This window comes from Pseudomonas sp. D47, from assembly GCF_045447305.1.
GTDB lineage: Bacteria > Pseudomonadota > Gammaproteobacteria > Pseudomonadales > Pseudomonadaceae > Aquipseudomonas.
In genome coordinates, this window is record NZ_JBJGXU010000050.1 from 1 (window position 1) to 42,320 (window position 42,320).

Below are 42,320 nucleotides of genomic sequence, written 5' to 3' on the forward strand. Positions count from 1 at the left end.
AACCCTCAAAGCCGCCCAGGCCAATACGGTGCCTGCACTGACGCCCGGAATTTGCAGTTGAGCCAGGCGCGTGCCAACCCCGCATTAATTCTTAATTTACGGTTATTTACTTCGCAATGGGTGGGATGTGGCTGACTCTACGGCGCGTCCTCACTGCCGATCAGAACAGGTGGGGGCATGCCCCTGTGTTGTATATCTCATTACCTGAGAAACTTATGGAGCTTATTAATATTCTGTCAGTCATCAGACTGGCCTGCATTACCTCCCAGGTCTTCGCTAACCAGAGTGACTTGACCCTATCCACTTCAAAGGCCCGCTCTACATCGTTGAAGACAAGGAGTATGTGCAGGAGAACTCAATGGCCTACATTGGCGAGCAACACATCCCCGTTATCGGCGCAACCTGGACCCCAGCCACCGCTGAAAAGCTTGAACAGGAAATCAGGAAAGTCAACCCCCTGCCCATCAAGGATGGTGATCAACACCAACTACCACACCGACCGTGCGGGAGGTAACGCCTACTGGAAGAAGCTCGGCGCAAGTATTGTCTCCACGCAGATGGCCTATGACCTAGAAAAAAGCCAGTGGCGTAGTATTGTCGACTTTACCAGGCAAGGGATGGAGCACTATCCGGTCCTGAAACAAAGCCTGCCAGACCAGGTATACCCGGGCAACTTTGCCTTCCAAAACGGTCATGTTCGAGCGCTGTATTTAGGCGCGCCTCACACCGAAGATGGGATTTTTGTGTACTTCCCAGAAGAACGTGTCTTGTATGGAAACTGCATTCTCAAGGAAAAGCTGGGTAACATGACGTACGCCAATCGCAGCGAGTACCCGAAAACCCTGAAGAAATTGCAAGGGCTGATCCGCGGCGGTGAATTGCCCGTTGAATCGATTATCGCAGGACATAACTCACCGATACAGAACGTTGAGTTGATTAACCATTATCTAACCCTTCTTGAACACGGCGAGCAGCAATATCTGCGGAAACTTTGCCAGTGCTGACGAGCTCAGCGTTATGGAATATCTCGACTGCGCTCGCCCCCCAGGCACAATACTCGCTCCAGCTCTTTGATATAGAAACACGGCGTGTCCGGATTCAGGTCTAACTTATAAAAGGTCAATTGTGACGCATGACTGGATAAATAAGCGTAATTAAAGGCAACGTCTCGATCACGCATCGACATGTTTCTAAGCAGCTCACTGCCGCCTACTGGGTTAGTCACAAATCGTGCGCTGCCGAAGAAGTTGTCAACCAGCACAAACAAAAACTTCTGGCCATCAGAATTGATTTTCTCAAAATCATGAATTTGATTTCCATGCGACTGAAGCCTGATCAACACATTTAAGACTTCACCACTGCTCATGATCATCGAGCCGGTGGTGAAACAAGCACCTTTAAGCAGATCCTTACGCGATTCTGATGAATACATCAAATGCAAGGCGACGAGCAGCCCGATGCCCACCGATAGTCCAACACTGCGCTTATTCACTTGAGGCACCTGTCTAACTGTTCATCGGTCAAGAGGCCCAACTTCGAATTATGCACTGAAACAAACTCCACCGTGCTGCCACTAATGCAAATGATTTCGTAAAAGCTGTGCATCGTATTTAAAATCACCGTGCCGGGCGCTTCCAACAAACTCTCCATGCGCCGTACCACCGGTGCCATGCTCACTTTTAGCCTCTCGACTTCCGGCGTATTTGCACCGGTGTACCACACTGTAAGCAAGCCCTGCGTGTCTGTTTCTTTGACGAAGTCCGGCTGCAGCCAAAGGTTCCATTCAATCCGCCAAAGAAAGCTCATAGCTAATATCAGCGTCGCGCCCATCAAGATATTCTCAGTGCTTAGCCGCCTTGTCAGCCATGAAAACCGAGCCTGCAGCATTTCCGGACTTGATGCGGCGCCCAAGGTTAAAGGCGCCGAAGCGCTAATGTCGCTAACTTGCCCGGGCACAACCAAGAATTCGGAGTTGAACTGGTAACCCCTTCGCGGAATGGTCTGGATGATTTCACGATGCTCGTCATCGGCCAGCAGCTCCCGAATCGTTGAAACAGCCTGGTTCAGGCTGTTCTGCCCAACGATACGGTCAGGCCAGCCAAAGGCAAAGATTTCATCGCGGCTGACAATGGTGTCCGCCCGGTCAATCAGAATTTCCAGGATGCGACTGGAACTGTATCCCAACTCAACTTTGCGCTGCTTGTTATGCTCGTGAATAACCAACATATTGAGCGAGGGCCAAAATACAACGTGCCGTCCTTCAGAAGCACTTAGGATTAACGCTTTTTTAGCTTCCGCTTGAATACCCTTATCGCTCGACGTCGGGTCAATCGATGACTGCATGCTCTTTTCCTTGCAACGATAACTGTAAGTACCTATTCCTTTAGATCACTCGGTTCATATCCGGGTGAGCCAACGAAAAATACCCGTGCACCAAGCCTTCTGCAGTCAAGTCCTTTGCATAAAAGCAACCTTGGGCAGTGACTGCCCCTAAAGCACGCAGACGTTCCACTTGCTCAGGTGTCTCGACCCCTTCGACAATTACGTTGAGCTCCAGGTGCCTGGCCATATTCAGCAAATGGACCAAAATCGTATTGGCGCGTCCTTGATCTTTTTTGCCCACAAAGCAACGGTCAATTTTAAGAATGTCCAGAGGCATCCAATCCAGATAAGACAAATTGGAATAGCCCGTACCGAAGTCATCCAAGGCAATTTTATGGCCCTGGGCGCGTAATTGATTCAAATGCAGGGTGGCCTCTCGTGTATCAAGCACGACGCCTTCAGTCACCTCAAATACAATGCGTGACGCGGGGATGCGATATTGACTCAATAATTGTTGAATAAACGCGGGAAACGTGGGGTCGGATACATCTTGAGAGGACAAGTTGATATTGATGTAAAACCCGTCACATGCCCATAGCAGGCACGAGTAATCTTCAATAACGCGCTGGCATATCCAACGGGTTGTCATCGGCATGATTCCAGATCGTTCGATCAACGGGATAAACACCGTAGGGCTTATCGGCTGTCCCTTATGGGTCCAGCGTAGTAATGCCTCAGCGCCGATCCACAGGCCAGTATTCATATTTACTATCGGCCGATAGTGCACGCTCAACTCACCGTTAACCAAGCCTCTGCAAAATTTCGCTTGTATCGAAAAGTAATACGTATAGACCGAGCTGAAAACCTTATAGAGGCCCATAATGGCACATACCCCAGCGGCCGCCAGAAACAATAAAATACAATACTCTATAAAGGCATAGCTTTTAGCCAATAACGAAGGCCACCCCTCAGAGGTAGCCTCATAGTTATCCCAGGTTTTCAACTCACTCAACATGCCGAGCTCAAAACCAGCGAAGTTACCATTGTTCAAATCAACAATACCGCTCAGGCGCTCAAAAACATACATGTGCGCCAAATGTTCCGCCGAGTATAGCGACGCCCAGACCATCAGTAGTGCGACGATTAACCAAAGCGCGACTTGCGCGACAGCTATCTGAGACCACATTGAAGACATAGAGTTTGCCCGTGAGCGCTCTACAGAACGCCCACGCTTAAGAACGCGCTTGATTGCTTTCACGTATCAACCTGTTAGGTAAAGTCGTTTCTATAACTGCGGGGCTAAATCTGAATAACACTCACAAGCAGGCGAATGAAGTGAACAAATCACTTCATTGCTATGATAATGATTTATTGACTGCCCGATCTGAATGCTGAGGATAAAGCAGATCGACGCAGTGCGGAGGTGATGAGTGGTGAATTAATAATTATTCACCGCTCAAGCTTGCTATACGCGTAGCCTAGATGACGCGGCGCCGTGCGAAGGCCGCCCATCCCACCACAGTCATGAGTGGATTTTCAGCAAAACTTAATAAATAGGCCAGCTATCAGTGAGCACTCGGAGGGTACGCCTGAATTTAAAAAGGTTAGCGTTCGGCACCAAAGCAACGTACTGTCTCCAGCTCTTTCACATAGAAGCACTGACTACCTATACGCGCCTTTATTTTATATAAGCTTAATCTAGAAAATTCGTTCGAATAGTAGGCGTAATTAAAGGCAACATCCCGATCCATGCTGATCTTATCTTTAATCCATTCGCCATCCCGCTCTTGATTCGTCACAAATCGCGCATTACCTGATAGACTACTCACTTGAGTCAGAGAAAAATCCTGGCTATTAATAATCGTTTCGAAGTCGTACAGTTTATAACTATGGGACTGTAAGCGCTGGCTGCTGTCATACACAGCGCCGATGTTCATGATCAGCACTCCAGAGGCAAAAAACGCGCCTTGTAATATCTGTCCACTCGATTGAGTCGAATAAACAATATGCAAAAATTACCAATATCACAACTAACCCAGACCAAGTGATCATCCATCGAATACTTAATGGCTTCAATTGACGCACCTGCTCAGTTGTTCATCTGTCAACTGGGACAATTTGGTTTTATGCACCGTCACAGACTGCACCGATCGCCCCTGATCAATACAGACGATCTCATAAAAACCATGCATTTTATTGAAAATGATGGTTTCCGGTTGTTTGACAAACGCCTGCAGACGATCACGTAAAGGCTTGATATCGGCCTGCAACTGCGTCAGCTCTTCTGGGCCTTCCGAGACATATTGAACGTCTAATTCGCCCAGTGTTTCACTTGCACTGAACAAGCCATGCTGCAACCAAAGCGCCCAGTCGATACGCCAGACTAACGTTGCTGCCAGTGCAATCGTCAGCACAGCGAGCAGTAGGTTGGTAGAGCCTGGCAGACGGTTTGATGCAAAAAACGCCTGGGCTTGCGTCGGCAGGGTGATACCTTCAGCCGCATCTGCTGCTACCGGAGGCGCTGGGGCAGTGTCATCGCTGAGGTGAAACTCTTCGCGGTCCTCGCTCAAGTATGCCGAGTTAAATCGATACCCACGCCGAGGGATCGTCTGGATGATCGTTCGCTGTACATCATCGCCCAGCAGATCACGAATATTGGAGATTGCCTGGTTCAGGCTGTTCTGCCCCACCACCCTGCCCGGCCAACCGTAGGCAAACATTTCCTCGCGGCCGACGATCAGGTCAGCGCGGCAGATCAGCAGTTCAAGCAGTCGGCTTGAGCTGTAACTCAACTCGTGTCCAGTGATAACGCCCCCCCTCACTTACCCTCAACAGGTGTTGGCTGGCGGAAAACTCTGCATACCGTGAAACCTCATGAAGCCTGAGTATAACCTTTATGGGCACCACCGACGGAAGAGCACTGCCATCGGCACTTTCAATGGGTTGCATTACTGTCAATACCCCGCGTCTGTCTTTCAACCACGTCAATGGACTACGCTTGCGCAGAAGCACTCGATAGCCGACGTATCAGCGGGCGTATAGACAGGTTTAAACGGGCCTCTAAGTGCTGCTTTTGTTTATTGATAGTTGATTGTAAAAATCGCCGTCGCATTCGCCGGGCCACTGTGTACCGTTGAGTTAGACAGCCGGAGGTAACGTGCCTTGAGCGTAATGACATAACTGCCGCCCTCTTTGGGCTGGAGTGAAATACCACTGTCGAGCAACGTCGAGAGCTTGATCGGCCAGGCATTCTCCAGAGCAAGCTGTACACCGATACCTTGCGCCGCCCTCTCAAGCCCTGGGCCCTGCACTGTGAGACTCAAGATTCCCTCGTCAGTGGAGACCGCCCGCTGGGTGGGATCGATACGGAATGCAATTTTATTGGTTTTGAATACTACGCCTGGCTCAAGTACGTTGACCCCTGCGGAGTAGTACCCGTAAAACCCAAGGCACTGATTGAGCACGATAGAAAAGTCTTGCCAGGGCGTGTAGCCGGTTTTCTCAAGGATACCCACAGAGTGTTGGCCCAGATTGACCTGAATGTTCGGCGCCTGGCAGGTTTGCGACACAACCCTCAACTGGCCCGACAGTCGCACCCTGCGCACCGGCAACTCCCGCCCACGGATTTCGTAGCCGATGTTCACGATTGGCAACGACGCACTCAAGACGGGCCCCGCTTCGACATGCGCACTGACCTTGACAAACGACAGGGTCTTATCCAGGTTCGTATCACGAAACACGCAGGCTTCCGGTCCTGGGCAGTCAGGTAGTTTTGCAGTGAATGGAAAGGCGCGGTTATCGACATCCAGGAAGCGCACCCCGATGCCTGCAAGGTTGGTGGGATAGGTAGCCGCGTAGCGATTGCGGCAGCATCCGATCATCCGAGGCCAGTTGCACGCCCCGGTAGAGCAAGCCGTCAAATAACTCGCCCGTGGTATGAGTTTCCCCAAGCGTGGGTCGGCTTTTAAGGCCCGCCAGATCACGTTGCAGGTACGTGTTCAGCGCCTGGTACGCGGCCCCATCAGTCGGTGCCAACTCACTGAGCCATTATGGCGTGCACGCCAGTGGCTCAGGTTTATTCCGGTGTCAAAGCTCAGGTAGGCTGAGTCTTGGCCATGCCCCTTGAGATTGCGGGTTGCGTTAGCGGAGTAGCCGAAAATCGCTGCGGTGGTGCCGCGGCTCCATAACTCAGGGCTGACATACCCTTGGGCATCACGGCGCAATGCGACTTGGGGAACACTCACGCGCAACATCAGGTCTTGCAGGTTGAACGTGGCATTGGCGCCCCTCACTGTTTCAGGTAACACCAGACAGGACGGGCCTCCTAAAGGCGTCAGGTAGGCTGTCGGGCTGACGCCCAATTCATCCAGCAATTGCGAGGTGAGGCAGGGCTGCACGCCCCCTCCGATAGGGAGAAAAGGATATTTTTACGCCCGATGGGCTGCTCATTAACAAATACGTCCGTCCTGTATTGCCCCGGCAACACCGCATTACCCTTTTGAAAAGGCCTCAAGTCCAGTCTCTCTGAGCCTTCAGGCAGAAAAGCACGGTTAAAAAGCACCTCCTCTGCGAAAATCTTTTGCCCACACGACATGCCCAAAGCCAACAGCCAACCAACAACAGGTTTGGATAAACGCGAGGCACAGAAGTACCGAGCCACTTCAGCCCAGGAGTCAAAAAAAGTGTTCATGGATTACTCGTATGCACTGTTCGCAGCGATCGCTACTACCGCGACTAAGGCGTTAGCGGGCGCTTGATCAACACATCCGCGCCATAGTCATTGATAGCGCTGAGTTCCACTTGAGCCTGAGGCCCCGGCAGGTTTTTTAGCGTGGGCAAAGCAAAGGAATGCTTGGACTTCGGCGCGAGCATTTCACTACCGGCCATAAACCGCTGCTTGCAATCCACCACACCCACTTTGGCTACGGTCACATAAAACGCCGTGGGGTTATACCCTTCCAGTGCCAGACCACCGGTCTGGTGGATGATGCGCCATTGAACCTGATCAATGGCGTCGGATACGTTGCCGCTCAACGTTTCAGGACGATAGAAAATCTTGATTCGCGAGCGAAAAGCCATCTGCGACAAATTAACCGGTGTGTCCTTCGCCGCAGGCGCGGTGGGCACTTCGAGAAGGTTGAAATAATAAACCGACTCTTTATCTTCGGGCAGGCTGGCACCGGTAAACATTAACCGCACACTTTGGCCTTGGTTGGGTCCATGCGAAAGACGGGGGGGGGTTAAAAAAAGGAGCAGTTGAATGGGTGGGGCTGGAGTTAGGGTCTCCACTGTCAACCCAAGTCTGCACCAGTACCGGCAGCGCTCCGTTATTGTCCAGCGTCACGGTAATTTCTGCTTCTTGTGCTGGGTAGATCAAGCGTGTACCGGTGATGACCAAACTGGCCCTCACCTGACAACACACCATTGACATCAGCACCACAGCCATTCCGTAGCGTATCGATATAAGGTAAGCCATAGAATCCCTTGCTTGGCTGATCAAGTTCCCAGTGCTATCTTTACTTATAAAGGCAGCACTGAGAATACGAGCGGTTATAGCTTATAGATAGCTGATTGAGTACGTGACAGCACCCGCGAAACTACCCGCCTGCACCGGTATACTGGTGGTTAGATATTGAACAGTGTATGACTTCGTCATACCGCTGCCGGCAAGAGGACTATAGTTAGAGAACGCTGGTGCGTTACCAATAACCACTGCCTCGTTATTGGAATTTTTAATTTGCAGCACGACGCCCTTCGCAGCAGAAGCCGCTGGCGTGTATGTATTAAGCACATTACCGCCCGCGATGCCGTCACCACCCTGGAAAGCGATTGCGGCACTCCCTGCTGCTGTTCCCGTTGTAAACGAGCAATTCGTCAGCGCAAAATTTAGTAACGTAGCGCCTTTGATAGCACCTACGGTATCCATTCCCGTCGAACTTATCGTCGGCAATGTAACGGTTGTTGTACCCGTAGCAGCACCATTCACTGTGATGGTGCAGGTGGTAGAACTGATACCATCGCTAAAATTAATAGTACCGTCGGAGGCTACATTCGCGACCTGGATAGACGGTGCTATCATCAACAACGAGACAGCAATCACTTGACATTCACTCTAACAACTTCCCTGATTAAACTTAAGTCGGGTGCGACGCAACATAAGTCAGACATACGCACTTCCTACTGCGCAACACAATCAGCCAAACAAATGCAATAGCATCAAACAACTCAAAAGCTATAAAACATGTTTTTCACACGCTTCCGAACTCGCCCCTCCCTAAGCGCAAAGGTGCAGCATTTATACCTTGATCAGCATGCGACACTCATACCCCGCTTACTCGTAACTAATTAAATACGTCACGCTGGCTTGAAATGGACCAGAACCTATCGCATCACTATCTGCGATATACCGAACGTAATACTCCAGCAAATCAGCCAAGGGCATAGCGGTCTGATTTAGTTGAGAGGGGTCTCCTACCCTAATGGGGTTCATCGACGCGTCGTATAACTGGAGTGCGACCCCGGTAGCTGCGTGGGAAGTCAGTTTGTTTTCCAGAGTACCGTTCCCGCCCACGTTCGATCCACCCTGAAAATACACACGCGCCTTAGTCACCAAACTGGACGAGCACCCCGAGAATTTAAACGTGAACCTTGTGCCTCCCTTGGTTTCTCCTTCCACCGACATTTACCGCTCACTCTAGGTAATTGAACTAAAGGCGCAACAGATGTTGAGTTATTTACAGCGATCGTACACGTTTGCGCCACCAACCTACCGCCAAAGTTAAGGGTACCTTCACCGGCAACCGGTGCGGCTACTCCTGGCTGGGCAAGCAAAATCAACGTCGCTATTAGCGCCAAAACCCTTACACCGGATTTATATATCATCACTATACCTCCCTGGCTGCATTTAAACGCTTCGTTTAGCAGGCTGTTAGGCACAACTTTATCCCTCAACCAGCACACCGCCAATGAAGAAAAGTGATTCGCGATTAATCACGCGTGATTACCCCAGCTTATTGCGAGCCGCTAACGCTTGCAGTTGCGATATCGACTGCAATAACATTTTTCCAAAGATATTGGTTTTATGCACACAGATATGACGCCTGCCAACATTCATGTGTTCGGCGATTTGCCTATTATTCAAATCCCTCGCCAACCCTTGAAATACCATTAGCTCACGATCCGTCAACGTGGCAATCAAATCAGTTTCATTGGCAAACGACCACTCTCGCGTTTTTATGGGTGCGTTAATAAAGTCAAAATAGGTGTAGCCCGAGCGTATGGCCCGAAGAATAAATGCTAGCCCCCGCACATCCTTTGAGACACGTAACGACACCGTCGCCCCCGCACGGCGGTAACGCGCAGAAAAATGCTTGGAATCTTGCAGTGTCAGCACAATAATTTTCAATTCGCGGTTGCCGGTACGCAGCTGCCTAATCAACTCAAGGCCCTCAATATTGAAGGTGGCAAGCTCCAGGATTGCAATACTCGCAAGCCGTGTTCGCGCAGCCTCGACAACCTGTGCCGCGCACTCGGTGTTGATCAATACGTTGACAGATTCCGACTCTAAAATATCGGCCATTTCACCGCCCATACACCAACGGCCCGACAGCACAACGGCTGATATTGTTTCCATCACTCTTTCCGCCTCTAACACATACTTTTCGAGAACAATATAAGTGTGCTGCCCCGTGACTAGGCAAGCGCTCGACAAGACGGTCAGCCTAATTCAACATACGCTGCGATTAACCTAAAATATGCTTGTTTTGACTCATTCACCTTGAGTCTCACTTCAAATCCAATCACGTCAGCGCGCGAGGTGATCAACCGAGCGCATGCCAGGTTTTTCACGGTTTTTGACTTAAGTTAAACGATAGCCAGGTAGATCATGTGCGAACGAAAAAATGTCATGGAGGAATCACACGTGAAAATTATTACACTCAAGGTCGGTGACGCCGGCTGCCTAGGTAGCGAAATCAAAATCCGGATCCTGACGATCCAAGGTAAGCAGATCCAATTAGGGTTAGAAGCACCGAGAGATATCCCTATTTATCGCGCAGAGCTGGTCCTGGCGCCGGAAAAACGCCAGCGGCAAAACGATAAGTTAAAGGGTGTAAGCTCCGAATAGCCGCTTCTTAGCCTTGCACCCTATCTTGGTCGTTAATCGACCAGGAAGGGTGTTTTCCCCTTGCAGGATGATGGCACGTGAGCCGCAGATTGCTCTTCTTGCTTAGTTAACCCTCCATACTCAGGCCTACGCATCTTCAATCCGCTGCACTGGTAACTATATATTGTCGTTCGACAAGAGCGTACCAAGGCCAAACCTCGAATCAATCATAGGCAAAGGTAATGCTGGCTACTGCGTTGGCTTCGCCAGGGGTAATAGAACTGGCAGTCTGAATATACTGCGGCGTCAGGACAAACTGGGCAGTGTTGCTCAGCGTGGATTTATCCTTCACCCGCCATTGGGCTGCGGAGCTTGATTCGACAAAGCTCGAATCGGGTCCATAAGTCACCAGTGAGCTACCATCCCTGAGAAACTGAACGCCTACTCCGGTGGCCGTAGTAGTGGCTCCGGGTGTCAACTGCAGTGTCTGTGTAGAGTTACTTGTATTATTTTGATCCGTCATGGTTGCCAAAACTCCGATGTCAGGAGTGCTGCATTGAAGGCTGACGGTTACCGGCGCGTTTGAAGCGACTGTAGTGCCGACCCCGCTAAACCCTAGAGGGGAAACGACTCCCATATTAATGACAGCCGGCGAAAGACTCGCTGTACAACCGCTCTGTTCATAAGTCAGTCTGAACGAACCTAAACCCACATCACCATCAGCTTTAAAGGTAGTAAAAAAACTAGAGTATCCGACAAGACTCCCACCCAGGTCATATGAACCAGTCGTTATATTCGCACTTGTTGCTATAAACTTTATTTCGTATGCATAAGCCACGTTAAAATTTGCTGCAACAACATCTCGAAACTGCTTGTAGTCATTACCTGTATTCTGTATATGCGGCCCTGTGTTAGCACAACCTATTACAATACCACAATCTTGCGAGTATGTTCTCAAGATAAATCCAATACCTGATGGCTCTCCCCCAGGCAGGTACACATTGTATACGGTATAGTTATATCCAGATTCAGAGTAAGATATATTTGACACGGGCGAATTAATGATCAGACCAAACGACCCATAAGTAACACCCTGACTATTCATCACTTGCTGCAGACCACTATTAATCCAACCGGTTAACGCCTCACCTATTATCGAGTTATTGAGCACAGGCTTTCGTATGACAACGTCCTGGGTACCTATGGATGAACTACGGGCTCCCGCCGAAGCACTGCTAGATATAAATAACAGTAGCATCGAAAGAACAAGAGCACTGCCTTTGTTTATCGGCCTCATGAAAGTCCTCATTACTGATACTCCAAAACAAAATTTACGGTCGCGTTGGCGGGCCCAGCGGTAACCGTACTCGCAGTGGAACGATACTGCGCATAAAACAACAGTTTATTGTTCCCTTCTACTTGGCTGATGGGAAAAGCCGATGTCTGGGTGTTAATTGCAATGCTTGCACTGTTCACATCGAGTATTTCAATCGCCAAGCCCTTGACAATGCCTTCTTCCGGGGTAAGTTTCAGAAGATCGGCGTTATCTGTATCGGCAGCGCCTTGAAAAGATACTTTCACCGCCGTTGCATCACCACCACATCTTTCAAGGCCAATCACGAACTTCTGCTTACCCCAAGGGATGTCACGTGCATAAAACTGTTTAGTGGCGACATTACCAAAGTCCAACGTCATTTGCTGCGAAGCGAACGAAACCATACAACCGTTAGCAGCGATCGCCCCGTTGATATTCACCAGCACGTCATAGGCCGCGGCGTAATGACAGAAGATCCACCCTGCAATCACCCAAAGAAAGCGTTTTTCCATTACACACACTCCCCAGCCAGTTTGCTGATGTCTTTAAGTTCACTGCCCTCGTCTAGCTGGTAGTTAACCGTGCACTGCCCTTCAGGGCCGTCTTGCCACCACACCTTCAATTGCCCCTCCAGAGCAAGTCCGGACAGGAACACCTGCCCGTTGTTACCCACAATGTTATCGCCAGGGGTCGCCGCCTGGGTCACGCTCGCACCGAAAGGCACGGGCATACCTTTATAGGTAATATTCATAAGTGCACGCACCCCTACTCGCACAGCGAATGTGCTACGCACCAGAGCACCTTGAGTCGGCACGGCGTAGGCGACCGGGTTGTCCAACTCGATGTTATTGGCCAGGGAATTGATATCCAGGGCTATCCTGTTTTGTCGGTAGCTCGAAGCTGAAGGCACCACGGCATAACCGCGAGAATCGGTTTTTATCCCCACACCGCTGGCAAGCTTCACTTCCTTGGCGAGCGGAGCTTTAACCAGGATGTTGGTTTCCCCCAGCGGCTGACTGAACGTCATACCATCCTCATGAGCCACGATACCGCCACTGAAACCATAATTAAGCCGACTACTGCTGTTGCTATTATTGTAGCTATAGCCGACATTGGCGTTACCGGAAGCACCCCGATAATGTGCATTCACGTTACTGCTGGCTACATGTTCCTTGTCGCTATAACTCTGTTGTGCGCCATAACTCAGATTATTGTGTTCCAGAGCAGTGCCGGTCACACCAGCGCTGTATAGCGCATGACCTTTGTTATTGAGTGTCTGCCCATAATTGGCATACGCAGAATTGTTTCGCGTACCTCTTTTACCCGCCCATGCGCCGTCGCCCAATGGCAGTGAGACACTCAGCGCAAAGATCTGGTCCGTACTGTCAACCCAAGCGCTTTTGTTATAGCTATACGACAGGGAATAATTGACCCCTTTCAGTGACGTGTGATAGCCAGCCTGCAGCAGGTCGGTAACTTCCTGGGTGTTCCAAAATGTCTGACGATGACCGCTGACATATACAGAACCAAAGCTGCCCAATGGTTGAGAAATATTAAGCTGTGCACTGCTGCGCTTTGGGTAATTCAAATTGTAATAATCGTAGAATTCAGGTTTTTGATAAACCTCGCCGTCTTGAGTTATAACCGATGGTCGCCTTTCCATCATTTTACTGGCCGTGTCACTGAAGTTATAAAAGCCTCGAGTGGAATACTGATAACCCGCCAACTTGAAATTGGTACCGGAGTTTATCAGGGTTTTGGCATACAACATGCGAATCGAATAACCGGTATGCTGGCTATCGTCCGCCAGAATGCTGTGGGCCGAAGTCACATCCAGCGACAACGCTCCCCAGTCTCCCAGGTTCTGGCCCGCGCCTAAGGAGTACGCTTTGTATTTCTCTGCGTTCTGTAAACCGCCGTATAGGGTCAGGCCGTGGGGTAGCCCCCATGCCAAGGTGCCCTGGAGGATAGTTGGGCTGCTCTGGTAATCGGCGCCCCGTAGCGTACCGGCAACCAGATCGTATTTGAGCCGACCTTCGCGTTGCAAAACCGGCAGCGAAGAATACGGCACGCTGTATTGATTCACCCGACCATCCGCTTCACGCACACTGACTTGCAGATCGCCATTGGACGAGCTCGGATAGAGGTCGTTGATCGTAAAAGGCCCGGCCGCTACGTAGGTTTGATAGATCACGTTCCCGCCCTGACGGATAGTCACTTCGGCGTTGCTGTTGGCAACCCCTCTGACGACCGGAGCGAAACCTCTTTCACTGTCCGCCAGCATGTTGTCATCCGACAACAGCCGCGCCCCTTCAAAGTTGAAGTTGTTGAAAACCGTATTCGATGTCGATGTCTGCCCCAGTATCAGGCTGCTTTTGATCCCCGGTAGCGCACGTTGCACGTAACTGTTCAGGGTTTTCCAACTGACGCCGGCATCCGAGTAGTAGCCATTGCCCTTGTCAACTGTCGAATCACTCCTCAAGCGCCAGGCACCGATATTCAGTCCGGTATTGAGGCTCAAGAAATAGTTATCACTGGATGCACTGTTGGAAGCGGTACTGTGGGCGCCCGTGAAGTTGTAACTGACCAAAAGTGCACTAATGCCGTTGTCCCACTCCTCTACAGGTATGAAGCCCCTGGCCTTGCCGGTCAACATTGCCTGGGGCACGCTCACGTCCAGTCGCAACTGTTCCAGGTTCAAGCGACTTTGCGCTTCAGCCATTAACGACTGTAATTGAACGCAGCTACCCGGTAATACAGATTCCACCCCCGGAACAGCGGCAGGGTTGATATTGAACTCCTTGATCTCCTGAACACTGAAACACGCAGCAAGCGTAGGAGCGACGTCTTTCGAGTATGTATTTTCCTCAAACACCACATCACGAGTATTGATAAACGCGCCATTCAGATAGACGTCGACTCGATAGGTGCCTGGCTGAATGGCGTCCGCCGCTGAAAATCTGGAAAGGTCTGCAACTTTCGTTTTGGTGTCGGACAGAAAGGCCGGATCAAAGTATTGATCGGCGTGTACCCAACCCCCATAAATTGAGGCAATCAGATACACATAGATCTTGGTATAACGAAAAGCCGTCACGTTGACTGCAGGACGCTTAGTGGCTAAATCCATATTAGCCGGTCGTGGACACCATCTCATTCCGCACACCCTAGTTATTCTATCCATATAAATATCGAGGTTTGTAAACCTTCATCCAGCGAACTATCCGACAGGCACCTCACACGAAGTGGACGGCTTTAATCCGTATCATATTCAGTAGTGGCACATGCCTTACTCAAGGACATACACATACAAGCCGCCATTAAGAATGGTCATTCAACAAATGCAGAAAGACCAGGATTTACCGCTGGCTTATTTCAGCTTTATCAAAGCGCCGTAATCATTTACAAAGGAATAGTGAAGTTCACCTTTAGTATTTTCCGGCACACGGACCTTCCCTTGTCCATAAGGTGCGACCATGGTATTGTCCAACACATGCTCGCCAACTGATACTTTGATCAGACTGATGAAATAAGGTGTTGGATTATTGATGGCCAAGGTGTTACCCACACGCTTGACCTCTATTTTCGATGCGGAGTCCTGAAGCCCGTTTGCCAACTCTTTAGGTCGGTAAAAAAGCTTGATCCGACTGACCACCGCCAGCCGGAGTTTGCTCTGCCCATCATCTGCATCCCGCTTTGTCGAAGGGATCGCCTTGACATTGACCCAGAACAGCGTCTCACGATCCTGTGCCAAGGGCGGACCAGCGTAGACCAGGCGTAAAGTATTCTCGGCGGGTGCGCTTTCTGTTGCTTGCTTGATAACGAACAGGGGTGGCGTCATCATGAAATCTTGCGTGACCCCACCTTCAGCGTTATCGATCCAGGATTGCAGCAAATAGACATTATTTTTATCTGTATTACTAACAGACAGAGAAACCTGCTTGCTGTCTGCCGGATAAACAACCCGTGTCGCTCCCAGCCCTACCCCTCCGGCGAAAGATGCGGTCGAGACTAACGACAACAAGAGTACAGCACAGGCAACCATCTTTTTTTTGTACGCATTAAAAACGTCCAAAATCTATTCCTCATCAATTTCCACGATGCTTTTTTACATCTTTTGCACTTACTGATAGACCAGCGTGAAGTCAGCTGTCGCGTTGGCAACCCCAGGGCGCAAAAATTGCTCTACTAATCGATACTTCGCAAAAAAACTTAAAGTATTGATACCTTTGCTCAACGGCGCATACTCAATGGGGTCGGCATTAACTGCTAGCAAACGGTTATCAGCATCAAATAACGCCAGGCCAATACCTTGCGCTGCGTCAGCTCCTCCAGTAATTGCCAATACCTGCAAATCCTCCTCATTGGCGATGCCGCTAAAGCTAATTCCGACAGACTCACTGACATTACTGTTACAGTCATCCAACTGAATGGAGAAGGGTACTGCCTGGCTGTCACTGCCAACCCCCATAAATTGATTACTTCTCACAGTACCCATGAATACTATCTTGTCGGAATTACTGAGACTGACGGAGCAGGCCCCAGTGGTCACGGCTCCAAACACTGCGACTCTTCCACCAGGCAGTGTTACGACAGTATTAGAGCCACCTGCAGCATTGACCACTGAATGGGCCGAAATCGTCAAAAAGGCTATCAAAAAGCTGACCCATATAGACACTCTATAGACGCTCAAGCTTATATACTCCCTGCCAGCAAGTTAGTTTAGTTATAAAATGCCCGCCCGGGCACTTTATAACCACTTTTTGCCTTCGTTACTGATAGTTCACCACGAAATCAATATTGGCGCTTGCATCGCCTGGTTCAACAGGAGCCCCCACAGAAATATAGCTCACTTGAAATGGTAAAATGTTACGACCCGGAATTAACTGGGTCTGCGTACTTACCCCGGTATTTGGAGTAATAACAAGGCCATTCTGGTCCCTGATCTGCAGACCAATGTGCTTGGCCCTGCCGCTCCCTATACCCGCTTCAAAAGCTTGAGAGTTAGCGCTGGCAGTTGCTTGAAATTTTATGGTCGCATATTGCGAAGCATCAGTATCGCAGTCTAGTAGCTCAATGGTGAAGGGTGTTCTGGATGCCTCAACCCCCTCCGCCGTAAAGGACGCGAGTCGTACCTGCCCCATATTTACTGTTAATTGCGAAGATGCTGCACTCACTGCACAGGCCGCGTTGACCACGGAACCGGTGAATTTGATTGTGCCTCCTGGTACGCTCGTGGGGGCAGCGCTGACCATGCCACAAGACATAGCTAAAACCACACCACAGAATGCCGAGATTCCTTTATTCATTACTGATTTCCATCCATTACTGATTTCCATCCATTACTGATTGTCATTAAGGGTGTAAGCCTCCCCCTTGATATGAGCGCGGACACCAATGCAGTATGATCTCCGACAACATAAAATATGACAGCCAAACAAAACATAATGAAATCAATACAAGCTCTTTCACAGCTTTTCACACAAGACACTTCTTTTCTCGGCGCTTTTAATGCGCTTTATCGAGCACAGAAAGCGCAGACGCTACAAAGTCTCAGCGTTCAAGGGGCGACGTAGGTGGTTATCGAATTGTTATTTATTTACACAAATGCGCCGTGAGAACTGCCGACGTAATAGCGTGACCACGCCCGTCGCCAGCACAATGGTCGACAGCGGCAATGCCAGTAATATTCCGGTAACTCCGAGCCAGGGCGCTAGTATCAGCAAAAACGGAATTTGAATGCACATATTCGCCAATGTAATCATGGTCGTCCTTCTGCTGTCGCTGACCGCTTGATAATACGCGGCGGCGGCGCTGTAGCGTTCCAGTTCGGCGTAGGTCAGCGTGACGCCCATGTTGCTGAGCGCCGGGCGGTCAGCAAATTTCTTGCAGGAACGCTCGAACACCTCAGCGACCGACTTGTATTCCGCGACATCGATGTCCAGAGGCACGCCGGCCGGGCGCTTGTCATTCCAGAAATCAGGTTGCATTGTTCTTGTCCTCACTTAGTACGGCATTTTCCAATCCATTGACCGTCAGCCCGCGCGCCGATAACGAAGGTTTGCAGCCCCCAATCGGTCATCCGCCGACCGAACGCGCACACCGGCGCTGGACTCTCGCTTAAACCGACGGCATTAACAGCCCCCTCGATTTAGAAGAACGAGCTCTTTACCCGGTCGTTCATCAGATGCGGTAAGTGACGCCCAAGCCAAAACCATCGGCGCTGTTGGCAAACTTGGCGTTATAGGACTGGCCCAAGGCATTGCTACGGTTAACCTTGACCGATTCTTCTTTGAGGTAGGCGTAGGCCACATCGATGGTCATGTTCGGCATCACGTCGTAGCCGGCACCGAGACTGACAATGGTTCGATCACCGGTGGGAATGCGGGGTGAACGATCAACGTTATTGGTAGGCGATTGGTCTAAAGTCAAACCTGTGCGCAGCACCCACTGTTTGTTGACTTGGTATGAGGTCCCCACCGCGTAGGCCCAGGTGTCATGCCAGTTTTGCTCTTCCTTTATGGTGCCGAAGAGTTGTGGAGCAAACGCGCCGCCACTCAGCGCTGTAACCCCAGCGTTGTTGACGGTGATGTCTTTCAAACGGCTCCAACGCGTCCAGGTCGCCCCCGCATAGAGTTTCCACGCATCACTCAAGTCTGAGTCATCGACAGATCCCAGGACTCCGGTGTCTGGATCTTGAGCGAAGCGTCGTAGCGACCATTGTTGAGGTAGGTGGCAGGAACGCTTGCGCCTTTGGTGACCTCGGTGTGGCCTTCCAGCTTGTAGTTCACTTTTGAGTGATAGGTCAGGCCCACACGTGTCGTGTCAGTCGCTTGGACCAGGAGACCAGCGTTGAAACCAAACGCGGTATCATTACCCTCAATCTTGATGTGATTGGAGCCGGTACCGGAGATTGGCAGATTGATGTCCGACTCCAGAATGCCGGTCACCCGGTTAATGGTCGGGCCAAAACCGATGGACACCCGTTCGTTAAAGGCATAGCTGATTGTCGGCTGCACAGTGATGACCTTCACGGGGCTCTTGCTGCCGGACGCTTTTCCCTGGAAACCTTTTTCATAATCCGCCACCAGACCAAACGGCGCATAGACGCCCAAACCGACAGCCCATTGGTCGTCGATTTTGTTGGTATAAAAACCAAACGGAACAGCTGTCAAAGGCACCATATCGCCCTTGTTCGTCCCGCTGGAACTGCCACTGGCCTGGCTGATGTCGGTGGACGCATCAAGAAGAGCAATACCCCCCGTGATTTGCTGACCGTCTAGGCGAGCCATACCGGCCGGGTTACCAAACACTGTACTGGCATCCTCGGCAGAAGAAGAGCGCCTCGCGAAGCCGACGCCCATCCCGCTGATACTTTGTTCGTTGAGGGCAAAACCGCTTGCAAACAATTGAGCAGAGCCCATGGCAACAACCAGACCGAGTGACTTTTTCCGCACTATTTTTTTAGTGTGCATAGCTTTCCCTATCTGGGAAATTTCACGGTCATTCGCCACACGAGAACCTAACAACAACTTGAGCTTTAGCCGTATGTATTGATGTGAAAACTGAATTTCGATGTAAAAACAGGGAAGTCAGCTACAGGAGCTGGGCGCGCCTAGCCAGCCGATGATCTTTTAGCTGCCCGCCAGAATGCCCAACCCGAAGCACGAATCCAGAACTTCGAAATAAGTGACCGGGTACTGGATCACGTCTTTGACGTACAGTGGGAGCAGGATGGTGAAGAACGGAAACAGGGTAAAGTTGATCAGCATGGTAATGATGACCAGGTAGAATTAAACCACTTTGAATGCCATTCCTTTCAAGGTCCGCGTTTAAAACGCTGTTTAAAACCACGTTCATGTTTGTTTATCCGACTTGGAGTCTTAAGGAAATCCTGAAAAAGACTTTCTGATTTGGCAAAATCTCCGGACACCAATCGCCGAGCTTTCGATGATGAAGCAGATGACCTTCGCCGACGCCGAGTACGCCGGTAAGCGCAAGCAGACTCGCAAGGAGCTGATGGATCGGGTCGTGCCCTGGAAGGGTTTGATTGCCCTGATCGTACCTCATTACCCGAAGGGCGAAGGCGGTCGTCCGGCCTATCCGTTGATAGCGATGCTGCGGGTTCATTTGATGCAGAACTGGCTCGGTTACAGTGATCCGGCGATGGAAGAAGCGCTGTACGAGACGACGATCTTGCGCCAGTTTTCCGGTCTGAGCCTGGAGCGGATCCCAGATGAAACTACCACCCTCAACTTCCGTCGTCTGCTGGAAAAGCACGAGTTGGCCGCTGGTATTCTCGGCGTGATCAATGGCTATCTGGGCGACCGTGGCTTATCACTGCGACAAGGCACCATCGTCGATGCCACGCTGATTCATGCGCCCAGCTCGACCAAGAACAAGGACGGCAAGCGCGACCCGGAAATGCACCAGACGAAGAAAGGCAACCAGTATTACTTCGGTGCCAAGGCGCACATTGGTGTCGACGATGAGTCAGGGCTGGTGCAGAGCGTGGTGGTTACGGCGGCTAACGTCGCGGACGTAACCCAGGTCGACAAACTGCTGCATGGTGCTGAGAACGTGGTTTGCGCCGATGCAGGCTATAGCGGTGTCGAGAAGCGCAAAGAGCATGCGGGACGCCAAATCATCTGGCAGGTTGCGGCCCGGCGCAGCACCTATAAAAAACACGTCAAACGCAGCGCATTGTACAAAGCGATACGCAAGATCGAGAGAGCCAAGGCCTAGGTTCGCGCCAAGGTCGAGCATCCATTTCGGGCGATCAAGAGCCAGTTTGGTTATACGAAGGTGCGTTTCCAAGGATTGGTGAAAAACACCGCTCAGAGGATGACGCTGTTCGCCCTGTCGAACCTGTGGATGGCGCGTCGACATTTGCTCTCGAACGTAGGAGAGGTACGCCCTTAATGGGGCAAAATGCTGCTGCGAGACGCTTGCAGCAGCCAAAAAGCATGGAGTATGAGGCAGATTTGGCCGATTTTGAACGGCTGTCGTTTTTTGAAAGCGCCGATGGGCTCAGTAGCCGAAAAATAGCGGTCTACTTCAGACCATCCTTAGCAATATGGCGTTGCCAGCCTCATTGACGCCGTGAACGGCGAACACCGTACTGGCCAAATGGATTCCCATCGAGATAACCGAAATGGCTACCCCTCCAGTAATTGTTGCAGCTCTGAACTGCATCATCGCATCTTAATGCAGCCTCGCGACTTTCGCGGCGAACTTGGACGGGGAAGCCTCTTTTCATTCGGTAAGGGACACAGTGTCTTTGTATCAATACTCGCGTATTTCAAACCCATATTCCCCTCCAGGAACTTCCTGTCGCGGATTTTAAGCTCATCCATGCTCACCCCAAGGCTCACCTCGATTTGCAACGACAGCAAACTACCCTCGGCCGCCAGACCACCGCTGACCGGCACTATCAGATCACCCGGTGCAACATCGACGGTGGACGCGGCGAGCCCGGGCAGTTCACCGATTGCCCGGATCAATGCCAAATCCACCGTACGGCTATCTAGCGAAGCGTTGCTCAGGCGTATCTGTATCTGGCTGCGAGAAGCAAAACGAAAATGCTCAGCCACGCTTTCGCCTCGCAAGATCAGCATCAGCCTCGAACTGGCGGGGCAACTGGCATTCCGCGAAACATAACGTGTGCCGACCGCGTATAGATTGCTACTGTCCAAGCTGGTTGCATTTCCCGGATGGTAGATCTGGCCATAATCCACATCTGCTTGCCCGAGATGAATGCCACACGATTCCTCTGCACGGACAGGTTGACTGCTCAGCGCAACAGCCCCTGACAATAGCAGCCAAAACTGGAACGCAGTTCGATAACGTTTTAACGTGTTCATTGGTATTCCGGTCCCGTCAGGGCATTTTAAAGAGTTGTGCAGTTGGCATCAGCCGATTCGAAGTACACATTGGGATCGGCCTTGTCCGGTAGCGTGTAGTCCAGTCGGCAATGCTTGCCGCTTTCGAGGCGCGCCAGCAGGCGGTCACTCAATTGCTCGTTACTAAGAAAGATCTTTCCGTTGTCCACGACCGTGGTCAGAAACTGCTCGTCGCCGCTGAAGATGCCTGCGCCCTTGGGCAAAATGTTGCCTTCGGGATCACGCGCCCTTAGCAACACCCTACGGGTGGTAATCACCGAAAAATCCATCTTGTGGGCCGAGCCCCGTCCGGCGTTCAACGCTTTGACGCCGTTCTTGAGGTCAACATTACGTGGCAAGGTCTGGGTGGCCACCTCAATCTGTGAAGGCCTGTAGGCATTGAGCTGGCGTATCACTGCGCGACCCCAAGTGTCGGTCCAAACCGGCCCGCTCGGGGTGCTGAGTTTGACCCCGGCGACATTCCCCACTTGGGCCACGGCGAAGGTGTCTCTAAGTGGATACGGCGAAAACGTGAGACCGTCCTCATGTAGCGCCATCCCCCGCAAGTTGACCGCTGTAGCTGATGCTGTCGTCACCGCTTTTCAAGTAACCCAGGTTCATGCTGGTGTAGCGCGGCAACAGGTTGACGTTACCGGAGAAATCGCGCTGTCGATCTTGAGTATTAGTATCGGCCGCCATCTGATAGTTACCGAATTCGTGTCCGCTGTCGCTGAAGATGGTGCCTAAGCGTGTACGGCCGTCACGCTGGTTGGCATAGGTGCGCAGGCTGCGACTTTTACCCATAGGAATACTGGCACTCAGGTACACAGCATTGTCGCTTACGTTTTGGCTAGGCTTGTACGCCTCAGAACTTCGGCAATCCCGCCAACCGCGGTTCATGCTGCGCACAAAGTTGGCACTGAGCGTGAAGTATTCGAAGCTCTTGTTCCAGGAGCCCGCCAGGTGCTGCGAACTTTGCCCGCCAAAGCTGGTGGAGGTTGAATAGCTGGCGGAAAATCCGCCAATCAGAGGATCAGGCAGAGAGCCAGCCACCGGTAGAATCCTGGCTCTCACACTGAAGGATTCAAGCGCATATGACTACGCCTTACCAGCAACTGACTTAGGGCCAACGTTACCAAATTGAGATGGGTTTAGCTTGCAAATAGAGCCAAGCCAACATTGCTATACAGCTCGGTGTGCATCCTACGCCGATCAGTCGAGAGGGTCGGCGCAATGGCGGTGTGTAATCCTATATGCGGATGCTGCCACGCAGAAAAGTGACGCTCATCGAGCCAGTGCGCGTAAGTTTTGCAAGCCGAGGGCATGGTTGCAGGCGCATCTCCCTCTCTGGCTGGAGCAGAGTATTTAGCCCTGAGCAAATAGCGGCTCGCTTGGGGTGGTCGAGTCCGCGCTGCGTCGATTGGTTAACCAATTCCAGCAGGAGCGCAACGGCGTGACTCCCCAGATCAAGGCGCTGGCGTCAACGATAGAACCGCTTAGGCATGGAGGGTAACGCCAGGCTCATTGAGCACTATCCAATTGTGCTCTCCCTTCCTGCATATGCCCATTGTCATTCAGTAAGATGAAGTGCACGTTGGAGTTGGCGGCCTCGAATAGCCGATCCTTTGGCAGGTCATAACACCGTTCACTCAAAGGCGCCGTCATCATGTCGTTCGCCGCAATCACCGACAGTTCATGGCTCTGTTCAACCAGTTTCAAAGAAGAAAAGGAGGCGTGGTAGGGCGAGGAATTTTGTACGACCAGGCAGCGCTGGTCACCGACTGACCGTAGCTTAAAACGCAGGGTGGATATCAGGTCATTACCTACCTCAGCCATGGCCTTGGGGCGATAAAACACTTTCATTTGGGTGTTCATCGCGACTGCCACGCGTGGCGAGGGTACCGATGCTTTTGAGAAAGTCGGGGGAACTTCGTAAATGTTGAGCCAAAACACCGATTCGCGATCAACGGAAAGATAATCGCTATTAAGAATCAGACGCAGCCCTTGCAAAGCGCCGGGGTCCAACCGAAACACCGGCGGCACGGCGATCAAAGGGGTGAGGGCTTGTTGCGGTGCCAGCGTATCTTCACCATGGTTGGTCCATACCTGAACCAGCACCGGATAGGCGTTGGTATTGGCCAGCATCAGCGTACGTTCTTTTTGCCCTTCGAGATAAATCACCCGAGTGCTTTCGGCCATCACCCCGGCATACGCTTGAAGGCTGCCCGTCTCGCTGCCGCACCAAACGAATACAATAAATAACGTCCACTTCCATAAATCGCAGCTCATTGCACCCTCACTCGCACAATAGCCATAGCGTCGACTTTCCCAGAGCGTGCCCTCATTCCCGGCAATGCCGAAAGAATGGCGGTGATCGACTGTGCGTAAATGGACGCCCCGGTACCAGTACCACTGATTAAATCGCCATCGCGAATAGGATACCAGCCGCCTGCCCCGCGACTGCCGGCAAGACCGACGGGGGTTACGGACTCGCCGACAAAGTTCATCGCACTGCCGGTAGCGTTATGACGCAAACGGATACCCACCCCAGTGGCGATTGAGGAATCGCTGCCATACCCTGTGGACAGCAGGTAGGTGACCGCACCGTCACTGGTGACCAACCCCAGTTTTTTCGCCTGTTCATAGGCACTGGGGGCTACCTGAATGCCGAATAAACTCTGCGCGGTTGCCGTATTGAGGGCCAAATCGTCGCATTCAAGCTCGATGGAGAAGTCGCTTTCTCTGGTCTGACCGGTATTGAGTTCCTGCGCAGTGACCCGCCCAAAGGTTACCACCGGGGTGACGCTGCGTACCGTGCAGGCTGCGTTGTAACTGATTGAGGCGCCGCTACGAAGGCCAAATGCTACCCCATTGCGCGCTCCTACAAATGTGCGGTTGGTGTTGGCATCGGATCCCGCCTGATCGGAGGTGATTCCGGGCCCCTTGAACTGGACATAGGCGCTGGGCACCATACAGGTGTAGGCTGCGACACCGCTGCCAAGTTCCCGGGCGATGCCGGCGCACTGATCGCTGCTGCTGCCACTGGCTGGTGGCAACGTGGATACACGAGCGAGCTCGGCTTGTACCATGCTCAGGTGCTTGGCCTTGATCTGGATCTTTTCCCCGCTCACGTCAAACTGGCGAATTGGGCTTTCCTGCCAGTAGCGAGTAAAGGTTTTGCCGGAGCTCAAGTGGGTCAGCTTGATGGCCACGTAACCAAAGTAGGTGGCGAAATAGCCTGGCAACCCGTCATTCACGGAGGTGCCGGCGCCATCGCCGATCTCCCAGTGGCCGCCAACACGATCCGCACCATTGGTCGCGAAGAGTTCGAAAATCTGGTTCTTGTCCTTCAGGTCACATTGCCACAGCACGGTTTCAGCACTGAGTCCGGGGGCGCTGGCAGCGCTGACCAAAGCGCTGCCCAAGGACGAGCCTACCGGTTGCAGGTGTGTCGAGGTCAGGTTGATGCGACCGACGGTGATCTGCGCCGAACTGCCGCCTGAGGCTTGCACACCATTGTAGACCTGCTCACACGAGGCCCGAACCTGACTCGCCCAGAACAGGCTTACTAAAAATAGCCATCCAATAAGTACCTTAACGATCATGGTGCACTCCCCGCCATACGGCATGCCTTTTCCAGACGCAGCAATGGCTGCTTGAGGTCGAGCCCGTCCAGATCATAGGTCACGAGACAACTGGCATCGGGTTCTTCCCCCCAGCGGATCGTAAGCTGCCCGCTGGACGCTTCAATGCGCAGGTAAGCCTGACTGCCCTGCCCCACCATGCCTACCACTGCGCTATTGGCGTCGATGACTTCGGCCCCTATGGGAATCATCTTCCCGTCGGGCAGATGCGCAGTGAGCAGCAAGGCTGCGCCGGAGCGGGTTTTGAATTCGACCTTCACCGCCGCTCCCGCCAACGGCGCCACACGGCGCTGGCCCTCTTCAAGCTCGGTGTCGGTATCCATGCCCTCCGGATTAATAGCGATGGTATTGTAACGATAAGGGGTTAAGGAGGGCACCAACGCAAAACCGGCACCGTCAATGCGCGCACCCTGCCCGTTCAAGATGCTAGCTCCGGTCGCGCCCTTAGCTTCCACCAGGGCAAAGGTGTCACCCAGGTAGGGACCGAAGGTGAGGCCTCCAGGGTGCACGACCAACGCGCCGCGAGCTGAGCCCGACGCTTGCCAGTAATCAACCCCCTTGGAAGCGCTCATCCCGATCGCGCTTTTGCTCAAGCGTTGTTGCAGATTGCCACTGAAGGTATTCTGGCGCTGCACAGCATCGTGAGAGACGGCAAATCCGTAACTTAGGCTTTGTTCATCGCCGGTTACACCCGTGAGCGAAGTTTGGTACACGTCGCCATAGTTAGCACTGTGACTATAGGAGCTATTAAGCATGGGCACGTGCACTCTCGCTGGACTGCCCAACGGCAATGACACCGACAGCAGCATCAGCGTTTCGGTAGTGCCCGGCACGCGAACCTGCTCAAAACCCCTGTTGGTCGGCGCGTCTGGTGCGAAGGTGGCGCGGCCGTCATCATAGTCGCTCTGTGACGGCCCAGTTCGCTGACGGGCAACCGACAGGTTGAAACTGACCGCCTGGCCGAACAATCGGCTGTACCCCAACTGCAACTGCGTATCCCGGGCATGCCCCCCACGATAGTCTTGCGTCGAGGCTGATATATATATCGAACCGAATCTCTCCAGATCCTGATTCACCGAAACGTCCCAGCGTGAGTGTGGCGGGTAGCGGCCGAGGGAGCGGCCATACCCTGAATAGGAGGAGTCATTGTCCTTCAACACGTCTCCAAAATCCCGGTAGCCGGCCGAAAAATACCGGTAAGCTGCCACGGTGAGCAGGGTATTGGTCGGCTCGAAGGTACGGCTGTACGACAGGCGTGACATCCAGCCACTAAGGTTTCCCTCTTTGGCATCCTTGGCGCGGGTATAGGTATTGTCCTGACCAAAGGCACCGAGCCAATTGGCGTAAACACCGCCGATAACCCATGCTTGATAGTTCTGCGCCAGGCGCACCCCACTGTTGACGGTAATGGCGTTGTTCAGTCCGTACTGAAAGATCAGTTCGGTGAAGGGGGTGTCACGGCCTATATCCCGGGTACGCACCAGAGCAAAGTTGTACCGCGAGGCGCCAGGACGCAGGGATTCAGTAACCGCCGAGAACGGTACAGTGAACTGGCTGATGCGCCCGTCAGCCTCCTCCACCGCTACCTGAAGATCACCTTCATAGTGTGTGGCATAAAGATCACTGATCTCAAAAGGGCCCGGCGGTACGACGGTCTGATAAATCTCATTGCCCCCTTGCCGGATCCGTACATTGGCGTTGGATTGCGCAATGCCGCGTACCGTCGGGGCATAACCGCGAATGGACTCCGGAAGCATGCGCTCGTCGGAACCGAGCTCCAGGCCACGGTAGCTGATGCCTGAAAAAAATCGTCCCGAAGTGTAACCCTCACCCAGGGTCAATTCACTTTGCAGGCTAGGGAGGGGGCGTTGCAGGTAGAGCCGCGCGCTGTTCCAGTCCGAACCTTCAGCGTTGTAACGCACACTGCCCTGCTGGCGTAACCGCCACATGCCCATGTTCACCCCACTGTTAAATACCGCATAAGAGGAGTCAGTACGGCCACTGGCACTGCCAGTGCGGCTGACGTGGTAATGGTTAGCGTTGTAGCTCACAAAACCGACGGTCTCCCCGGTGTCCAAGCTCTCGAGGGGCACAAAACCTTGAGGTCTACGATTTATCAGGCTTTGCGGTACACGTAGGTCCAGACGCAGCTTTCCCATATCAAAAGAATGGCTGGCACCTTCGACTGCCTGCTGCAGGCTCAGGCACTCGCCAGTGGCCTGAGCCTTGATTGCCACATGTTTTACGCCAGCACTTTCCAATAGTGCCGCTGAGAGACACGGTTGAACATCATTGTCCGAGACCGCGAAAAAACGCAAAGCCAAGCGTTGCACGAAACTGTTATTGATGTAGAGCTCAACGGTGTACTCACCAGGCTCGATCGCATCGGCTTTATTGAAGCGTGCCACGGAGCCCACACCAAACATCAAGTTTTCATCAAATTGATAATTCTCACCGGCCGATAGTGGTGCCGGAGCGGCCTGAACAGCGAAGCAAAAAAGACTGGTTGCCGCCCACGCTATCATCCATCCAACCACCAGCTTGCTGCGACCGCTACCCGAGGCGCGAGGCTTACGATACTTACCCATACCTCATCCAACCTAGTGCTTCACTACAGCCCGACTACAGTGACGTCATCACCGCCCAAATCATTGACCAAGGTAATCTGCAGCCGGTAAGGCGACTTTACCGGGGCCCGAATCGGCCACAATGCGGTGCTTTTTGGCGCCAACATGACACTGGATACAACCAGCGTCTTCTGCTCACCGAGCAGCAGGCTGGCCTCGCGAATCACCGCGTGAAAGCCGGTGCCGTTTTCTACCTCAATCTTGGCGTCGGCCCCACTACCGATCAGTTTGAACTTCAGCATTTTGCCCAGCTCACCAGCCTTGCCCGACAGCCCCTCGGGGCGATAAAACACCTTTATCCGGCTGGTGACCGCCAGCATCAGCAAGTTGGTATTAGCCTGGCTGGACTTGATCGCCGGCATCTGCATGAAATTCAAATAGAACACCGATTCGCGATCCTTGGGTAGATCAGCACCGGTAAACACCAGGCGCGCCAACTGACCGGCATGCGGACTTATGCGAAAGATCTGAGGGGTGACAACAAAGGGAGCATCGGCAGTATCGGGCTCCGATTGCGGTTTGCCCCTGTCCAGCCAGATTTGAACCAGATTCGGATAGTCATCCTGGCTGTTAAACTGCAGGCTTTTCTCCTTGTCCGTCTCGGGGTAAATAACCCGCGTACCAACCAGCACCACACTGCAAAACGCAGGCGAAGCAAATAGCATCGACAGCACAAGCAGGCAGTAGAAACTTAACCGGTGAAAAATAGTGGTCATAGATTCATCCAGCCAGAACAGAAACCTCAAGCTGCCGACCCCAACCGCGGGATCGGCAGTATTGCATTATTTCCTATAGGTACGTAATCGAGTACTGCACGGAGGCTGTCACCGAACCAGGACTAACTTTATCTTCACTGATATACCGTACGTGGAACTCAGCGCTGGCCTCGCTCTTACCCCCCTCCAACATTAATCCATCAACACGTGTGATTCCGTTCAACTCTATCGGCTTGCCATTCGGTCCCACCAATTGCAAGGCCACTCCTTCGGCAGTTCCCATATTCTTCAGGTTATGACCCTTTGAAACGTCATTGGCCAGGAACTGGGTAACGATCGGTGTTTCTTCCTTGGGTGCGTCACACCCGCTGAGCTCGACGGTAAAGCTTGTTTCACCGTCAGTGAGGCCAGTTTTTTGCAGCGACGCTGTGGATACCAGAGGCAACAACACGACGGTAGCACCTCCCCCGTTCACAGTTACTGCACAGGTCTGGGCCGCCACCTCTCCTTTGAAGGTAAGCGTGTTTTGACTGGCAGCAAAAGCCAAGAAAGGGAAGACCGTCATTGCAACCACAACTGCAGTACGCTTCATATACAATTTCCTCTTGCCATTGAACCTGGCCTAAACCGGTTAAAGTCAAATCAACCTAGGCTCATTATCGAAAATAAAAACACATCTATTGGCCTAGTTGAGGCTCTCTCTGAATTTACCTGGTTCGGCTACCACCTCCTTCAATGCATGAGGTCATGACTCAGCGCTCCCTCAATGACTCTTTGAACTTGTTCAAAGGCTTGAGTAGATAGTCAGAAACGGTTTTCGCCCCAGTCTTGATTTCCACGCTCGCCACCATGCCAGGCATCACCGGAAACTCAACGCCCGCCTTGTTTTTGATCGAAGTGCTGCTGGTGCGCACGTAAATGCGATAGAAATACTGATCCTGATGAACATCGTCGCGAATGGTGTCGGGGGAGACAAGATCGACCACGCCTTTGATATCGCCATAGATGGAGGAGTCGTAGGCGGTCAGTTTGACATTTGCCGCCAAACCCGGGCGAATGTAGGCGATGTCCCGAGGATTGATCTTGGTTTCAATCAACAGCTCGCCACCCAGCGGAATGATCTCGATAAGCTTCTCGCCGGGCTTGAGAACTTCACCCAGCGTGGTCACGTGAATCTCCTTGATCACCCCGTCCACCGGGGAAGTGAGCACCATACGTCCCAGTTGTCCTTCTCGCCCCGACATGATGGCTTTCTGCGCCTCCATTTCGCCCTTGGCTTTCACCAACGCTTCATGCGCCTGAACGTAGTAGTTGCTGGTGACTTCATTCACCTTGCTCTGCAGCTCGGACAATTGGCGACGCAATCGAATGGAAGTGACCTGACTGGCCGCACCTTTGCTGATCAAAGGATCGGTCATGGCAAGTTCAGAGCGGATCAATTCCATGGTTTTTTTCAGATCGACGACCGTGGCCTCGATCCCGAGTTTCCTTACCGTGTAAAGCTCGGTTTCCTGGCGCACAAGCTCCGGATCCGCTTGGACATCACTGCTGAACATCAGAGGTGTCTTCTTGATTTCTGCCGTCAGCCGCTCAATGGAGGCCTGCAGGGCATCGACACGTACGCTAGCCTCGCGCACAGTGGATTCAAAATAGGCCGGGTCAAGCTTGGCGAGTACCTGGTTCTTTTTAACCAGATCACCTTTTTTAACCAGCAGCTGGAGGATAATCCCGCCGTCCAAGCTCTCGATGATCTGCTCCTGCGAGGCGGGCACCACTTTGCCCGAACCCACAGTGACCTCATCGAGCAAGGCAAAATAAGCCCACACGCCAAACGACACCAACGCCAGCAGCGAAAGCCAGATAATCCAGGAGGAAGGAATCTTCTCCGCCGCCATCAACTTACTCGTCACAACGTTACTCATATTGATACCTGCCAATAAGCCCCATGTGAGGGCATAGAACTATTTGGTTGCCATCTGACCTGGAACCAACTCCGCCGCATCAACCGGAGCCGTATATTTCTTGAGCACCTTGTCCCGAGGACCGTCATCAATAATGCGGCCGCCCTCGACGATGACCAGCCGATTGACGATCTTCAAAATAGCGGGACGATGGGTGACGACTACCAGCGTACGACCACCGACCCAGGCATCGAGGCGTTTCAATACCTGCTGCTCGAGGCCCTCGTCCATGTTCGAGGTGGGCTCGTCGAGCAGAACGATCTTCGGGTTGCGCAGGAGCAGGCGACTGAGCAGAATCATTTGCTTCTGTCCACCGGACAGCCCACGGCCACCTTCATGAATCACTTGGTCGAGGATCGATGCATCCTGCTGCAACATATTCAGAGCGCCACTGACGGATAGCGCTTCGAGCATCTCCTGTTCGGTCGCATGGGGGTGGCCCATGAGCAGGTTCTGGCGCAGCGAGCCAAAGAACAGCCGTGAGTCCTGCGCGAGATAGCCGACCTGAGCACGAACGTCCATCGGATCGATAAGGCTCAGGTCCACGCCATCAAGCGTGACCTTGCCCTGGGTAGGCATACCTTGGCCGGCAAGCAGTTTGAGCAAGGTGGATTTGCCCGCTCCGACGCGGCCAAGGATGGCCACGCGCTCGCCTTTGGCGATACGCAAGACATCGATGCTCAGGATGCTTTTGGTTTGCCCGTAATCGTAGGCGTATTGCACATGCTGAAGCTGATAGTCGCCCAGCAGATTGGGGCAATGCGCACGCGACTCTTCAGGGGGCAGATCGACCGGTTTTCTGAGCAATTCGTCCAACCCGTTCATGGCGACCTTGGCGTGCTGCCAGCGGGAAAAGACCATGGTCAGTTGCATGAGCGGCGCCAGGGTGCGAGAGGACAGCAGGCTGCAGGCTACCAGCGTACCCGTGGTCATTTCCCCCTTGAGGACGAAATAAACCCCCATTACCAACATGGCCGAATAAGAAAGCTGTTGTACAAGCCCGCCCCAGCCCGACAGCATGCCCCCCCAGAATCGTTGTTTGATGCCGATGTCCGCGCTGATCTCGTGATTCTGTTCCCATACCCGCTGAAAGTAAGGCTCTGCCTGCAGCGCCTTTATGTCCTCAATGCCTTCAATGGTTTCCACCAGTACGGCGCTTTTGAGCGCACTCTCGCGCATCCCTTCACGCGACAACCGAGCCAAGGGCCATTGCAGTAACAGGCCGGGAATGATGACCAACGGAATGGCCAACAAAGGAATCCAAACCAGCGGACCACCGATCATGGCCATCAGAACGAGAAAAATCAGCACAAACGGCATGTCAGCAGCGGCGCCGACCGTACTGGAGGTGATCATTTCGCGAACATGATCGACCTCACGAATCTGTGAGATGAAAGAGCCGGTAGATTTAGGCCGCGATTCGTTTCGGATCGCCATTGCACGAGCAAACAGATAGCTGGAGATCTTAAGATCTGCATTCCTGCCCATCAGGTCGGATGCACGAGTTCTGGCCATACGGATCAGAAACTCAAAAAAGGCGGCGATCAACACACCTAAAAATAGCACCCATAGGGTGTTGTACGATTCGGATGGGATCACCCGGTCATACACCTGCATCGAAAACAAAATGCCGGCCAGAGCCAAGACGTTACTCACCAGTGATGCGAGAGAAACCTCAATGATCTTGTGCCTGGTTCCACGAAACGCCTGAACCAGCCAATGCTTTTCGTAAGGCTTAACGAACTCGTCAACCCTTGAGTCTCGGCCTCGTAGCGCAGGACTTAGCAGTACCACCATGCCGCTGGCATGGGACCAGAAGTCATCGGCCGACAATTCATGCAAAAGGTCGCTGCTGTCCGTCTGCCAGAACGTCAGGCCGCCGTCGCTATTGATCGACTCCACAACAGCGATATGTCCGTCATTGAGGGTTACTATAAAGGGGACCATCTGGGGCGTCAGATGGGCCTTCTTCAAATCTTTAATCTTGGCCTGTAGATTCACCAGCGAAGACAAACGCAAAAGTTTCTGCTCCAGCGTGTCCGTTTCGTGCCAGGTCATCTGGTGGGCCAGATGCTGAGAGTCCGCCGGATGTCCGTAAGAGGCACAAACACGAACCCACGCAGCTATCCATTGCTTGAGGTCAATACTGCCGTCGATTTCGCTCATATAAATCCTTAATTTTTCTTATGTTCTTCTTGTTACTCGACCCGAACGACTCAGGTCTGCGCTTAGTACTGTTACAGATGGGGCAATGCCTGTTCAGCAGGGCTTTCGACACCCAATAGCGATAACAACGTGTTCTGAATCACGGCAAAGTTGATGACCGCGTCATAACGATCAAACTTGGCAGAGGCAGTGTTACTGAGCGCTTGAAAGACGTCTTGTTCCACACTCAATAAATCGGTGAGGCTGCGCTCCCCCAACTTGTATTCTTCTTGGTAGATATCTCGAGTTCTCAAAGCAATGTCAGTCTGATAACGGCTGCTTTGCATGCGAGCCTCAGCCCCGCGCCAATTGCTCAACGCGGTAGCGGAACGTTGATCGGCATCTATCATCGCTTGATTGACATTGGCCTTGGATGTTTCGAGGTCTTCATACGCTTGGGAAACACGCGCTGAAATGGCTCCGCCGCTGTACAAGGGAACGTCCACGGAAACACCGACCTCAGTGTCCCAGCCATTGTTGGCATTGGTGAAGTTACGGTTGTATTGGCGAAGGTACCCCGCGTCCAAACTGATGCTGGGCAAATGCTGGGCTTTAGTCGAGCTGAGAATCGCCTCCCCTGCTTTAACTTGGGAAACAGCTGAACTGACGGCCGGTACCGAACTGTAATCCACCTGACCGTTATTGTGCGACAGATCCGGTTCCAGTGCAGGAGGGAGCTCAGAAAGCGTCTCTGCGTATTTGCCGGTCAACTGCGCCAAGCTAACCCTGGCGTTCTGCAATTGGCTACGATATTGCTCGAGTGTGGTGCGGTACGAAGCAATACGGGTAGAGGCTTGAAGCGCATCGGCAGAGGAACTCAAACCCGCTGTCAAACGCAGCTCCGCGGTTGACTTAACATTCTCTAAAGACGCAATCATACGTTGTGTGACGGCGATAATTTCCTCATATCGTTTGACATTCGAGTAGGCCAATAGGGTGTTTCCGGTTACCTCGGTGATGGTCTTCATCAGCCCGGCCCGGTAGGACTCTGTCAAGTACGTCTGATTGTCGATCGCTCCAGAGGTTTTTCCAAAGTCATAAATCAGTTGTTTGAGTTTCGGGCCATAGGCGTATTCGTGGTGCAGTCCATAATTACTGGACAGACTCAACTGCGGGTAATATGCGCTTGTTGCTTCATCTTTGCGCGCCTCGCCTTTTTTTATTTGCGCAAACGCTTGAGCCAAAGTAGGGCTGCGGACGAATGCTAAAGTAATAGCCTCTTCGACGGTCAAGTGCTGCGTCTGAGTGACCTCAACCGCTTGCGCACTTTTTTCATAGGCGGCCAAAACAGCTGAAGACTGGAATAGAATAAACGCTAACAAAAATCCAGAGAGCGCACACTTCTCGCAAGCAACATTATAATTTATTTTTAACAGAAGCGGGCGCGCAGCAGCCGCACTAATATAACTACGCATATAAAGATCCCAGCATAAATGTTAACGCTTTAAAGTTGAGTTTGTCGCCCAACCTACTCCTTGGATCAGCGGGGCGGCGGCGTTACGGCAGCACTCCCCGTTATTCTCATTCATACAATCAATTGATGATTAACCAGTAAGGTCTCCATATCTGTCGTCACGTTGTTCAGGGTTAGCACCAGAGTCGGGGCAAACGTCGAGCCGGTACCGTCACGGTCAACCGTGATTTGCGTATTGGTCCCGTCGTTGGTGACACTCAAGTAGTTCATCAGCCCTTCCGACGCTTTATCCAGCACATCCTTGTTGGTAGTCGTGTCGTGATAGACGTACGCGGTTCCGGTGTATCCCTGCAGTAAAGCGCTCATATCAATGACATCAGCGGCGGCGACGCTGGTGGTATTGCCCAGGCCGAAGCCAATCGCCGTGTCGCTGCCATTGCCGCCAGTGGCGTCATTATTGTTTACATTGGTGAAAGTCAGCAGCGTATGGCCACCACCAGTGATGGTGTAGGTATCGTTACCACCCCGTCCATCAAGCAGAGAGTTGACGCCCGCGGTGCTGTTAGCTATGAAGTTGTCGTTACCTGCACCACCCACCAGTCCTTCGATATTACTCAAGGTCACAGTGTTAAAGCCGGTATTTTGAGCAAGCGTACTATTCAGGTTTACGGTGATAGAGGTGTTGCCCGCCAAGGTAAAGTCTACAATATCCTCCCCCCCGGTAATGCTCCAAGCTGGCGTCCCATAATGGGTCACCCAACCAGCCCCCCCGTTATAGGTATCGGTCCCCGCCGTAGCGAAGAAGGTGTCGTTATAGCCGGTACCTATAAAGTTACCATTGGCGTTGTTAGCACCTGCTTCGGCAGACAACACGTAGTTGTGGGTCGCAAGTCCCGCTGTTAACCCAGTCCAAGTGGCGTTGACCTGCTCGATGTTATTGCCATTGAGGGTCGTAAGACCGCTGGTATCGGTTGAAACCCCGCCCACACTATTCAACAACACCGCCGTATAGGTCTCGGTAGCACTCAGACCGTAGAAATACACCAAAGCGGAGGCGTCATTGCTGGTTAATCCCATTTGCGGGTTGATGATTTGCGAGGACACCAATGCCCCGAGATGGTCATAGAGTTGGACAGTATTGGCGTAAAAGACATTCAAGCCATTTTTATCAAAAATTTGCAAATGCAGACTGGCCCCATCAGCGACCAAAATATTATTGAAAAGAGTATTCGAAGGTATGTTGGCAACAATATTTACCATGAGGTCTGGCGCACCATCCCAGTTCAAGTCCCAAGAAGTGACTCCAATTAAGTCACTTCGTACTAAACCTGAAATAGCCAACCCTGTGCGGAACACACCGTCCCCCTCATTCTGATACCAGACGATTGTTCCGCTCACCCCATTGGCAGGCACTTCAACGACATCCATCTTGCCATCATGGTTCCAGTCGATGGCAAGAGATCCGGAGCCGTATATGGCGTCGCTGAAATACGTTGCTGTCCCTCCGGTCGTGCCGGCAGTGGTTCCAAAACCACCACTGTGATTATTCCAGTAAATTCGACTGGAAGACACGTCGTTATTTGCGACAGCATTTAAACCTGCGTTCAAATAAAGGTCCATGAAACCATCGTTATTAAAATCTCCCCACGTCATAGCGATTGGAACCTTAAAGTCCGGCGTACTAAATACACCCGCCACGCTCACTAACACGAAATCACTCGTAGAAAGTTGGTTATTCTTGAAGAGCGTGAGCGTATATGGTCCGAGGGCGTTGGTGTGCTCAGCAATATCCACCGTGCCGTTGTTGTCCAAGTCAACCGCAGATGCTTCTGCATAGTTATTAATCGTCGCGATTGGGCCAGCACCACTAGGTCTGCCGCTACCCGTCGTAGCGGTGCCATTCATCCAGGCGAGCGCGCCACTGGAGTTAGTAACAAAACTAAGAGAAGTATTCGCCGAGTCTCCAAAAGCAAAATCCAAGTACCCATCACCGGTTTTGTCATAAGCGACCACGCCCCCATTGGTGCGGGCGTTACCACCCAAAGTAACTTGGGTATAAGTAACATCATCCGTCGTCGTTAACATGAATATTGCGTTCCCGGGTGAAGTACCTATGGAGGCTAAGCCTGCATGTCCAGCGCGGGTAAAATCGGCATGTGCAAAGCTATTAAACGAATTAAAAGTTTGTGTCTGCGAAACAAAGGAAACACTGGATAGAGCTTGCTGCGCATATATATAATATGCGCCGCCACTCGTTACAACAGTATGCCAGAGCCCATCATAACCTAGCTTAATTGAGTTAGAACCAGCATTATAATTACCGCTAAGAGCAACGCTCGCTAAGTCAGAACTCACCACTCTCAAGTGCGTCGTAGCGGTTAGATTGCTGCGGTTGCCAGCCTGATCTACCAACATATAACCCAGATGATAGCCACCTACCGCCAGCGCACCGGTAGTGACCGACCATGATCCATTGGCACTGACTACAGCCGCGGACAGAATATAATCAAGCCCTTCTTCGTATACACCGTTATTGTTAATATCATTGACCAGCGCTATTTGAACGCCACTCTCAGTGACGCTGGCGCCACTCGCAAAGACGATCGCTGCAGTTGTGGTGATGTTGTCTCCAAGAACTCCGGTATCGTAGGCTGCCGCCACCACCGGAGCCATCAGTGCTGCAGTCGAAGGCGCGGAGGTATCGACGGTGACTGCTAACGAAGCTGTAGCGCTGGCCAAATTGCCCGCAGTGTCGATAGCTCGAAGTTGATAAGTAGTGAGACCGGTTCTCACGACAGGATCGGTATAACTCCAAGTGTGCGTAGCATTATTGAAGCTGGATACATTGATCCAGGTAAGGCCCCCGTCGCTACTGATCTTCAACTCGCCGGGGTTCAACGTGCCAACGTAGGTGCCCGACACTGTCAATAATGGATCTCTGGTGTACAGGTTGGTATCCAAAGCACTGTTAGTGTTGCTACCCGCCCCCCCCACTAAGCCAGGAGAAGTATCGGTGGTGATCGCGGTGAGCGCTACTGCTGTCATCACAGGGGCTGTGGTATCGATGAAAACGGTATTAGTGTTGCCCAGTGTTACGTTACCCGCCGCATCGATTACCCGAGCCTGCACGGTATAAGTCCCATCACCCAAAGGAACGGCGGTGTAATTAACACTCCAGGTATTGGGATTAGTACTGACGGAAGCGTTCATCCATATGCCGTTGTTGATGCTGATTTGAACATTTTCGCCGGCCAGCAGGGTGTTGTCGTATGTGCCGCTGAATATTAAGCGGGGGTCTCTGGTTATAAGATCTGTGCCGCTGGTGCCCGTATCATCCGTAATGGAGGTAAAACTTGCGAGCGCCAAAGGTACGCCAGTGTCAATAATGAAAGGCTGGGTAACTGATGTTCCTGTGTTACCAGCCTGATCAACCACACGAACTTTTATAAAACTGGATGTATCTGGGATGGGAACCGTGCCACTGTAATAGCTCCAACTGTTCGACGTGGAAGCTGCCTGTACGTACGTAACTCCATTGTCGAGGCTAATCATCACCACCTCACCGCTGGATAATGGGGAGCTTAATCCGCCACTCAACGTCAGCAGGGTGTTGTATTTCGTAGTAAAGCCTATGAGCTCGCCTGAATCGTGGCTGATCGCAATACTCGTGATAGTGGCGCTGGGGGGCGTGCTATCTACAGTTAACGTGAAGGGGCTCGAGGACAGGCCCAGATTGCCAGCGCGATCAGTGACCACGACACGATAGCTATGAGCCCCGTCGATGCCGCCCAGCTGATAACTCCAGTTACCACCATTGAGGGTCGCCTCGCCTAACCGAATTAGGCCTTCATACACCTGCAAAGTGTCACCAGAGACCAAGCCGGTCACAGACCCATTGAGCATGGGAGTGTTGTCGTTGGTACTCGTGTTATTTGAAAAGTTGCCCTGTAGCAAGGCGACGTTGTCGGTGTAGGAGTTAATCCCTACGCTGTAACCTAAGATTGGCCCGGTAATATCGATTACCACGGCCTGAGAAGCGCCTGTAGTTGCATTGCCGGCCAGGTCTACCACACGAGCGATAAAGGCATGAGGTCCTTCGGCTAAGGCAAGGGCGGTATTATCGTAGGCATAGGTACCATCACCGTCCAGCGTCGTATCATGCCAGGTTGTGCCGTTATCCAGCGATATTTGGACTTTTTCACCGGCGCTTAGGGTGCCGATCAGGGTCGCATTGACCGTTAAATTTTGATCACTGGTGGTGAAGTCACCTGCGATACCGCTATCGTCTGAAATGCGGCTGATTGCTGCAGTGGCAGTGGGCGCGGTTATATCAATTGTCACAACTTTCTGGTCGGAGAGTCCGATGTTGCCAGCGGTATCAACAATCCGTACATCTACCGTGTGAAGGCCGTTCGCCAAATCGTCGGCATTATTAAAACTCCAATCGGTGCTAGCTACACTTGCCCTTTTCCAGATTCCATTGTCTATACGAATTTGTACCTCTTCATCGGAACCCAGGGCAGCCCCGACTGTACCGCGGAATACCACCCTCTGTTCGCTGGTAATAAAATCTCCGGGACTGTCATTGTTGATCGCGGTGATGGCCACACTCGCGCTGGGCACACTGAGATCTATCAGCATGGGTTCCTTAGCGGTCTGCTCAACATTACCAAACTCATCTACGATACGGGCTTCTACTTCCAGAACCCCCTCGCGTAACTCAGTACCTCTATTGTCATAGGTCCAGGTTTTTAAATTAACGTCAGCCTTAACCCAAGGGGGCTCATAGGAGGGATCCTGCCTATCATTGAAGCGAATTTCGACGGTTTGTCCATCCAGCAGGACGGTTTCTATAGTCCCATTGAAAATCAACCGACCTTGATTGGTTTTATAGTCAGTATCACTCGAGCCGTTGTCCGGGCTGATCGTCGTAATTTCAATAGTGTTCCCCGTCGGCGCTGAACTGTCGATGGTCATGTCGTGAGAAATACTTTGGCCGACATTGCCCGCACTATCGATAACCCTTGCCATGATGGTGTATTCACCATCAGTCAAAATAAAGGGGTCAACCTCATTATGGTACACCCAGCTCGTATTTATGGTGGTTGCGGTTAGCCAGCTCGTGGTTTCGCCATCAGTATTATTGATCAGTTTGATTTCCACGCGCTCACCCGTGTCCAACGTGTGCACGATGTCGCCTAGGAACTGCTCGGGAGTACGGTTCGTTTTGAAATCGCTACCGGAAATGCCAGTATCTCTCGAAATGCCGCTAATACTGATCAGGTTATTGGCATCTGGCGCAGAGGTATCCACCAGTAGTTCCTTGGTACTGGTGTGCCCCACGTTGCCGGCAGCATCGACGACTTCGACTGTTATTGTATAAGAGCCGTCGAAGATTAAACCGCTAGCGTAGCTCCATGTTGTACCATCGACTGCGGCGTCAACCCGCGCGCCACTTCCCAAATGGATCAGCACACTCTCCCCACTCACTAATGGAGCGCTGAGAGTCCCGCTAATTATCGGTGTGTTGTCATGCGTATTAAAATCCGTCGTCAAACCAAGATCAGTGGTAAGGGTCGTTATTTCAACAGTTTTACTGAAGCTAGGGCCTTGGGTGTCGATAGTTAAGTGAAAATCTGCAGATGCAGTTCCTAGATTCCCTGCTGAGTCCACGATCACCACATGATAGGTGTAGTCACCATCAGTCTTGCCTGATAGTTGATAACTCCAAGTACCAAAAGAGACAGCGGCCTCTCCCAAAAATGCCGCACCTTCGTAAACTTGAACGACATCACCGATCAGTAAACCGCTGACTAATCCCTTTAAGAGCGGGGACGTATCATTAGTTAAAGAACCGTCAGTAAAGGTACCCATTAGCAGCGGGACGTCATCAGAGTAACCGCTGATTGAGATGCTGTTATCAGCGGACGGCGCCAAGGTATCAATAGTGAGCCCATGCGAACTCATTGTGCTGAAATTGCCCGCCTGGTCCGTTACTCTGGCAAATATGGTGATGGACTGGTTTGCCGGCAACTCAAGCTCGGAACCTTCATACTGATAGATATTGCCAGCGACCTGCGTTGCGGTTTTCCAAGTACTACCGTTCATAGATATTTGGACGAACTCATTACTCTCAAGTACGCCGTTTAACGTAATGCTGAAAACGAGACTTTTCTCGCTTGTCACAAAATCTGTCGCACTGGAGCCGGTATCGATCGAGATGCTTGTGACTTCAGCAGTGGCGCTTGGGAGAGTATGGTCAACTGTTACCAGTTGGGTAACTGTCGCTCCGACGCGTCCTGCGATAGTGATTAGTCGTACTTGCGCCTCGTAACCAACTTTATCGCCCAACTCTACATTCAAATAACTGAACGTCCAGCCGGTTTCATTGACGGAGACGACGTCAAACCAAGACGAGCCATCAAATCTGAATTGCAGTTTTTCGTTAGCCTGCAGCGGGGCAGTTAAGGTACCACTGAAACCCAGCGTATTGTCATTCGTTATATAATCTTGGCCATCCAAGCCTGAATCAAAGGTAATCGCTGTAAAGGCAGGCGTTGTCGTTGCCGTTGGTAGGGACGTATCCAGGGTCATTAAGCCAGTGGCAAACTGACCGACGTTACCAGCAGCATCGACCACGCGAACACGGACGGTATACACGCCATCGGAAACCAACGGAGGGGCATCGTAACTCCATTCTGTGTCGGAATGGGTGGCCGTGACCCAACCGCTGCCCAAATTTATTTCCACATGCTCGTCTGGCATTAACGCCGCACCGAGACTGCCTCTAAATATTTGATCATTGTTGCTTGTGACGAAATCTCCGAGGGTACCCGTATCATCACTGATCGAGTCAAATGTGATGCTCTCACCACTCAGCGGCGCCTGACGATCAATGACAATTTGCTGTCTGACAGACTGCCCAGGATTGCCGGCCTCATCAATGATGCGAGCCTGCACGTAAAAGGTTGAGTTGGGCATGAATTCAGGAGCGTCGTTATACGTCCACGACGTGCCGGAGGTTGTTGCGGTATGCCAGTTACTACCGTCATCGAAACTGAACTGAACAACATTATTTCCTTGCAAGGGTGCCAACAGCGAACCACTGAACGACAGCTTTAGCTCACTTGTAATGAAGTCCTTCTCAGAGCCATCTACGCTGCTGGTGGTATCGGGGGTGATTCGTTCAATACTAAGGATTTCAGTCGCCGACGGTCCCTGGGTATCAATCATCAGGTCTCGGCTAAGGCTATAACCTACATTACCCGCGGCATCGACAATACGCGCATGCACGGTATGCGCGCCTTCACTTAGGGGGTTGTTTCCCCTGTTATCAAAGGACCACGTTGTATCCGTTATCACGGCGGCCCGCCAAGTGGTGTCGTTATCGAAACGAACCTCCACACTCTCACCGAAGGCCAGCTTCATTATGAGGTTGCCGTCAAATACCAATTGGTCGATGTTGGTAATAAAGTCTGCGTCAGAGCCTGCCACGCTGGTGGCGCTGTCGGGGGTGACACGTTCAATCGTCAGGGTTTCATCTGGCGACGGAGGAGTACTGTCGATGTAAGGCGTATCGATTGAATCGCTATGATTGCCCGCCACGTCAGTGACTGACAAAATGATCATGCCGGTGGGTTGCGGGGCCGCGCTGGTGAGCGGCCCATAGTTACCGTGCTCGTCGACGAGCACCGTGCCTATGGTGCCGTCTGGGAACATCGCCGTCAGCGTAGTACCCGGCTCGGCGGTACCCGAAATACTCACGGTGCCGTCAGTTTGGGTCAAGACCGTCGGCGCAGCGGGCGTGGTCGGCGCCGTGTCATCGATGTAGGGGGTGCTGGCGGGCAGACTTTCGTTACCGGCCAGGTCCGTGGCAACGACCCTCACATCGCCGTTGGGTTGTGGAGTGTTGCTGGTGATCGGACCGTAGCTGCCGTCAGTGCGCACCGTGGTAGTGCCCGACGTCCCATCGGGAAAGATCACGTGAATCACACTGCCAGGTTCGGCCGCGTCGGCGCCTCCAGAAATGCTGATGATGCCGTCCGGTTTGGTCGTGACCAGCGGATCAGCAGGCTTGGTCGGCGCGGTGTTATCGATGTAGGGGGTGCTGGCGGGCGGACTTTCGTTACCGACC

At 52.2% G+C, this 42,320-nt stretch carries 33 protein-coding genes and 4 pseudogenes; 3 read left to right on the forward strand and 34 right to left on the reverse strand.

The window, feature by feature from the left end; genetic code table 11:
- The first annotated feature begins 341 nt into the window (after positions 1-341).
- Positions 342-1,004, forward strand: coding sequence for a subclass B2 metallo-beta-lactamase (gene bla / locus ACI77I_RS24435; protein WP_406998758.1), 663 nt, complete (start codon positions 342-344; stop codon positions 1,002-1,004).
- Between the two features lie 11 nt (positions 1,005-1,015).
- Here the strand turns inward: bla and ACI77I_RS24440 are convergent, their stop codons facing one another.
- The 13 genes and pseudogenes from ACI77I_RS24440 to ACI77I_RS24500 all read right to left on the reverse strand — a co-directional run bounded on the left by ACI77I_RS24440 (position 1,016) and on the right by ACI77I_RS24500 (position 9,955).
- Positions 1,016-1,492 carry a hypothetical protein gene (locus ACI77I_RS24440; RefSeq protein ID WP_406998698.1) on the reverse strand — a complete coding sequence of 159 codons (477 nt, stop codon included), beginning with the start codon at positions 1,490-1,492 and terminating at the stop codon, positions 1,016-1,018.
- Positions 1,489-2,343, reverse strand: a complete 855-nt coding sequence (locus tag ACI77I_RS24445) for a transcriptional regulator (protein ID WP_406998700.1) — start codon at positions 2,341-2,343, stop codon at positions 1,489-1,491. Before ACI77I_RS24445 ends, ACI77I_RS24440 begins: the two co-directional genes overlap by 4 nt.
- Before the next feature lie 40 nt (positions 2,344-2,383).
- Positions 2,384-3,580 carry an EAL domain-containing protein gene (locus ACI77I_RS24450; RefSeq protein WP_406998702.1) on the reverse strand — a complete coding sequence of 399 codons (1,197 nt, stop codon included), beginning with the start codon at positions 3,578-3,580 and terminating at the stop codon, positions 2,384-2,386.
- 346 nt (positions 3,581-3,926) lie between these two features.
- A complete protein-coding gene (locus tag ACI77I_RS24455; RefSeq protein WP_406998704.1) occupies positions 3,927-4,259 on the reverse strand; it encodes a hypothetical protein in 333 nt (110 codons plus the stop codon).
- Between the two features lie 135 nt (positions 4,260-4,394).
- Positions 4,395-5,114, reverse strand: coding sequence for a transcriptional regulator (locus tag ACI77I_RS24460; RefSeq protein ID WP_406998706.1), 720 nt, complete (start codon positions 5,112-5,114; stop codon positions 4,395-4,397).
- A gap of 285 nt (positions 5,115-5,399) precedes the next feature.
- On the reverse strand, positions 5,400-6,140 hold the full coding sequence (locus ACI77I_RS24465; RefSeq protein WP_406998708.1) for a fimbrial protein: 741 nt from the start codon (positions 6,138-6,140) through the stop codon (positions 5,400-5,402).
- Positions 6,118-6,357, reverse strand: coding sequence for a fimbria/pilus outer membrane usher protein (locus ACI77I_RS24470; RefSeq protein ID WP_406998710.1), 240 nt, complete (start codon positions 6,355-6,357; stop codon positions 6,118-6,120). Before ACI77I_RS24470 ends, ACI77I_RS24465 begins: the two co-directional genes overlap by 23 nt.
- Positions 6,321-7,012, reverse strand: a pseudogene (locus ACI77I_RS24475) (FimD/PapC N-terminal domain-containing protein). Before ACI77I_RS24475 ends, ACI77I_RS24470 begins: the two are co-directional and overlap by 37 nt.
- A 44-nt stretch (positions 7,013-7,056) precedes the next feature.
- Positions 7,057-7,401 (reverse strand): molecular chaperone, encoded by a 345-nt coding sequence (locus ACI77I_RS24480; protein ID WP_406998760.1) that lies wholly within the window; start codon positions 7,399-7,401, stop codon positions 7,057-7,059.
- A 12-nt stretch (positions 7,402-7,413) separates the two neighbouring features.
- A pseudogene (locus ACI77I_RS24485) lies at positions 7,414-7,798 on the reverse strand (fimbria/pilus periplasmic chaperone); the annotation flags it as partial.
- An 81-nt stretch (positions 7,799-7,879) separates the two neighbouring features.
- Positions 7,880-8,422 (reverse strand): fimbrial protein, encoded by a 543-nt coding sequence (locus ACI77I_RS24490; protein ID WP_406998712.1) that lies wholly within the window; start codon positions 8,420-8,422, stop codon positions 7,880-7,882.
- A 231-nt stretch (positions 8,423-8,653) separates the two neighbouring features.
- The gene (locus tag ACI77I_RS24495; RefSeq protein ID WP_406998714.1) at positions 8,654-9,004 is read right to left on the reverse strand and encodes a fimbrial protein; all 351 of its coding nucleotides are present in this window, start codon (positions 9,002-9,004) and stop codon (positions 8,654-8,656) included.
- 318 nt (positions 9,005-9,322) lie between these two features.
- Entirely contained in the window at positions 9,323-9,955 is a 633-nt protein-coding gene (locus ACI77I_RS24500; RefSeq protein ID WP_406998716.1) for a LuxR C-terminal-related transcriptional regulator, read from the reverse strand.
- A gap of 288 nt (positions 9,956-10,243) precedes the next feature.
- Between ACI77I_RS24500 and ACI77I_RS24505 the strand changes: the two genes are divergently transcribed.
- Entirely contained in the window at positions 10,244-10,447 is a 204-nt protein-coding gene (locus tag ACI77I_RS24505) for a carbon storage regulator (RefSeq protein WP_406998718.1), read from the forward strand.
- 202 nt (positions 10,448-10,649) lie between these two features.
- Here the strand turns inward: ACI77I_RS24505 and ACI77I_RS24510 are convergent, their stop codons facing one another.
- From ACI77I_RS24510 to ACI77I_RS24550, 9 genes and pseudogenes are all read right to left on the reverse strand, one after another.
- Entirely contained in the window at positions 10,650-11,597 is a 948-nt protein-coding gene (locus ACI77I_RS24510) for a fimbrial protein (protein WP_406998720.1), read from the reverse strand.
- A gap of 137 nt (positions 11,598-11,734) precedes the next feature.
- Positions 11,735-12,253 (reverse strand): fimbrial protein, encoded by a 519-nt coding sequence (locus ACI77I_RS24515; RefSeq protein WP_406998722.1) that lies wholly within the window; start codon positions 12,251-12,253, stop codon positions 11,735-11,737.
- The gene (locus tag ACI77I_RS24520) at positions 12,253-14,868 is read right to left on the reverse strand and encodes a fimbria/pilus outer membrane usher protein (protein WP_406998724.1); all 2,616 of its coding nucleotides are present in this window, start codon (positions 14,866-14,868) and stop codon (positions 12,253-12,255) included. Before ACI77I_RS24520 ends, ACI77I_RS24515 begins: the two co-directional genes overlap by 1 nt.
- 240 nt (positions 14,869-15,108) lie before the next feature.
- Positions 15,109-15,813 carry a fimbria/pilus periplasmic chaperone gene (locus ACI77I_RS24525; RefSeq protein WP_406998726.1) on the reverse strand — a complete coding sequence of 235 codons (705 nt, stop codon included), beginning with the start codon at positions 15,811-15,813 and terminating at the stop codon, positions 15,109-15,111.
- A gap of 48 nt (positions 15,814-15,861) precedes the next feature.
- Positions 15,862-16,431 (reverse strand): fimbrial protein, encoded by a 570-nt coding sequence (locus tag ACI77I_RS24530; protein ID WP_406998728.1) that lies wholly within the window; start codon positions 16,429-16,431, stop codon positions 15,862-15,864.
- 79 nt (positions 16,432-16,510) lie between these two features.
- Positions 16,511-17,047 carry a fimbrial protein gene (locus ACI77I_RS24535; protein ID WP_406998730.1) on the reverse strand — a complete coding sequence of 179 codons (537 nt, stop codon included), beginning with the start codon at positions 17,045-17,047 and terminating at the stop codon, positions 16,511-16,513.
- A 282-nt stretch (positions 17,048-17,329) separates the two neighbouring features.
- On the reverse strand, positions 17,330-17,728 hold the full coding sequence (locus tag ACI77I_RS24540; protein ID WP_406998732.1) for a polysaccharide biosynthesis C-terminal domain-containing protein: 399 nt from the start codon (positions 17,726-17,728) through the stop codon (positions 17,330-17,332).
- 193 nt (positions 17,729-17,921) lie between these two features.
- Positions 17,922-19,213 (reverse strand): annotated as a pseudogene (locus ACI77I_RS24545) (OmpP1/FadL family transporter).
- 159 nt (positions 19,214-19,372) lie between these two features.
- Positions 19,373-19,510: a hypothetical protein gene (locus ACI77I_RS24550; RefSeq protein WP_406998734.1), complete on the reverse strand. Its 138-nt coding sequence runs from the start codon at positions 19,508-19,510 to the stop codon at positions 19,373-19,375.
- A gap of 181 nt (positions 19,511-19,691) precedes the next feature.
- Between ACI77I_RS24550 and ACI77I_RS24555 the strand changes: the two are divergent.
- Positions 19,692-20,660, forward strand: a pseudogene (locus ACI77I_RS24555) (IS5 family transposase).
- Positions 20,661-20,932: 272 nt separating this feature from the next.
- Here ACI77I_RS24555 and ACI77I_RS24560 read toward each other — a convergent pair.
- From ACI77I_RS24560 to ACI77I_RS24615, 12 genes are all read right to left on the reverse strand, one after another.
- Positions 20,933-21,601, reverse strand: coding sequence for a hypothetical protein (locus tag ACI77I_RS24560; protein ID WP_406998736.1), 669 nt, complete (start codon positions 21,599-21,601; stop codon positions 20,933-20,935).
- Positions 21,602-21,627: 26 nt separating this feature from the next.
- Positions 21,628-22,176: a fimbria/pilus outer membrane usher protein gene (locus tag ACI77I_RS24565; RefSeq protein ID WP_406998738.1), complete on the reverse strand. Its 549-nt coding sequence runs from the start codon at positions 22,174-22,176 to the stop codon at positions 21,628-21,630.
- Positions 22,163-22,672, reverse strand: a complete 510-nt coding sequence (locus ACI77I_RS24570; protein ID WP_406998740.1) for a hypothetical protein — start codon at positions 22,670-22,672, stop codon at positions 22,163-22,165. The genes ACI77I_RS24565 and ACI77I_RS24570 overlap by 14 nt, the downstream gene beginning before the upstream one ends.
- Positions 22,673-23,140: 468 nt before the next feature.
- Positions 23,141-23,908 carry a molecular chaperone gene (locus ACI77I_RS24575; RefSeq protein ID WP_406998742.1) on the reverse strand — a complete coding sequence of 256 codons (768 nt, stop codon included), beginning with the start codon at positions 23,906-23,908 and terminating at the stop codon, positions 23,141-23,143.
- On the reverse strand, positions 23,905-25,224 hold the full coding sequence (locus ACI77I_RS24580) for a fimbrial protein (RefSeq protein ID WP_406998744.1): 1,320 nt from the start codon (positions 25,222-25,224) through the stop codon (positions 23,905-23,907). Before ACI77I_RS24580 ends, ACI77I_RS24575 begins: the two co-directional genes overlap by 4 nt.
- Entirely contained in the window at positions 25,221-27,851 is a 2,631-nt protein-coding gene (locus ACI77I_RS24585; protein WP_406998746.1) for a fimbria/pilus outer membrane usher protein, read from the reverse strand. Before ACI77I_RS24585 ends, ACI77I_RS24580 begins: the two co-directional genes overlap by 4 nt.
- Before the next feature lie 23 nt (positions 27,852-27,874).
- Positions 27,875-28,606, reverse strand: a complete 732-nt coding sequence (locus tag ACI77I_RS24590) for a molecular chaperone (RefSeq protein WP_406998748.1) — start codon at positions 28,604-28,606, stop codon at positions 27,875-27,877.
- A gap of 73 nt (positions 28,607-28,679) precedes the next feature.
- Positions 28,680-29,198: a fimbrial protein gene (locus ACI77I_RS24595; RefSeq protein ID WP_406998750.1), complete on the reverse strand. Its 519-nt coding sequence runs from the start codon at positions 29,196-29,198 to the stop codon at positions 28,680-28,682.
- A gap of 160 nt (positions 29,199-29,358) precedes the next feature.
- Positions 29,359-30,528: an HlyD family efflux transporter periplasmic adaptor subunit gene (locus ACI77I_RS24600; protein WP_406998752.1), complete on the reverse strand. Its 1,170-nt coding sequence runs from the start codon at positions 30,526-30,528 to the stop codon at positions 29,359-29,361.
- 39 nt (positions 30,529-30,567) lie between these two features.
- On the reverse strand, positions 30,568-32,733 hold the full coding sequence (locus tag ACI77I_RS24605; protein WP_406998754.1) for a type I secretion system permease/ATPase: 2,166 nt from the start codon (positions 32,731-32,733) through the stop codon (positions 30,568-30,570).
- 71 nt (positions 32,734-32,804) lie between these two features.
- Positions 32,805-34,187, reverse strand: coding sequence for a TolC family outer membrane protein (locus ACI77I_RS24610; RefSeq protein WP_406998756.1), 1,383 nt, complete (start codon positions 34,185-34,187; stop codon positions 32,805-32,807).
- A 110-nt stretch (positions 34,188-34,297) separates the two neighbouring features.
- Complete coding sequence (locus ACI77I_RS24615) at positions 34,298-42,283, reverse strand: Ig-like domain-containing protein (RefSeq protein ID WP_406998762.1); 7,986 nt, start codon at positions 42,281-42,283, stop codon at positions 34,298-34,300.
- Between the last annotated feature and the right edge of the window lie 37 nt (positions 42,284-42,320).

Excerpts from the sequence above, each read along its gene's own strand:
- ACI77I_RS24540 (WP_406998732.1), bottom strand. The coding sequence starts at position 17,728 with ATGCAACCTGATTTCTGGAATGACAAGCGCCCGGCCGGCGTGCCTCTG.
- ACI77I_RS24455 (WP_406998704.1), bottom strand. The coding sequence starts at position 4,259 with ATGAACATCGGCGCTGTGTATGACAGCAGCCAGCGCTTACAGTCCCAT.
- ACI77I_RS24445 (WP_406998700.1), bottom strand. The coding sequence starts at position 2,343 with ATGCAGTCATCGATTGACCCGACGTCGAGCGATAAGGGTATTCAAGCG.
- ACI77I_RS24595 (WP_406998750.1), bottom strand. The coding sequence starts at position 29,198 with ATGAAGCGTACTGCAGTTGTGGTTGCAATGACGGTCTTCCCTTTCTTG.
- ACI77I_RS24610 (WP_406998756.1), bottom strand. The coding sequence starts at position 34,187 with ATGCGTAGTTATATTAGTGCGGCTGCTGCGCGCCCGCTTCTGTTAAAA.
- ACI77I_RS24575 (WP_406998742.1), bottom strand. The coding sequence starts at position 23,908 with ATGAGCTGCGATTTATGGAAGTGGACGTTATTTATTGTATTCGTTTGG.
- ACI77I_RS24480 (WP_406998760.1), bottom strand. The coding sequence starts at position 7,401 with ATGGCTTTTCGCTCGCGAATCAAGATTTTCTATCGTCCTGAAACGTTG.
- ACI77I_RS24535 (WP_406998730.1), bottom strand. The coding sequence starts at position 17,047 with ATGAATAAAGGAATCTCGGCATTCTGTGGTGTGGTTTTAGCTATGTCT.
- ACI77I_RS24590 (WP_406998748.1), bottom strand. The coding sequence starts at position 28,606 with ATGACCACTATTTTTCACCGGTTAAGTTTCTACTGCCTGCTTGTGCTG.
- ACI77I_RS24520 (WP_406998724.1), bottom strand. The coding sequence starts at position 14,868 with ATGGATTTAGCCACTAAGCGTCCTGCAGTCAACGTGACGGCTTTTCGT.
- ACI77I_RS24550 (WP_406998734.1), bottom strand. The coding sequence starts at position 19,510 with ATGCTGATCAACTTTACCCTGTTTCCGTTCTTCACCATCCTGCTCCCA.
- ACI77I_RS24495 (WP_406998714.1), bottom strand. The coding sequence starts at position 9,004 with ATGTCGGTGGAAGGAGAAACCAAGGGAGGCACAAGGTTCACGTTTAAA.
- ACI77I_RS24585 (WP_406998746.1), bottom strand. The coding sequence starts at position 27,851 with ATGGGTAAGTATCGTAAGCCTCGCGCCTCGGGTAGCGGTCGCAGCAAG.
- ACI77I_RS24500 (WP_406998716.1), bottom strand. The coding sequence starts at position 9,955 with ATGGAAACAATATCAGCCGTTGTGCTGTCGGGCCGTTGGTGTATGGGC.
- ACI77I_RS24600 (WP_406998752.1), bottom strand. The coding sequence starts at position 30,528 with ATGAGTAACGTTGTGACGAGTAAGTTGATGGCGGCGGAGAAGATTCCT.
- ACI77I_RS24515 (WP_406998722.1), bottom strand. The coding sequence starts at position 12,253 with ATGGAAAAACGCTTTCTTTGGGTGATTGCAGGGTGGATCTTCTGTCAT.
- ACI77I_RS24565 (WP_406998738.1), bottom strand. The coding sequence starts at position 22,176 with ATGGCGCTACATGAGGACGGTCTCACGTTTTCGCCGTATCCACTTAGA.
- ACI77I_RS24605 (WP_406998754.1), bottom strand. The coding sequence starts at position 32,733 with ATGAGCGAAATCGACGGCAGTATTGACCTCAAGCAATGGATAGCTGCG.
- ACI77I_RS24560 (WP_406998736.1), bottom strand. The coding sequence starts at position 21,601 with ATGAACACGTTAAAACGTTATCGAACTGCGTTCCAGTTTTGGCTGCTA.
- ACI77I_RS24580 (WP_406998744.1), bottom strand. The coding sequence starts at position 25,224 with ATGATCGTTAAGGTACTTATTGGATGGCTATTTTTAGTAAGCCTGTTC.
- bla (WP_406998758.1), top strand. The coding sequence starts at position 342 with ATGTGCAGGAGAACTCAATGGCCTACATTGGCGAGCAACACATCCCCG.